The sequence below is a fragment of the Myxococcus sp. CA056 genome, from assembly GCF_013336715.1.
GTDB classification, from domain to species: domain Bacteria; phylum Myxococcota; class Myxococcia; order Myxococcales; family Myxococcaceae; genus Myxococcus; species Myxococcus llanfairpwllgwyngyllgogerychwyrndrobwllllantysiliogogogochensis.
The window spans coordinates 143459-200551 of record NZ_JABUMT010000007.1 but is presented as its reverse complement, the minus strand read 5'-3'; the positions used below and the strand labels follow the sequence as shown (position 1 = coordinate 200551).

Below are 57093 nucleotides of genomic sequence, written 5' to 3'. Positions count from 1 at the left end.
AAGGTCCGGGTCCTCATTGAAGGCGAGGACGCCACACGCAACGAGGCCTACGCGAAGGACATCGCCGAGGCCCTGTCCAAGGCGTGCAATCGCTAGTCGTCGTTCACGACGGTTGACTTCCGGACGCTGGCCGCGATTAGAGGGGCCAGCGCGTGCCGGGGCCCCCGACAATCCCGGGACCGCGCATCAAGCGAGGTGCGGTCGATGGGACAGCGACTGGGTGTCAACGTGGACCATGTGGCGACGCTGCGGCAGGCGCGGCGCACCACCTATCCGGACCCCGTGACGGCCGCGGCCATGGCGGAGCTGGCCGGCGCGCAGCAAATCACCATCCATCTGCGTGAGGACCGGCGCCACATCCAGGACCGCGACTTGCGCATCCTGCGTGAGACGACGCAGACCCTGCTGAACCTCGAGATGGCGGCCACCACGGAGATGGTGAAGATCGCCTACGAGCACAAGCCGGACGTGGTGACGCTGGTGCCGGAGCGCCGCGAGGAGCTGACGACGGAGGGCGGCCTGGAGGTCGCCGGTCAGCGCGAGCACGTCGCGAAGATCATCAAGAACCTCAAGGACGGCGAAATCACTGTCTCGCTGTTCATCGACCCGGACCTGGACCAGGTGCGCGCGTCGCACAAGGTGAACGCGGACCGCATCGAGCTGCACACGGGACGCTACTGCGAGGCGCGCAACGAGAAGGAGCGCGCGCGGGAGCTGGCGCGCATCGTCGATGCGGCCAAGGCGGGCACGAAGCTGGGGATGGGCGTGGCCGCGGGCCACGGGCTCAACTACGACAACGTGCAGCCCATCGCCCGCATCACCGAAATCGACGAGCTGAACATCGGCCATGCCATCGTCGCGCGCGCCGTGCTGGTGGGCTTCGACCGCGCGGTGCGGGAGATGCTCGACCTGATGCGCAACCCGGGATAGCGCGCCATGGGAATCCGGGGCCTGGGCCTGGACATCTGCTCCATCTCTCGCATCCAGCGCATCATGGACGGGCCTCGCGCGGAGCCGTTCCTGAACCGCGTCTACACCGAGGCGGAGCGCGCCCTGTGTGGCCAGCGCCATGATGCCGCCAGTGCCTATGCCGCGCGCTTCGCGGCGAAGGAGGCGCTGGTGAAGGCGCTGGGCGCGCCTCCGGGCATCCGCTGGAAGGACATGGAAGTGCGCCGCGACGGAGGGGCGCCGTATTTCGCCCTCTCTGGCGTGGCGCTCGAAGTGATGGAGGCGCGGGGGTTGGAGGCGTTCCTCGCGCTCACCCACGATGCCGACGTGGCCGCCGCCACGGTGGTCCTCCAGTCGAAAGGGGATTGAACCCATGTTGCGCGTCCTCACCGCCGCCCAGATGCGTCAGGCCGAAGAGGCCGCCGAGCAGCGCCACGGCATGCCCTCCGCGCTGCTGATGGAGAACGCGGGGCGGGGGCTCGCGGAGGTGGCTCGCGAGCTGGCCGGGCCTGGTGGCCGCTTCGTGGTGGTGTGCGGGCCGGGCAACAACGGTGGGGATGGCCTGGTGGCGGCGCGCTTCCTGATGGAAGGGGGCGCGAAGGTGTCGGTGTCGCTGGTGGGAGACGCCGCGAAGCTGACGCCCGAGGCGAAGCGCAACCTGGAGGCGCTGCGAGGTTTCGGCGGTGTGTCGCGCGCCCTGGAGTCGCTGGAGCCGCCGGGCGCGGGGGACGTGGTGGTGGACGCGCTCTTCGGCACGGGACTGAGTCGGGCACCCGCGGGGGCGTTCGCGGAGGCCATCTCCGCCATCCAGCGCTGGCGGCGCGCGGGTGCCAGGGTCGTCGCGGCGGATGTGCCGTCCGGCCTCCAGAGCGACACGGGCGAGTCCTTCTCGCCCTGCGTGGAGGCGGACGCCACGGTGGCCTTCGGCTTCCTCAAGCCAGGGCAGGTGCTGGAGCCCGGCGCGACGCTGTGCGGACGCGTGCGGCGGGTGGACATCGGCATGGGCGGCGCGTCCGCTCGCGAGGTATCCGGCGCCGAGCTTTTCGTGGTCGAGGAGTCCGACGCGCGCGACACCCTGCCGGTGCGCAAGGCGGACACGCACAAGGGCACGTACGGCCATGTCCTGGTCGTCGCGGGCAGTCGGGGCAAGACGGGCGCCGCGGCCCTGGTGTCGAAGGCGGCGCTGCGCAGCGGCGCGGGACTCGTCACCGTGGCCACGCGGAGCGATGCGCTGGAGGCCGTGCAGTCGCACTCGGCTGAAATCATGGGCATCCCGCTGGAGGCCGCGGGGCCTCTGGGCATGGGGGACCTGGACGCGCTGCTCGCCGCCGCCGAGGGCAAGGACGCGCTCGTGATGGGGCCGGGCATTCCACGCGGGCCGGGGACGGGCGCGCTGATTGGCGAGCTCCTGTCGCGCCTGGAGATTCCGGCGGTCCTGGATGCGGACGCCTTGAACGCCGTGGCGGATGACCTGTCCGTGCTGCGCCGCGCGAAGGGGCCGGTGGTCCTCACGCCGCATCCGGGGGAGATGGCCCGGCTGACGGGCAAGTCGACCCGGGAGGTCCAGTCGCAGCGACTGGAGGTCGTGAGTCGACTCGCTTCGGGGCTCGGCGTGACGGTGGTGCTCAAGGGTGACCGGACGTTGACGGCGCACTCGGACGGACGCGTCTTCATCAACACCACGGGCAACCCGGGCATGGCCACGGGCGGCTCCGGTGACGTGCTGTCCGGTGTGTGTGGAGCCCTGCTGGCTCAGGCGATTGCTCTGCCCAACGCCATCTGGACGGCGGTGTACGCGCATGGGCTGGCGGGAGACCTGGCCGCGGCTCGACGTGGACAGCTAGGCCTGGTGGCCGGGGACCTCATCGAGCAGGGCCTCTGCGAGCTGTGGGTGAGGTGGGGTCGATGAGTGACGGAGAGTTGGTGACGCGAACCCTGACGCTGGCTTCACCCGAGGAGACGCATCGGCTCGGCGTGCGGCTCGGCGGGCTTCTGGAGCCGGGCGACTTCGTGGGGCTGATTGGTGACCTGGGCGCGGGCAAGACGCATCTGGTGCGCGGAGTCGCCGAGGGTGCGCATGTGCCTCGCTCCGAGGTGGCCAGCCCCACGTTCGCGATTGTGTATCCGTACTCGGGAAGGATTCCGCTCTACCACGCGGACCTGTACCGCCTGACGGGCTACGACGACCTCTACGCCACGGGCTTCATGGACCTGGTCGGAGGGGAGGGCGCGGTGCTGGTGGAGTGGTTGGATCGCGTGCCGGAGGCGGCGCCCACCGAGCACCTGCGTGTCACCCTGGCCCACGCGGGCGGGGACGCGCGCTCGCTCAAGGCGGAGGCTTACGGTGTCCGCTCGGTGGCGCTGCTGACGGCGTGGTTGCCCTGAGCCCTCGCCGGGCGACGCATCGACTTCAGGCTGGTGAGGGCCTCATGTTGGAGGAGTGAGAGCATGGCGCGCAGCTACTCGGCGATACGTGAACTCAATCGCGGCCGGGCCATCGCGCCCGGAGACAGGGTGCGAGTGTGGGACGTGCCCGAGGAGTGCTGGTTCTACGACAGCGAGAACCGGCTCCAGGTGTGGACTCGGGAGACCCTGCTCGAGTTCAACGCGATGCCCGCGCCGTCCGTGGCGCGCCAGCGGCACTTCCTCGCGTTGAGGCTTGAGGGCCTCTTCGTGGACGTAGCGCTCTACGAGGACGGAGCCCTCTGTACGCGAGGAATGCTGGGCGGACGCGTGACTCAGTCGCGCGTGCGCTTGTCCGAGGTCGACGCCCTGGTGCTCCACTATGGCCGTCTCGGCTTCCACTCCGGCCTGGGATGGAACGTGTCCTCCAACAGGCTGGTGCGGCGCGAACTGCGCGTCACTCAGCCAGGACTGCTTCGCTCCGAGACGGTGAGCGTCGACGGGGCGGTGCTCCACACGGTCTCCGTGCGCGTCGCGGGGCTGGAGAAGACCTCTCAAGAGGAGCGCACTCCGTTCGCGACGCGTGAAGAGGCGCTCGTCGCGGTGGAGCAGCGGCTCTTCAACCTGGAGCAGGAAGGCCTGTCCGCCTTCACGTGCTCGACGCCCCCCGCGCGGGAAGAGAACCCCGCGCCCCCATCTCAATCGCCGTGGGTGGAGCTGTCGTCCGTGGCCCGGCCCACGACGGCGCACGAGGCCGTGGACGCCGCGGTGGCCCTCCTCACCGAACTGCACCACAAACTGCCGGTGGGCCACTTCGTCGTCGAGCTCATCGACCCAACCCAGGACCGGGCTCGGCTCGAGCGCATGGGGTACGGCAGCGAGTTCTTCCGCTCCATGCAGGAGAAGCGCTTCGGGCGATGGACGAAGCCCGAGGCCGTCGAAGCAGCGGGTTCCTCCTTCGACTACTTCACGCGCCGCTACGGCACCGCGACGTGGGTGGCGATGGCACCGAGCAACGTGACGACGCACCTGAGCGGCAACGTCAGCGGTGGTGGGTCGTGCGTGCTCGAAATCAACGCCAACGAGTACAACGTGAAGGAGCTGGCGGAGAACCTGGACGAGCCGGTGCCAGGCCTCGCGCAGTCCCTCGTCTTCCACGGAGGCTGGCACGACGGCGCGAGCTTCCTCTTCGACCGGCGCTCCCAGACGCCTGAAGGGGAGTACGGCATCCACCGCTTCAACGAGAACGAGCCCGAGCTACCCGAGGAGCCCACGGCGCCCGAGCAGATCCAGCCCTTCGGCTTCTGGCTGTTCGAGCGCGTCGTGGCCATCCGCGAGAAGCTGGTGCCCGCGCTGCGCGAGCTTCAGCCTCCCGTGGTGCCCTGACGTTCAGGCCGCGTGGCGCGTGGGGCCCGGCGTGGGGGGCTGAAAATCCCCCGCCAGCTCCGGCACGCTCCATCGATGGAAGACGAGGCCGGCGTCCACGCCGATGACGTCCTCCTCGCCCACGGGCGTCCAGTACGGCCCGCCGCACAGCGACTCGCTCGAGACGATGAGCTGCTCCAGCCGCGTGCCCACCTCGGGCAGGGCACCCGTGGTGCAGCGAGCCCCACCGGTGGACACGAAGAGCGTCCGGTTGCGCCGCGAAGCCACCATCACCTCGCCGTCGGTGACGAGGAAGTTCATCGCCGAGCGAGGCTGCACCTGCGGCTCGTCGGTGATGGCGGACACCAGGCTCATCGTCTCCGCGAGCGCCCGGGCGACGCCCTCCACGGGGACCGGATGGGCGATGGGATGCCGGGCGGCCAGTCGGGTCAGGAAGACGTAGAAGCAGCGCTCGCTGTCCGTGGTGCCCTGGATGCCCGCGCGCAACGTGGGACAGATGAGGGCTTCGATTTCGGCGCTGTGCTTCGCGAACTCCCGCACCGTGCCGTTGTGGACGAAGGTCCACCGGCCATGCTGGAAGGGGTGGGAGTTGCGCAGCTCCACCGCGCCCACCGACGCGAGCCGGATGTGTGCCACCACCGTGTGTGAGGACACACGGCTGCTCACCCGCTCGAAGTCAGGGTCACTGTGCGCGGGCCCCACACCGTGGGCCACAAGCGGTAGCGCCTCCGCACCGTACGCGGCGATTCCCCACCCATCCTTGTGCTCGCGCGACTGGATGAGCAGCGAGTTCTTCTCCGTCACCAACGAAGGGTGGACGGCGGAAGGCACTGAAGAACGAAATCCAAAAAGTCGGCACATGGCTGCAGTTGGTACTTATAACGGCCGGCCCCGACGGGAAGCTCTCTTGCCCTCCCGTGCGACGCACGTGTCACCAGACGACGTCGCTTCACCCGCAGGAATTCAGCTCCTGCCTCACCACGACGCGCCCGGCCTTCACGACCGTGCGCGCGTGCCCTACGCCTAAATGGTAGGGCAGATGGCGGAAAGACGCACAACTGAACAGCACCAGGTCGCCTGCATCACCCACGGCCAGCCGACCATGTCGTTGCAGTCCCAATGAGAGCGCCGCGCCGCGCGTGGCGGCCCAGTAGGCCTCCGCCGCGCTCAGCCCATTCTCCAGACACGCCAGTCCCAGCGCCAAGGCCGTGTTTTCACTCATGGCCGAGCCCGGATTCACGTTGGTGCCCAAAGCGATGTTGAGGCCCGCGTCGCGGAGTCGGCGTCCAGGCGCGTAGGGGCGCATGCGCAGGAAGAGGGTGGAGGTGGGCACGAGCACGGCGGTGACGTTGGCGTCGGCGAGGGCGCGCATGCCGGCGTCGGTGACCTGCTCCAGGTGGTCGGCGGTGGCGGCGCCCAGCTCCGCGGCGAGCTCGGAGGCGCCTCGGGCGGTGAGCTGGTCGGCGTGAAGACGCGGCACGAGTCCCAGCGCGCGGCCGGTGGTGAGGATGCGGCGGGCCTCGTCCACGGTGAAGGCGCTGTCCTCGACGAAGACGTCGCAGAAGCGCGCCAGGCCCTCGCGGGCGACGGCCGGGAGAATCTCCTCGATGCAGAGGCGGACGTAGTCCTCGCGGCGCTCGCGGTATTCCTGGGGAATGGCGTGCGCGCACAGCAGCGTGGGCACCAGCTCCACGGGCGTCAGCGCGCCGAGCCTGCGCACCGCGCGCAGCATCTTCAGCTCGTTCTCCACGTCGAGCCCGTAGCCGCTCTTCACCTCGGCCACCGTCACGCCCTGCTCCAGGAGTCGCTGGACGCGGGGCAGGGCCAGGCGAACCAGCTCGTCCTCGCTGGCGGCGCGTGTGGCGCGCACGGTGCTCACGATGCCGCCGCCGGCCTTGGCGATTTCGAGGTACGTGGCGCCCTGGTTGCGCAGGTCGAACTCGGCGGAGCGCTCTCCCGCGAAGACGAGGTGCGTGTGCGGGTCCACGAAGCCGGGGCCCACGAAGCCTCCCTCGGCATCCAGCACCACCGTGCTCGAACTCACGGCCCCCGAGGGCAGCTCCGACTCCGGGCCCACGAAGGCGATGCGGCCTTCGCGCACGCCCACGCAGGCGCCTGGCTTCGGCGTGAGCGCTGTCTCCGCGCGCTCGCGGTGCGTGCCTTCCAGGGTGAGGACCTCGGACGTGTTGCGGACCAGCAGCTCCAGCGCATCCATTGCGTCAACGACCTCCGCGTACGCCCACGATGGGGACGTTCCAGCTCGCGCTGTTGCCAACCTTCGCCCGGCCGAAACCGCCGGACAGCTCCAGCGTGTCCAACCACCTCCACGTGAAGCGGGCGGCGACCACTCCGCCGTAATACAAGGAGCCCTGGCTCGTGCCATGCGAAGCGAGCGTGTGCACCGCGACGAAGGGCACCAATCCCACGGACACGCCCGGCTCCGGCGAGAAGCTGAAGGCACACGTCGCCTCCGCGCCGGCCATGCTGCCCGGCCCGCCCTTGCTGGAGGTGATGCCGAAGTCGGACGCCCCTCGCAGCGCGAACGAGGGCGCCACGCCTAGCTGCTCCGAGCCGAGGTAATACGACGCGCCCGCGTAGACGCCGTAGCCCGGCACGGGCAGGGGCAGGAACATCTCGCCCTGGATGCCGGTGTGCAGGTGCAGCCGCTCCGTGAGCGGCCACGTCATCGCGGCGTCGAACGCGAGTCCCCACTGCTGCGTGGAGAAGCTCGCGTCGTCTCCCCGGAAGCGCTCGTCGACGCTGACGACCCCTTGCGTGCCGGCGATGGGCGCGCTGAGGCGGGGGCCGCTGCGGATGCCTGCCTGGATCATGCGCTGCTCCGCGGCCCCCGGACCCAGGCGCATGACCATGGGGCCGACGGCCGTCGGGGCACACCCCGCGAGCACACCGAGAGCAAGGGCCAGGGGAAGGACGACTCTCGGGCGCGCGGGGTGGGGCATGGCGACTCCGGAGGCTACACGGTGATGCCCGGAATCTTCACGCCGCGCTCCTTGGCCACCTCGATGGCCTCCGGGTAGCCGGCGTCCGCGTGGCGCAGCACGCCCATGCCGGGGTCGCTGGTGAGCACGCGCTCGATGCGGCGCGCGGCCTCCGCCGTCCCGTCCGCGACGATGACCTGTCCGGCGTGCATCGAGTACCCCATGCCCACGCCGCCGCCATGGTGGAAGGACACCCACGACGCGCCGTTCACCGCGTTCACCAGCGCGTTGAGGATGGGCCAGTCCGCCACCGCGTCCGTGCCGTCCTTCATCGCCTCCGTCTCGCGATTGGGCGACGCCACCGAGCCGCAGTCCAGATGGTCTCTCCCGATGACGATGGGCCCCTTCACCTCGCCCTTGCGCACCAGCTCGTTGAACGCGAGGCCCGCCTTCGCGCGCTCGCCGTAGCCCAGCCAGCAGATGCGCGCCGGCAGGCCCTGGAACGCCACGCGCTCTTCCGCCATGGTCAGCCAGCGCTGGAGCGACGCCTTCTGCGGGAACAGCTCGCGCACCGCGCGGTCCGTGCGGCGGATGTCCTCCGGGTCTCCGGACAGCGCCACCCAGCGGAACGGGCCCATGCCCTCGCAGAACAGCGGGCGGATGTACGCGGGCACGAAGCCGGGGAACTCGAAGGCGTTCTCCATGCCGCCGAGCTGCGCCTGTCCGCGCAGGTTGTTGCCGTAGTCGAACACGTGGCTGCCGGCGCGCTGGAAGTCGTTCATCGCCTCCACGTGCTGAATCATCGACTCGCGCGCGCGGCGCACGTAGCCCTCGGGGTCCCGGGTGCGCAGCTCGGCGGCGGCCTCCAGGGACAGGTCCGTGGGGATGTAGCCGTGGAGCGGGTCGTGCGCGCTCGTCTGGTCCGTGACGAGGTCCGGCTTGATGCCCCGGCGGTACAGCTCGCGGAACACCGAGGCCGCGTTGCCGATGATGCCGATGGAGCGGCCCACGCGCTTCTGCTGCGCGTCCTTCGCGAGGGCCAGCGCCTCGTCGAGGTCCCTGGCCACCACGTCCAGGTAGCGCGTCTCCACGCGACGCTGGGCGCGCCACGGGTCGATCTCCACGCCGAGGAACACGGCGTTGTTCATGGTGGCGGCCAGCGGCTGCGCGCCGCCCATGCCTCCCAGTCCTCCGGAGAGGATGAGCCGGCCGGCCAGGTCCTCGGTGCCGTAGTGGAAGCGGCCTGCTGCGGCGAACGTCTCGTAGGTGCCCTGGAGGATTCCCTGGGTGCCGATGTAGATCCACGAGCCGGCCGTCATCTGGCCGTACATCATCAGCCCCTTTTTCTCCAGCTCGTGGAAGTGCTCCCAGTTGGCCCAGCGGCCCACGAGGTTGGAGTTGGCGATGAGCACGCGCGGCGCATCCGGGTGCGTGCGGAAGATACCCACGGGCTTGCCGGACTGGACGAGCAGCGTCTCCTCATCGGAGAGGCTCTGCAGGCTGGAGACGATGCGGTCGAAGGACGGCCAGTCGCGGGCGGCCTTGCCGGTGCCGCCGTAGACGACGAGGTCCTCGGGGCGCTCGGCGACATCCGGGTCGAGGTTGTTCATCAACATCCGGAGCGCGGCCTCCTGGACCCAACCCTTGCACGAGAGGGTGGAACCACGGGGGGCGCGGATGACGCGGGACATGAACAGGCTCCTGAGGTGTGGCTGGCGGAAAGGCCCGGCACACTAGCCGAACCCGCGCGGCGCGGGGACAGCACCGTGAGGCCCGCCGCCACAGTGTCCGATGGAGGCCTGGAAAATCCCGTCCCAAGGTGGGACGGGGCCGGATTCATGACGCGCGGGGCCGAGACTCGTCTCAGGAGTGCAACGAGCCGTCCTCCTCCGGGTCCTGCGCTGGTGCATCGAGCGGCGCCCGTGACGCGGGTGGGTGCGATGCCCCCTCGCTTCGGTGGAGGCGCAGGTGGTTGAGGACCTCCTTCACGCCGAGTACCGCTTCGGCGACGTCCTCGATGGCGCGTTTCTCGTCGCGACCTCGCACGCGGCCAAGCAGGGTCACCACGCCGGCTTCCACCTGGACGTCCACGTCGGCGGAGTCCATCCATGCGCGCATCAGGTGGTCGCAGATGTCCGCGCGGATGCGGTCGTCGCCGCGTTGGTAGCCGCGCGGGCCGCGCCCCGTGGGGCGTGACGGGGCACGAGGTCGGTAGCCACCGCCGAGGAAGCCGCCGTGGCCCATGTCGTGGTCGTCTCCGCGCGACATGCTGGTGGAGAAGCCCTGCTGGGGCGGGGCCATGTTCTCGATGCCCGGCCCATGGCCCGAAGGCTGGGTGCCGCCCTGCCGCACGTCTGCTTCCGCCGGCCGGTCGCGAGGCCCCAGCTCCCGCAGTTCATCCATCCAGGCCTCGGGCTCGTCCCATGAATCGGAGCCGCGCAGGCCGTAGCGCGAATGTCCATGCCCAACGGCGCCCTGACGATGTGCTCCAGCGGGCGCGCCGCGCGGACCCTGTCGGCCCCCTTCCTCGGAGGGGCCCCTTCGTCGGAGGCGCTCGTCGCCCCGCCCGATGCGAGGGTCACCTTCACCAAGGTCGCGGAAGACGCCGCTGGGGCTGTACCCCGGCCGCCGGGCGATCCGCTCGGGGTCGAGAAGTCGGGCACGACGGTCCAGCTCGTGCTCGCGGTCATAATCCCGGCCGTACTCCCGGGCCTTGTCCAGCTCCCGCGCGGCGTCACCGAAGTCCCGGTCGATTTCGTAGTCGAGCGTGTCGCGGTCGCCCCGCATCGTGCGGTAGCTGCTGTCGCGAGCGAAGTCCCTCGACGGGTGCTCGTAGTCTCGGCGCGCATCCCAGTCCGAGCGGTGGGAGTCCCGGCCGGGTCTCGGGTGGTGCTCGTGGTGTTCGTGGCGGGGTGGGCCTCGTGGGTCGGCCCCTTCCGTGTGCCTCCCGTGCTCGTCCGGCCCCCTGCCCGAATGGCGCCTCCCCTCATGGTCCTCGTGGGAGGCCCCCCGACCGTGTCGCTCTCCGCCTCGCCTGCCGGAGTCCTCATGGCGCCTGCTCATGTCGTGCGTCTCCTTGCGTATCGGCTCGCCCGTGGGCCCTGTCTCCAGAGGGTTTTGACCGTGTGCATCGCTGGCAACGCAGCCTCGCCCTGTCGGCCGTCCAGGCACGGGCCGGGCGGGAATGAGGACAACGAGAGGGGACGCTTCGAGCAGACATACCCGCGAGGCCCGGGAGGGGTAGACTCGCGCGCGCCACGGTCGGGCAATCGTCCGCATGGCATCTGGAGGGCGGGGCATGGCCGAAGCACAGCGGGACGACGAGGAGACGCAGGGCGCACCCGCCTCGGCGCTGACGCCGCTGCTTCCTCCCGTTCAGCCGCCCGAGGAGCCGCGGGCTCCCCTGGTGGGCCCCTTGTCCGGGGTCGCGGGCGGTATTCCCGCCGTCATCTCCACGATGAAGCATGCGTGGGGCGAGATGGGGGTCGTGCGTGGCACGCGCCTGCTGCTCAAGGTCAATCAGAAGGACGGCTTCGACTGTCCGGGATGCGCGTGGCCGGACCCGGGACATCGCTCCGTGGCGGAGTTCTGTGAGAACGGCGCCAAGGCGGTGGCGGAAGAGGGCACGACGGAGCGCGTGACGCCCGACTTCTTCCGTCAGTGGAGCGTGGCGGAGCTGTGTGCCCAATCCGATTTCTGGCTGGGCAAGCAGGGACGACTCACGCACCCGATGGTGCTGCGCGAGGGGGCCACGCACTACACGCCCATCTCGTGGGAGGACGCCTTCGCGCTCGTCGCCGAGGAGCTCCACGCGCTGGAGACGCCGGACGCCGCGTGTTTCTACACGTCGGGACGCACCAGCAACGAGGCCGCGTTCCTGTACCAGTTGTTCGTGAGGCAGTTCGGCACGAACAACCTGCCGGACTGCTCGAACATGTGTCACGAGTCCAGTGGCACGGCGCTCAGCGAGACGCTCGGCATTGGCAAGGGCACCGTCACGCTGGAGGACTTCGACCAGGCGCAGGCCATCTTCGTCATCGGGCAGAACCCGGGCACCAACCACCCGCGCATGCTCACCACGCTCCAGGCCGCCGCGCGCCGGGGCTGTGAAATCGTCAGCATCAACCCGCTGCCGGAGACGGGGCTCAATCGCTTCAAGCACCCGCAGGAGGTGTTCCAGCTCCTCGGTCCGGGTACGGCGCTCAACACCCAGTTCCTCCAGGTCCGCATCAACGGGGATGTGGCGCTGCTTCAGGGACTGGGCAAGGCGCTGTTGGATTTGGAGGCGCTGAAGCCCGGCACCGTGGTGGCGCGCTCGTTCATCGAGGACAAGACGCTCGGGTTCGAGGCGTACGCGGCCCACCTCGCTGAAGTGAGCTGGGACGACGTGGTGGAGCGCAGCGGTGTGCCGCGCGCGCGGATTCTCGACGCGGCGGAGCTGCTCGCCCGTTCCGAGCGCATCATCTTCTGCTGGGCCATGGGGCTCACCCAGCACCGCAACGCGGTCGCCAACATCCAGGAGATCGTCAACCTCACGTTGTTGCGGGGCAGCATCGGCAAGCCTGGCGCGGGTGTCTGCCCGGTGCGCGGCCACAGCAACGTGCAGGGGGACCGCACCATGGGCATCTGGGAGCGGCCGAAGGCCGAGTTCCTGGACGCGCTGGCCCGGGAACTCGACTTCGAGCCTCCGCGCCACCATGGCCTGGACGTGGTGGACACCATCCACGGCATGCACGAGGGCCGGGTCCGGGTGTTCTTCGCGATGGGCGGCAACTTCCTGTCGGCCACGCCGGACACGGAGCTCACGGCGCGGGCCTTGCGGCGCACCCGGCTCACCGTGCATGTCTCCACCAAGCTCAACCGCGCGCATCTGGTGCATGGGCGCAGGGCGCTCATCCTCCCGTGCCTGGGGCGTACCGAGTGGGACGTGCAGGCGGGTGGGGCGCAGTTCGTCACGGTGGAGAACTCGATGGGCGTGGTGCATGCCACGCGCGGCGCGGTGGCTCCGGCGTCAGAGCACCTGCTCAGTGAGCCGGACATCGTCGCGCGGCTGGCCGAGGCGGTGCTGGGCTCGCGCTCGAAGGTGCCGTGGCGGTCGATGGTGGAGGACTATGACCGCGTCCGGGACATGATCGCTCGAGTCATCCCAGGCTTCGGTGACTTCAATCGTCGCGTGCGCGAGCCCGGAGGGTTCTTCCTGCCGAATGGGCCTCGCGAGGGGCGCTTCACCACCGCGAGCGGCAAGGCGCACTTCACGGTGCACTCCATGCCTCGCGAGGAGCTGGAGCCCGGGCAGTTGCTGATGATGACGCTGCGGACGCATGACCAGTTCAACACCACGGTGTATGGATTGGATGACCGGTACCGTGGCATTCGGGGAGGTCGGCGCGTGGTGCTGATGAACCCGAAGGATATCCAGGAGCGAAGCCTCTCCGAGGGACAGGTGGTGGACTTGACGAGCCACTTCCAGGGAGAGACTCGCGTGGCCCGGAGGTTCGTGGTGGTGCCGTACAACATCCCGCGTCGGTGCGCGGCGACGTACTTCCCCGAGACGAACGTGTTGGTGCCGGTGGACAGCTTCGCTGAGAAGAGTCGCACGCCTGCTTCGAAGTCCGTGGTCATCACCGTGGCGCCGTCCGTGGACGCGCCGGCCCTGGTCGAGGGTTCGACTTCATGAGGTCCGTGAGCGCGCATGCAGCCGTCCGGTGAGGCCGCGTGGCCGGAGTCGCTCCGGCCGCTTTATGAGGGAGTCTCGCGCACGCCTGATGCCGAGGCGGTGTCGGCGTCCGCGCAATGGACGGAGTCCTTCGCGCAGTGGGTGCGTGGAGCTTCGCTGGACGAGCGCAACCAGGCGCAGCTCGCCGCGTGGGAGCGCGTGGCCGCGGGCGCGCGGGGGCTCGCGGAGTTGTTGTTCCTGGTGGGCTCGTGCAGCGAACTGCTGTGGCCGTATGCGGCGCCGCCGCCGGGATTGCTGGAGCGCCTGCTGTCGCGACAGGCACAGATGCTGGAGGTGCTTGGAGCGGCGGGAGACGCGGAAATCACGGGGCGGGTGCGACGGGAGACCGAAGCCTCCGTGTCGACGGTGCTGACGCGCTACCTCAAGCGGCACCCGGACTCGTTGGCGACCCTCGTGGGGGACGTCTCGTGCTCGTTCGATGGGCGGGCGTTGCGGTTCCAGGACAGCGTGGAGGTGGACCTCAAGCGGGTGATGGCCACGGGAGCGAAGGCCATCGGGATGTTGGAGCAGCTTCGCGCGCTCCTGCCGGCGACCGCCGAGGCGGGACGGGACAGGCTCGCGGACTTCATCCGGACTCGGGCCTCTCGCATTCCCTGGCAGGAGGCGTCGGAGGTCCTGGCGGAGCGGCTGTTCGCCCTGGCGACTTCGCCTGACGGCCGCGGTGCGATGCGCGGCTTCCTGGCGTGTTATCCGAATGGCCGCAAGGAGCCGGAGTGGTGTGCTCGCGCGGGCTTGTTGCTGGCGCGGACCTTGGAAGTCGGCGGCCCGACGTCCGTGGTGGAGAACCTGTGCGAGCTGCTCGCGCGCTTCGATGCGCCGCCGGTGGATGGGCTGCGCGGGGCGATGGGCGCGCTGGTGGGGAGCGACTTCGAGGTGGCCGCGAGCCTGGAGCCCGTGCGGTTCGTGCTGGACCACTGTCAGGCCACGCTGCGCAAGGGTGAGCCCGGGCTCGTGCTGGCCCTGGTGTGGTTGGAGGAACGGCTGTTCCGTGCGTCGGTCCGCAAGGGCCTGACGGATGCGTTCGAGCGGCGCAAGCGGACGCGGGCGAAGCTGGAACCGCTGGCTCCTGGCTTCGTGCAGTTGTGTTGGTTGGCGGAGGAGTGCGCGGACCTGTGGCCTCGCCTGGTGGCGGTGGACGCGCGACCGGGGATGGACGAACTGGCGGCGTGGCGCGAGGACGTGGCGGAGCGGGTGGGGCGCAAGCCCATGCTGCGCAAGGCGGCCATCGAGTTCTTCCTGTGGTGCGCGCCGGATGCGGCGTCGTCCGAGGCGGAGCTGACGGTGTTGTCGCTCCTGCGCACGGAGACGGACCGACGGCAGGTGCGAAAGCTGAAGGACCACCCGTCGTCGCGAGTGCGGTTGCGGGTGCGCACGTTGCAGCGGTGGCTTCAGGGCACGGGCAAGGAAGGGCCCGGCGTGAAGCCCACGGGCGCGGTCGCTCCGGCTTCGCTGACGGAGGCACTGCGGCACTTGCATGTGACTCGCGCGGTGCCGCTGGCTGGGCGGACGTGGCTGAGAGATCGCGACCTGGAGGAGTTGCTGCTGGGCGCGGTGGCTCGGGTGGAGACGGACTTCGCCACGCGTTACCCGGAGCGGTTTCGTGAGGACACGGAGGAACTGGTTGCCTCGCTGCTGGAGGGCCTGAGTGGGGAGATGGGCCGTGTGAAGGCGGACCTGTTGACCTTGCTGGCGCAAGGGCAGCCGCCGCCTCTGGACTTCGAGCTGACGGTTCGCCGCGTGGCGGACATCATGCCCGAGGAACCGCTTCCTTCGACGGAAGGACAGGTTGGCGGTGAAGCCAGCGCGTTGGCGAGTGCGGACGCGCATGCCCCCACTGCCGAGGTTGAGGGAATCGTCACAGCGGTGGCGGTCAATGTCGCGAGCGACGAGGACGCTCATCGCGCGGACGTGGCAGGGACGGAGACCGTGCGACCGTTCGCGGATGGCGCTCTCGCCGGCGAAGGGCCGGAGGATTCGAGCGCGCTAGATGCGCCTCCGGATGTTGTTGTTCCCGACGAAGAGACGCTGGGCGCGAGCCCGGAGAGCAATGACCGCGCCGAACTTCTGACCGATGCGCCCGCGGATGTTTCTGAGGCTGATGGCAGACCGGGTGATGTGAGCGCCTTGGTTCTCCAGGCCGAAGTACCGCTGTCAGAGACGCTGGCTGACGTTGGTGGTTCTGACGAAGCCGGGCCAATCGAGCTCACGCCGACGGCTGAGGTCGAATCTCCTTTGGCGGACACGCAGGGCGACGGGGTTGCTTCCGACGAAGCCACTTCAACTGGGCGTGCGTTGAGTGTCTTGGCTGAAGCGCCTTCGGCGGATACGCGTGACGATGTGGCTGCTTCGGACGAAGGGGCTCTGGGGGCTCGTTCTGTCGCAGGCCAGGACGCAGCGCTCGTGTCCGACGAGAGGCCGCACGGTGAGCACGAAGTCGATGGAATGGACGCAGCGCAGTGGGGAGAACAGCCCGCCGAGGCCACTGCTTCCGAGGCGGTGACTCCTGGCGAGCACTCCGGCGAACTTACGGAGGTCTCAGGAACCGACGATGCTCAGGTATTCGTCTCGCCCGGACACGACGTTCCTCCGGAGTCCGCCGCACCTGCCGAGAATCCACCCGACGGCACGGAACCACTGCCCCCGTTGCTCGCTCCGGTGACGACCTCCGCCGCCGAATCGCGGTGGGTCGAGGAGGCAACGCCGACGGAGGCTTCACCTCGTCCACGAGCGCCGAAGAGAAAGCGAGCCGCGAAGGGCGCCACCTCTCGGCCCACCTCCGGACCCGAGGTCGCCTTCGTCCTCGATGCGGACGTCGACGGCTTCGTGCGCACCGAACGCGCGGTGCTCGTGCAGGTGGTGAAGCTGGAGCAACGTGGTGAAGGGCAGTGGCTGCCTCACTTCAAGCTCGGACGTGAGCAACTCGATGGAATGCTCTCGCGGACCGACGCCGCCTTTTGTCTCTTCCTCGTTCCGCCCATCCCTCGCGCCGAGTGCTGGCTGCTGCCCGCTCGTCTCGTGCGCGAGCTGATGGAAGACCAGCGCTCGCTGTCCGAAGTGTCACGGGAGACGGTGGCTCGCGCCGCGCGCTCCCTGGCCCACTGGTGGATGGGCGACTTCGTGAGCCTCTGGACCGGTGACGCTCGGCCCGCTTTGCTGGCGCACGTATCCGGTCACGCCAAGGACGGACCGGCCTTCATCGTCCGCTGGTCGGTGCGGACAGGCGCCCGCACCGAGAAGTCCTAGCCGACGGCTCAGACCGCCAACTCCAGCTCCACCTTCTCCATGTACCCAGGCACGTAGGCGTTCCAGCTCTTGGCCTGCACACGCCGCCGGAGTGCCTCCAGTGCCTCCGGCTCACCGTGGACCAGCAGCGTCTGGCGCGGCGGAGAATCGAAGCCCTCCATCCAGCGCATCGTCTCCGTCCAGTCGGCATGCGCCGAGAAGCCGCTCACCGTGTGGATCTCCGCGGCCACCGGCACACGCTGCCCGTGGATGAGGGTCTCCTTCTCGCCATCGAGCAGCCGCCGACCTCGCGAACCCACGGACTGATAGCCCACGAAGAGCACCGTGTTGCGCGGGTCCGGCAGCCGGTGCTTCAGGTGGTGCAGCACCCGTCCACCCGTGGCCATGCCGGACGCGGAGATGATGACCGCGGGCCCCTGGTGCTGGTTCAGTTGCTTGCTCTCCTTCGCGGACGTGACGAACCGAGTCCTCCGAGTCGCCAGCGGAGACGCCCCGCGCTCCACTATCGACTTCATCACCAGGTCATGTTCCTCGGGATGCATCAGGTACAGCGGCGTCGCGTCACACGCCATGGGCGAGTCGACGAACACATCCACTTCTGGAATGCGCTTCGCCTCTTCCAGATTGCGCAGGTGGAAGAGTATCTCCTGCGTGCGTCCCACCGCGAACGCGGGAATCACCACCACTCCACCCCGCTCAAAGGCGCCCGTCACCGCTTCGCACAGCGCATCCACGGGCTTCGTGTCGCGGTGTTGCCTGTCTCCATAGGTGCTCTCGACCACCAGCGTCGTGGCCGAGTCCACGCTCTGCGGGTCTCTGAGAATGGGCGCGTTGTAGCGCCCCAGGTCCCCACTGAAGACCACGCGCTGACGCGTGCTCTTCAAATCGAACACGCACACCGCCGAGCCCAGGATGTGGCCCGCCCGGTAGAAGGTGAGGGTGATGCCGGGGAGGATTTCCTTCGGCCGCTCGTAGCCGAAGGTCTCCATCATCTCCACCGCGCGTTCGGCGTCGGGCACCGTGTAGAGGGGCAGGGCGGGGCGGTGCTTGGAGTAGCCCTCCTTGTTCGCATAGCGGGCCTCCTCCTCGTGCAGGTGCGCGGAGTCCGGCAGCAACAGGGCCGTCAAATCGCGCGTGCCCGGCGTGGTGTAGATGGGGCCGTCGTAGCCCTCTCGAACCACCCGGGGGAGCCCACCGGTGTGGTCGATGTGGGCATGCGTGAGGACGATGGCGTCGATCTCCCGCGCGGGCAGGGGCAGTGGCTCCCAGTTGCGTTGACGCAGTTCCTTCTGGCCTTGGAAGAGCCCGCAGTCGACGAGGACCTGCTTGCCATCATGCTCGAGGAGGAACTTCGAGCCCGTCACGGTTCCGGCGGCGCCGAGAAAATGGAGGGAGGCCATGGGCGCATCCTACCGTGCTAGCGTGGGGCGCCCATGAGCATCTCCGAGCGGCCCCCCGGGGCGGACCGCACCCCCTCGAAGGGCGAGGACGCCCAGCAGACTCGGCCCACCGGCTCCGGTCGCCCTGGTTTCACCGGTGCCGTCCGTCGCTTCCGCTTCACCGTCCTGGAGGGCCCGCAGCCCGGGCAGTCCAAGGACTCCAACGCCGACACCTTCTCCATCGGCTCGCACGCCCTCAATGACTTCGTCATCGAGGAGCCCACCGTCTCGCGCTTCCACTGCGAGGTGCGGGTCGACCGCGATGGCGCGCGCGTGAGGGACCTGGACAGTCTCAACGGCACGGTGCTCGACGGCGTCCACGTGCGCGAGGCGTACCTGCGCGGTGGCAGCGTACTTCGCCTGGGCCGCGTCAGCGTGCGCTTCGACTTCAGCCCGGAGAGCAATCGCCTCCAGATTTCCGAGCGCAGCTTCTTCGGCGAACTGGTGGGCACCTCCGTCGTCTCCCGCGCGAGCTTCGCGCTCATGGAGCGCGCCTCCGCCAGTGATGCGACGGTGCTGCTCGAAGGAGAGACAGGGACGGGGAAGAGCCGCGCGGCCCTGGCCATCCATCGCGCGGGAGCCCGTGCGTCCGGCCCGTTCCTCACCGTCGACTGCGGCGCCATCCCTGGCAACCTGCTGGAGAGCGAGCTGTTTGGCCACGAGAAGGGCTCCTTCACGGGCGCGCTCCAGCGGCGCATCGGCGCCTTCGAGGAGGCCGATGGCGGCACCATCTTCCTCGACGAAGTGGGCGAGCTGCCGTCCGAGCTTCAGCCGAAGCTGCTGCGCGTGCTGGAGCAGCGCGAGATTCGTCGGCTGGGCTCGAACACGTATCAGCCCGTCAACGTGCGGGTCATCGCGGCGACCCATCGAGACTTGCGCGCGGAGGTGAACGCGGGTCGCTTTCGTCCGGACCTGTTCTTCCGGCTCGCGGTGGTGCGCATCCTCATCCCTTCGCTGCGGGAACGTCCCGAGGACATCCCCCTCATCGCCGAGCGCATCCTGGCCGCGTTCGGCGCGGAGCCCGAGCATGTCGCGGCCCTGAGCACGCCCGAGTTCATCGACCAGCTCCAGCACGCCGCATGGCCCGGCAACGTGCGCGAGCTGCGAAACCACCTGGAGCGCTGCCTCGTGTTCCAGGACGCCATGCCTCCGACGACGGAGCAGATTGGTGCGCAGGGTGTCCTCGGGAGCATGGTGGACCCCAAGCAGCCGTACGCGGAGGCGCGTCGCCGGGCGCTCGAAATCTTCGAGCGTGAGTACCTGGATGCGCTGATGCAGCTCCACGGCGGCAAGGTGTCGCAGGCCGCCACCGCCGCGGACATGGACCGCGTGTACCTGTACCGCCTGCTTCGTCGACGCGGCCTGCGGACCTGAGCCAAATCAGTCGGCGTCTCGCTCCGTCACCGCGCCGGGTGCGCCCCCGGTGGCCCACCCCTCCAATCGGGACAGGGGGCCGCTCACGAGTCGCCCGCCCTGCGAGTTCGTTGAAAGCTCGCCAGGCGCGGCATGGAGATAGAGCCGTGTCTCGAGCGCGTCGCCAGCGAGGGCCATCGCTCGCGTGAGGACCTGCTGTGCCAGCCTCCGACACGCGGTGCGCTCGACGGTCCGCGCCGGTGCCTCCGAGGGAAGGTCGCGCCAGGCGAGGAGGGCATTGCCGCCTTCCACGGCCAGCGTCCAACCCGCGGACTCCAGCAGCTCGCGGCTCGATTCCAAGGCCGTGTCCCTCGCGTCCAGCGCATCGTCCGTGGGGTCTTCGTGTGACGCCGGGAAACGAAGGTCCAGGTAGAGCCCGGCGGCCCAGGTCGCTTCGTCCACGGGGGCGAGCGCCGCGCGCAGCGCCGAGAGGAACGTCGTGACATCCGGCCAACGCTCGTCGGGGCGCTTCGCGAGACAGCGTCGGACCAGGGCCTCCAGGGCGGGAGGAACCCGCACGCTCTCACTCAGCCGGGGTGGGGGCGCGTGCAGGTGCTGCTCCTCGATTTCGACCGCGCTCTCTCCGGTGAAGGGGAGCTTCCCCGTGAGCAGTTGATAGAGCAGCACACCGAGCGCATACAGGTCCGCGCGCACGTCCACGGGCTGGCCGAGGATCTGCTCCGGAGCCATGGCCACCGGGGTTCCCAGCACCGCGCCCGCGCTCGTCAGGCCCGCGCTGCCTTCGGCGGGTGCCACCTTGGCGATGCCGAAGTCGACGAGCTTCACGGTGAAGCCCTCCGCGGGCGGCAGGAGCATGACGTTCTGGGCCTTCAGGTCGCGGTGCAGCACGTCCTGCCCGTGGGCATGTGCCAGCGCGCTCCCCAGTTCCTCCATCACCGTGTGGGCTTCCGCGAGCGAGAAGGGTCCACGGAGCGCGAGCCATCGGTCCAGGCTCTCGCCTTCCAGCCACTCCATGGCGAGCCAGGGGCGTCCGTCGCGCAGTTCCCCGTATTCGAGCACGCGCACGATGTGTGGATGCTGAAGTGTCTGGAGCGTGTCGGCTTCTTGCTTGAAGCGCTTGAGGACTTCGCTCACGTGGTTGAAATGGGCCCGCACGACCTTCACGGCGGCGGGAGCGCGAGTGTCCACATGGGTGGCGCGATAGAGCGACGCGGTGACACCCGAGTGGGCCCGGGACTCCACCACCCACGGACCGACGAGGGCTCCCGGCTCCAACTCGTCACCATACAGGGAGACCTGCGCGTGGCTCCCCGCGCCGTCTCGCTCGTTCATCTCGGCCATCCACGCTCCCCGATTCCTGCTAGCACGGGCCGGGCTGCTCCCGCCTCCTGTCCCTGCTTGTCACGAGCGACCGGCCGAGAGCCATCCGGCCAGTGGCCCGTGCCACCGCTGCGAGCGTGGGCCCATTCCGCGTGTCTCTGGACGTCATTTGTCACGCGCCAGGCTTCTCCCGGCCGCCGAGCCCATCCGTCACGAGTCCCCGGACGCGCTCCGTCCAGAGCGGCGCCTCGTGCGCGATGTCCTCGACCTCCGTGACTCGCGCGCGCAGTGCCTCATCATCGCCTGCCGCCCGCGCCGCGCGTGCCGCCCAGATGAGGACTTCCATCCGTTCGTCCGGTGTCATCCGCGTCCTGGCGGAGTCCACCCGCTCCTCCCAGAAGGCGCGGGTATAGGGCCGTTCACCCGACGACTCATCCACTACACGTCGCACCACGGAGCTCATGAGCTGGTCCGCCGGTGACATGCTCGCGAGCGAAGTCGACTCCTCCAGCCACGTCAGCTGTCGAGCAGCCTCCGCCAGGTCACTCAGCTCGCAGCACAGGCGCGCCACGAGCAGCGCATCCTGGGCCATGGAGCGCGGAAAGAACCGCTGACTGAGCACGCCCGCGCGTCGCGCCAGTGGCAGTGCTTCCGCCGCGCGCCCCTGGTACGCCAGGAGCAACGCGAGGTTGAACGCGGAGGTCCGCTCAATCTGCACGTTGCCCAGCTCGCGCCCCAGGCTCACCGCGCGCTCCAGGTCTCCTCGCGCGCCCGCCACGTCGCGCCGCTGGACGTGCAGCACCATCCGATTGTTGAGCGCGACGCCCAGGTGCAGCGTGTCGCCCGTGGACTCGCACAGGGCGATGGCCTCGTCGAAGCGTCGAGCGGAGTCCTCGAGCTGGCCGGTCCACCCCAGCATCGCGCCGAGCATCGCCAGCGCGATGGCCTCCGTCTCCTCGTCGCGCGTGGAACGGGCCAGGGCCACCGCTTCCTCCAACGGAGGGATGGCTCCCGCGATGTCCTCACGCCTCACGAAGACCCGCGCGCGAGCCAGGGCGTGACGTGCCGCCAGGTCTGAGGGCACGGGCTCGCCCAGCAACCGCAGGGCCTGCTCCTGCAATGCGATGGCGTCCTCCGTCTCGTCCCGCCAGTCCAGCGCGGTGGCTTCCTCCAGGAGCAGGTCCGCCTCTCGCACCACGGACCCACGGGCGACGGCCACACGTCGAGCCTCGCGCAGGTCTTCCAGCGCGTCGTCGATGCGCTGGAGTCGATAGCGCACGCGGCCTCGGCCCGAGAGCAGCTCCAGCCTGAGCACGTCGTACTCGCGAGGCAGCAGCGCCAGCGCGGCCGAGTAGTGACGCTCGGCTTCCAGCAGCCGGTAGCCTCGGCGACTGGACTCCGCCATCGCATGGTGGAGCTCCAACGCCAGGAGTGTCTCCCCGGCGGCCTCCGCCCAGCGGGCCCTGCGTGGCATGGGAGCTTCGGGAATGGCGCTCAACGCGGAACCGCAGATGCGGCGCCGCAACGCTCCCGGGAGTTGCGCGGCGAAGGCCTCGCGCAGCGTGGTGTGCTCGAAGCGCCAACGCCGGGGCCCTCGTGACTCCAGCATCCCCATGCGCGCCAGCCGCTCCAGGCCCACGCCCGGGTCCAGCGAGAGGTCCAGCGCCGCGTCGTGCTCCAGCCGCGCGAGCGTGGCGGACAGCTCATCCCAGCGCACGTCGTCGCCCAGCACCGCCGCCACTTGAAGCAGCGAGCGCAGTCCCGACGGAAGCGCCGCGAGACCGCGCACCGCCATCCGTTCATCCGGACTCGGACTGTCCAGGGCTCGCGCGTCCAGGGCCTCCGCCGCCAGATAGCCGCCACCCCCGATGCGTGCCCGGATGGCACCCGCGGCCCTCAGCGTTCGAACCAGCTCCACCAGCCGCAGCGGCGAGCCGCCACACCGCTCCGCCAGCTCCCGCAACGTCGCCTCCGCGGGCACATCCACCAGATGAAGCAGCTCGCGCAGCACCTCCAGCGCCGCACCATCCTCCAGCGGCTCCAGCTCCCTGCTCGCGGTGTCGGCGGACCGCTCGCCCAGGTAGGGCCGCATCTCCAGCAGGCGATGGCGCCCCGCGAGGACGATGCACAGTGGCGCCTGGACTCCCGCGAGTGTGGCCAGCTCCAGCGCATCGAGAGCGGTGGGGTCCAACGTCTCCGCGTCGTCCACGAGCAGCACGAGGGGCCGTGCCTCGGAGAGCCGCCGCAGTCGCGACGCGAGGGCTCGGGCGATGTGCTGCCGCCGCGCCGCCGGGTGCAGGGTGGCGAATTCCAACGTGAGGCCCGCGCCTTGGAGCAGGAGCTTCACGGCCTCTTCGGAGGGCGTGTTGGGGGGAAGTCCCAGGATGGTGGTGAGCAGGTTGCCCAGGCCGCTCTCGGTGGCGCTGGCCTCGTCACGGTGCGCTTCCACCAGCACGCTGGAAACCGCGCCCGTGCCCAGCAGCTCCCGGTGGAACTCCGCCAGCAGTCGCGTCTTGCCGAGCCCCTCTTCGCCCAGCAGCGTCAAGAGCAGGGGCGCGTGGTGCTCGCGGACTCGCGCCACGCCTTCTCGCAGCCAGCCCAGGTCACCTTCTCGACCCCGCAGGGTGACGGCACGCGGAGGGGGCAGCTCGGGTGGTGGCGTGCGTCCGGACTCGGGCTCCCGGAGCCACTCCCTCGCCTCCGGAGTCAGCAGCAGGGCGTCGGACGGCGCGGCCGACGGCGGCCACCATCGCTCCACGTGTTCGAGCGCCGCGCCTCCCAGCACCCACCGCCCACCACGCTCCCGCACGCGCAGGGACGCCCGATGCACCGCGCGCGTCGAGCCGGCGGGCAGCACACTCGCGAGCGCCTCCGCGGCCTTGTGCGCGGTGCGCAAGCCTACGTCCACGCCACTGGCATGGGGAAACGCGAAGAGCGCGAGCCCGACCTCCACGCGGGCAAGCTCCGCGCCGACACCGGAGAGCTGCGCGCGCAGCGAGGGAACGTCCAATGACGTCCTGACGCCCAGCAGAGCGATGTCCCGTGAGCCCACGCTGGCCACGGACCGTGGAGCGGACGTCGTGCTGACCTCGGGACTTCCAGCATGGAGACGAGGAGCCCCGTCGGAAGGGGAGGGTCGTGCTCCCCTCGGCAGACGTTCGAGTGTCTCGACGACCTCCGAGGCCGTGGACCACCGCTCCTCGGGAGCCTTCGCCAACAGGCGCGACACGAGCGCTTCCACCGCGTCCGGCACGGGCGACGGCGAAAGCCGTGCGAGCGATGGGGGACGGCGAGAGACGTGGGCTTGAAGCACGGAGGCCGTCTCTCCAACGAAGGGCGGCCGGCCGCACAGCATTTCGAAGTACACGACACCCAGGCTGTAGAGGTCGGCGCGCGCGTCGATGATGCGAGCGTCGTGACACTGCTCGGGCGACATGTATTCGTGGGTGCCCAGCCGCTGGCCCGTCCTCGTCACGCTGGGCGCGGGCGCCTCATCCCGGGTGGCGCCGACGCGGGCGAGTCCGAAGTCGACGAGCACCAGCCGTTCGCCGGCGAGCATCACGTTCTCGGGCTTCAGGTCCCGGTGCACCACCGACGCGGCATGCACGCCCGAGAGGGCCCGGGCCAGCGCCACCATCACCCCTCGCGCTTCGTCCCACGGCAGGGCGCCTTGGCCGGGAAGCGCCGCGAGGCGGCGGGCCAGGGTGACGCCTTCGATGAGCTCCATCGCGACGACGTGCTCACCAGCGGAGGTGCGCGTTTCCCCCAGCAGCTCCGGTGTGACGGGCGGGCCGATGCGGCGCAGGGCCTCCAACTCGCGAGTCAGTCGCTCGGATGCGAGCGGCTCCAGCACCTTGAGGGCCACCTGCCTGCCGTCCGCGTCGCGGCGCGCGGCGTGGACCCGGCCAAAGCCTCCCCGGCCCAGGGCGGCGCCCAACTGGTAGCCGGGCACGTCGGGCGCAGGGGCGGGAGGCGCTCGGGGCGCAAGCGCGGAGGAGGGGTGGAGGGGACAACAATCCACCACACGGCGATGGCAGGTGGGACAGCGCATCGATGGCGGCGGCGAGGGGAGTTCAGTCCGAGGTGCGTGCGGGCCCCTCGAAGCATCGCCTCTCGGCGGCGCGGACGGAAGCCTCCCCCAGAGGGACGGCCACCGCTTCCGGGGACGTCGGTGGGGCCATCAGGCCTCCTCCCGGCGCGCTCCCGGAGCGAGGCTCAGTCGCTCATCTCGGGGAGGTCCGGCAGGGTGTCCGGGTCCAGCTTCAAGATGACGCACAACCGGGTCAGGGTGGAGATGGTCGGTACCATGACTCCACGCTCCACCCTGGCGAGGACCTCCACGGGCATTTCCAGGCGCTCGGCGACTTCTTCCATGCCGAGCCCCGCCTGCTGGCGGGCGGCCTTCAGTGCCGCCCCGAGCACCTCGGCCCTTTCCGCGCGACTCGTCTTCATGGACGCGAGCATGACGCCATCCGGCCCGCTCGTCACCCAATTCACCACATGCTCCAGGTCCGAAGCATGGCCTCCAACATTGGATGGGGCCCCGAGGGATGGGACCTGGCGCCGACCGCCAACGCAGGGGCTCCCCGGGGTGGGGGTGGGCGCCTGCCTGGGCCATGCGCACGCTGGCGGAGGGGGGCCAGTGGCATTGGCGACGGGCGGGGGCCTGTGTTAGGCCGCCCCTCCCCGTTGGCCTGCCCAGGAGACAGGAGAAGCGAATGGCCCGTCGCCACGTCCGAGTCGTCGGCGCGATGCTCGAGAACGAGGAGGGACGCTACCTCATCACCCAGCGTCCCCCCACCGCATCGCTGCCCCTGCTGTGGGAGTTCCCCGGCGGCCGCGTGGAGGAGGGCGAAAGCGACTCCTCGGCCCTCGCGCGGGAAATCCAGGAGGAGATGGGCGTGGCCGTGGAGGTGCTCGACCAGGTCATGCACACCCGCCACGAGTATCCCACCTATGACATCGACTTCCGGGTGTTCCGCTGCCAGTTGGCGGAGTCGGAGCACCACATCCGCCACCTGCGCGTGCATGACCACCGCTGGGTGACGTTGGAGGAGATGTCGCACTACCGCTTCCCCGACGCGGACGCGAAGACACTGGCGAAGCTGCTGGACCTGGACACCTGACGTGGCGCCCCGCTGGACCTGGGCCCTGCTGTTGAGCGTGGGGTGGGTCGCCTGCTCGCGTCCCAAGCCCGTTCCTTCCGAGGTGGCGGTCCAGGAGGACGCCGGCACCCAGGCACCCGCGGTCGGTGTTCCCGGTTGCGTGGCCTACGGTGTCCCCCAGCAGGCGGGCGTGGTTCCGGACGAGTTGCCAGAGCTGTCCGGACTGGCCGCCAGCGTCCGCCACCCTGGCGTGTTCTGGGCCCACAACGACTCCGGCAATGACTTCGAGGTGTTCGCCATCGACGAGGCGGGCCGGGTGCGGGCCCGGTTGAAGCTCACCGGCGCCGAGCCTCGGGATGTGGAGGACGTGGCGGTGGGGCCGTGCGCGCCAGGCGAGCCCCGCACGTGCGTGTTCCTGGCGGACATCGGCGACAACTTCGAGCTGCGGGAGCAGGTGCGACTGTTCCGGGTGCCAGAGCCGGAGACGCTCGGCGACGCCACCGTGCCGGTGGAGGTGCTGCCCTTCACCTATCCGGACGGCTCGCATGACGCGGAGGCGCTGGTGATGGACGCGCGCTCGGGGCGCCTGGTCGTCCTGACCAAGACGCGCCGCTCGCTGGGCGACGTCTTCGCGTTGGACGGCCTGTCACCCGGCACCGTCATCCAGGCGACGAAGCTGGGCACGCTGGAGGTCCCCGGGGGCGTGGATCGGCTCTCGACGGCCGCGTCGTTGCATCCCTCCGGCCAGCGCCTGTTGGTGCGCACCTACTCGCGGGTGTGGGAGCTGCGACAGTCGGGGGCGACGGATGTCGAGTCGCTGTTGAAGGGCGCTCTCGTCGAGGTGCCGGCCGGGAGCCAGGCCCAGGCGGAGGCGGTGGCCTATCTGCCGGACGGTCAGGGGTATTTCCTGGGCACGGAGTTCACAGGTCAACCCTTGTGGCGGGTGGGGTGTCGCTGATCTCGCGACTCCTGAGTCGGTACGTGGCGTGAAGCCGAGCCAGCGGGTTGACGGTCAGCCGGCGGTGAACATCTTTGCCCGGCTGAGTGTGACGCCATCCGGGCACGGGGCCCGAATGCGCGGGGAGGGGGAGGGCGAGCGTGCCGACGATGAAGCCACAGGAGCTCCCGCCGGGTATGGGCCCGCGGGGAAAGAAGTCCGAGAAGCCAGGGTCGCCGGGCAAGGGGTTCAAGTTCGGCTCACCGCTGGGCTACATCCTGCTGCTCGTCCTGGGCTTCCTACTCTTCCGGAACGTCTTCCAGGACGCGGGCGTACGGCGGGTGAGCTACAGCCAGTTCCGCGACGCGGTGGAGTCCGGCAATTTCAGCCGGGTCCAGATTTCCAACGAATGGGTGAAGGGCTTCCTCAAGGACACCGCGCAGCCACCGCCGCCCGCGCAGGGTGAGCGCCCGCTGCGAGGCGAGCCCAGCGCGCTGCCGTGGATGGCGTATCGGGTCCAGGGTGACGAGACGCTCGTCCCCCTGTTGGAGCAGAAGGGTGTCCAGTTCGAGGCCGTGCCTCAGTCGGGGCTGGGCGAAGCGCTGTGGATCTGGCTCCTGCCCCTGGGCCTGTTCTTCCTCTTCTGGAGCTTCATGATGCGGCGGGTGGCCGGAGGCATCGGTCAGGGCCCGCAGAGCGTCATGAGCTTCGGGAAGACCCGCGCTAAGGTGCAGGCCGAGGCGGACACCGGCGTGGGCTTCAAGGACGTGGCCGGCGTGGACGAAGCGGTGGAGGAGCTGAAGGAGATTGTCGAGTTCCTCAAGACGCCGGAGAAGTTCCGCCGCCTGGGTGGGCGCATCCCCAAGGGCGTGTTGCTGGTGGGACCTCCAGGCACGGGCAAGACGCTGCTGGCGCGAGCGGTCGCGGGTGAAGCGGGCGTGCCCTTCTTCAGCCTCTCCGGCTCGGAGTTCGTGGAGATGTTCGTGGGCGTGGGCGCGGCCCGCGTGCGGGACTTGTTCGCCCAGGCCACCGCCAAGGCGCCCTGCATCATCTTCATCGACGAGCTGGATGCCATCGGCAAGAGCCGCAACTCGGGCGTCGCGGGTGGTCATGACGAACGCGAGCAGACGCTCAACCAGTTGCTCGCGGAGATGGACGGGTTCGACAGCCGCGCCGGCCTCATCATCCTGGCGGCGACCAACCGTCCGGAGATCCTGGACAGCGCGCTGATGCGGCCGGGCCGGTTCGACCGGCAGGTGCTGGTGGACCGTCCGGACAAGCGCGGCCGGGAGATGGTGCTGGAGATCCACGCCCGCGGCGTGAAGCTGGGCCCGGACGTGGACCTGAGGACCATCGCCTCGCGCACGCCAGGCTTCGCCGGCGCGGATTTGGCCAACGTGGTGAATGAGGCGGCGCTGCTCGCGGCCCGACGCAACCGCGACGCGGTGATGCGAGCGGACTTCGAGGAAGCGATTGAGCGCGTCGTCGCGGGCCTGGAGAAGAAGAACCGCCGGATGAACGAGCGCGAGAAGGAGATTGTCGCGCACCACGAGGCGGGCCACGCGGTGGTGGGTTGGATGCTGCCGCATGCCGAGCGGGTGACGAAGGTCTCCATCATTCCACGCGGGCTCGCGGCGCTCGGCTACACGATGTCGCTGCCTTTGGAGGACCGCTACCTCATGTCGCTGGACGAGCTGCGCGACAAGATGGCGGGGATGATGGGCGGGCGCGCCTCGGAGGAGATCTTCATCGGAGAGATTTCCACGGGCGCCTCCAATGACATCCGTCAGGCCACGGAGGTCGCCCGGCTGATGGTGCGGGACTACGGCATGAGCACCCTGGGCCCCGTGGCCCTGAGCGCCGACCATGGCCCCAACTTCCTGCGCTCCGCGGGCATCCCCGAATCGCGCACGTACTCCGAGCAGACGGCGCGGATGATCGACGAGGAGGTCCGCAAGCTGGTGAGCGAGGCCCTGGACCGGGCCCGGGAGGTGCTCACCCATCACCGGGACAAGGTGGAGGCCCTGGCCGCGCGGCTGCTCGCCGTGGAGGTGGTGGAGGAGGACACGATGACGGGCATCCTCGGCCCCAAGGTGCTGGCCCAGCGAGGGCTCTTGCACCCCGAGGCCCGCCAGGTCATCTCCGCGCATCCGGTGAACACCAACGAGGAGGCTCCGCCCACGCAGCACGCGGAGAAGCCCCTGGACTCGTAACGGACGTCCGGGCGCCTGCCCTCCGGCCTGGCCCACGCCCCCCGCCACCGCACATTCCTGCGGTGTCCGGGGGGCGAAATTATCTTGAGACCTAAAGGAGGCGACGCCGTGGAGAACAGGATCGGCAAGAGCTATCTGGCCCGGAAGGCTCTCTTCGCGAAGGGGCTCAAGGAAGGGCGGCTCACGGTTCAGGAAATCGAGGAGGCACTGCCAGCCGGGACGTTGACGGCGGCGGAGCGCTGGCTCCTCTACTACTCGCTGCGGGCCGCTCAGGTGGAGATCATCGACGAGGTGACGGGGCAGATCGACCATGGGTTCATGGCCGAGACGCCCGCGCCCCAGGAGCACTAGCTCCCCCTCGCGTTGACACGCCCTCGCGCGCGGTTAGGTTGCGGCCAGGAAAGCCTACCCGCGCACGAGCGCCTTCACACCTCGACTTCAGGTTCGACATGTCCGGCAATTCCCACACCGACGCATCCCAGGAAGCCCAGCACGCCAACGGCGGAGGTCCGCCGGGCCCAGACGCCGGGGAGGCCGCTGCCCGCTCCGAGGAAGCCGAGGCTCGGGCCCCCGCCGATGACGTCGTGTCCGAGGCCGCCGACGCGGAGAAGGAGCGTCTGCGAGCGGACCTGGAAGCCTCCCGCCGTCGAGTGGACGAACTGGCGCGCGCCTACCAGGCGGTGAACAAGGACCGCGAGGAGTTCAAGCAGCGTCTCACCCGCGAGCGTGAGCGGATGATGGACGTGGAGCGCGGCAACGTGGCCGTGTCGCTGCTGGAGGCCATCGACGAGCTGGACCGCGCCCTCTCGATGAGCGCGCAGGACTCCTCCGCGTTGGCCCAGGGGGTGCGGATGATCCGCGACTCGCTCCTGGCCAAGGCCCAGGGGATGGGCATCGAGCGCGTCACTGTCGTGGGGCAGCCGTATGACCCCAACGTGGCGGAAGCCACGGACATGGAAATCACCACCTCCCCGGACGAGGACCAGAAGGTGGTGGCGGAGTTCCGAGCGGCCTACCGGCTGAAGGACAGGGTCATCCGCCCCGCCCGGGTGAAGGTGGCCAAGTACGTGGCCCCCGCCCAGGCGTGACGGGCGGTTGCTCGAAAAACGCGGAAGACGGCGGCGGCGTGGGTTGTTCCCGCCGCTCGCCATGCGTCGCCGTATAAGCTGCCACTCCGTGTCTTCTCGACTGCTGTCCGTTCTGCTCGTCCTGGCGGTGACTCCTCTGACGGCGGGTGCCGAAGAGGAGGGTCCGGTGGGGCCCTGGCTCCAGGCGCGTGTGCGTGAGCACGCCGCCTGGTTCACCTATCAAGGCAATGGCGAGGGCCGTGCGGGCGCCATGGGGCTGTGGCGCGAGCGCCCGGCCGGTGAGCCGGGCCTTCCCAACTTCGTGCCACCCACGTCGCTGGCGCCGCTGATTCGCGCGGTGGAGGCGGGCGTCGTCAACATCACCACGGTGAGCCCCCGGGAGAGCGGGCTCGCGGGGATGAAGCGCTCCACGGGCTCGGGCTTCGTGCTGACGGCGGATGGGCTGGTCGTCACCAACAGCCACGTGGTGTCCGGGGCGAACAAGATCGCCGTGCGCCTGTCGGACGGCCGCGAGTTCTCCGCGGAGGTCGTCGGCCGGGATGCGTCCACGGACGTGGCCCTTCTGCGGCTGAGCGGCTCCGACATGGGGGATTTGCCGGCGCTGTTCCTCGGAGACTCGGACCGGCTGGAGGTGGGGGACTGGGTGGTGGCCATCGGCAACCCCTTCGGCCTGGACCACTCGGTGGCGCACGGCATGATTTCCGCCAAGGAGCGCGTGCTGGGCGTGGGCCAGTTCGACGACTTCATCCAGACCGACGCGCTCATCAACCCGGGCAACTCCGGCGGGCCGCTCTTCAACATGAAGGGCGAGGTGGTGGGGGTGAACACGGCCATCATCAGTCAGGGGCAGGGCATTGGCTTCGCGGTGCCCATCAACCTGGTGAAGGATTTGCTGCCCAACCTGCGGGAGAACGGGAAGCTGGAGCGCGGCTGGCTGGGCGTGGTCGTCAACGATGACCGGGAGAGCGGCGAGCGGCGCGCGCCCCTGGTGAAGGACGTCTTCCGAGGCAGTCCCGCTCACGCCGCGGGCATCCGCTCCGGCGACAGGTTGGTCGCGGTGAACGGGCGGACCATCGGCTCCTATCTCCAACTGCTTCGCAAGGTGGCGCTGCTGGCGCCAGGTTCGGAGGCGCGGCTGACGCTGTTGCGCCCGGGGGCGAAGCAGGAGGAGGTGACTGTGCGGCTGGTGGAGCGTCCCGCCCAGGAGGCCACGGAGGGACTGGTCCAACGCACGTCCAGCGACGAGGACCTGGGGCTGGCGCTGCGGGATTTGACGCCGGACGTGGCCGCGCCGCTGGGGCAGGAGGCCTGGGCGGGGGCGCTCGTGTCGGCGGTGACGCCGCGCAGCCCCGCGGACGAGGCGGGCCTTCGCGTGGGCGACGTGGTGACGGAGGTCAACCGCAAGCGGGTGAAGGACGCGGCCGGGGTGCGCGCGGCGCTGTCCAGGGGCAGCTCCGGGGCGAGCATCCTGCTCCGGGTGAAGCGGGGCGACTCCCTCCAGTACGTGGCCATCGCCCGCTAGAGGGAGTCAGTCCGTGACGCGGGCCTAGCGGCTCGCGTTGGCGTCCTTGCCGTTGAGCCACAGGCCGAGCTGCGTGCCGGTGCGGCCCTCGGTGACGATGAGTCCCTCGATGCGGGCCGTCACGCCGTAGTTCTTCCCGCCGCCCTTCTTCGGCAGCGACCACACACCCTGCGGCGTGAAGACGACCTGGGCGCGCACCCCGCGCATGGAGAACATGCGGGAGAAAATCTGTCCGTTCCACCCGTCCGGCAGCGTGCCGGTGACGGTGAGGTAGGGCAGCACGGGGTTGCCGTTGCCGTCCGACTTCTTCGGGGCGCCGTGAGTCATCGCGTAGCGGCCACCCGGGAAGAACGGGGTGATGTTGATGGTGTACTCGCCCGTCACCGGAGAGTACGGGCCCGGCGACAGCATGCTGGCGTCGTCCTCCACCACAATCATGTACAGCTGCTTGCCCTGGTACTTCTTGCGGAACGCCTCCGCCTGGGACTTGCACTGCGGGTCCACCAGCGCCCCTTCACACGCGCCAATGTACTTCTCCAGGAAGGCCCCCAGGCCGCCCAGGGGCTCGGACTCGTCGCGCAGCTTGGCGAAGCGCGCGTCCACGTCGGCCAGGGCCAGGGTGGGCAGGAGGAGGGCGGCGACGGCGACCAGAAGGCGGCTCAAGACGGAGAACTCCAGGGCTTTGGGGGGAGGGGAATGGTGCCATGTCCCGCGAAATCCCGGGGATGCCTTCTCGTAGGTGGGCGGGGGTGGATGTAGGTAAATAAATTGCCTACATATGGCTACCATGTAGGGTGTGCCTGTCACCACCTGTTGCCGGGAGGCACCCCCAGTGTTCGAGCGTCCGCAAGAGCGTCGTACTCACCTGCGCTTCGACAAGGTCTTCACCGTCTACCTCACCACCCAGGACGGGATGATGAGGGGCGTCGGTCGCAACATCAGCGCTCGCGGCATGTTCGTGGAAGTCCGGGACCAGGTGGGGCTTGGAGAGAAGCTCAAGGTCACCTTCGCCGGCGAGGACGGCACGGAGATGACGTGCCTGTGCGAGGTCCGCTACCAGGTGGCGCTGGCGTTTGGCCGCAAGGACGGGCGCGAGGGCAGCAGCCGCGGCGTGGGCCTGCGAATCGTGGCGTACGAGACGCACGACGACGCGCCCCTGCTCCTGGTGGACCGCGAGCGGGTGATGCACTGAGGTGACGTGTGGGGGCCCGGAAGGGCCCGGGTGGCCCGACGCTCCCGTGACAGGGGGCCACGACGGGGCGACTTCCGAGGCACCCACCACGCATGACAAGGGCACGGTCCTCGAGGAGAGGAGCCGTGCCCTTGGTGTTTCAGGGGGGCGGAAAGCGCGCCCGGATTACTGCGAGAAGCCCTCGAGGAGGTAGTGGGCCTCGATGCGCTTGAGCGCGAGGATCATCGCGGCGCAGCGGGTGTCCACGGCCTCGCCGGCGCAGTAGCCGCGGCTGTCGTGCATGTCCGTCTTGCGCGGCTGGTTGCGGGAGATGTCGCGGATGATGCGGTAGTTGCGCTTCATCGCGCGCTCCAGGCGCTGGTCGACCTCGGCCTCGCTCCAGCGCTCCATGCGCTTGTTCTGGATCCACTCGTAGTAGCTCACCGTCACGCCGCCGGCGTTGGCGATGATGTCCGGGATCATCTCGATGCCGCGCTTCTGGAGGACGCGGTCGGCTTCCGGGGTGGTGGGGCCGTTGGCGCCCTCGGCGATGAGCTTGACCTTGAGGCGCTCGGCGATTTCGGCGGTGATTTCACCACCCAGCGCGGCGGGCAGGAGGATGTCCGCCTGCACTTCCCAGAGGTCCTTCTTTTCAATCTTCTGGGCGCCGGGGAAGCCCAGCACGCTGCGCTTGAGGTTCTTCGGGTCCTGGACGTAGGCGGTGAGCGCCTGCACGTCGATGCCGTCCCCGTTGTAGATGGTGCCGTCGGAGTCATTGACGGCCAGGAGGCGCGCGCCCATGCCGCCCAGGATGATGGCGGCGTGGCTGCCCACGTTGCCGAAGCCCTGGAGGACGAAGGTCTTGCCCTTCACGCTCTCGCCACGGTCGGCGTAGTAGTCCTCGATGCAGAACGCGACGCCCTGGCCGGTGGCCTTGCCGCGGCCCTCGGAGCCGCCGATGCGGACGTCCTTGCCGGTGACGATGCCGCGCAGGTTGTGGCGCTCGCGCTCACCGTCGGAGAACTGGCGGTACAGCAGGGCCATGATCTCCGGGTTGGTGCCCACGTCCGGGGCGGGGATGTCGATGTTCGGCCCGATGAGGCTCTTGAGCCGGTACATGAAGCGCAGGGTGATGGCCTCCAGCTCCTCGCGGCCGTACTCGCGCGGGTCAATCTGGATGCCGCCCTTGCCGCCGCCGAAGGGCACTTCCGCGATGGCGGTCTTCCAGGTCATCTCCGCGGCCAGGGCCTTGAAGAGGTCCAGGGACACCTCGCGGTGGTAGCGCAGGCCGCCCTTGTAGGGGCCACGGGCCTGGTTGTGCTGGACGCGGTAGGCCTTGAAGCGCTGGGACTCACCGGGGACCAGCTGGTAGACCTTGCCGTCCGGCAGGCGCAGGTGGCCCTGGCGGATGGCGACGTCGGAGCCCAGGAGGGCGCGGCCGTTGAGGATGATGCTGCCGTTGGCGAGCAGCTCCAGGCCTTCCTTGTTGCGCACCTGCGTCTCGGGCAGGTCGGCGAACGTCTTGGCCCGCTCGGGGATGAGGGGGACGAGGCGGTCCTTCAGCTTCGCCGTGACGTAGAAGATGTGCTCGTAGTCGGGCTCTTCCAGCTCCAGGCGGACGCGCTTGTCCAGCTTGATGAGGTCCGCCGCCCGATGGAAGATCTCCATCGCCTCGGTGTAGACGGTGCGCTTCGGCGTGGGCGCGGGAGCGCGCATGAAGTTCTCTTCGCTGGCCATGATGAAAGTGGCTCCTTGTGGTCCCAGCCACATGGGGCCGGGGACGCGGGGATAGCGGGGCCCTTATGCGCATATGCGACACAGGGGGTCAACCGCCGTGGCGCCCACCTCCCGTCCCGAAAAACGGAGCGATGACGGGTACTTATGGCAACGCGCTGTGTCACCCACGGCGGATGCACTGTGTCATCGTTGTCGCGGTGCCAGCGCCGTTCGTTGGTGTTCGAAGCAGGGTGTTCAGAATCAAAAAGAAGGGGCACATCATTTCTCCTTGCCCCACTTCGAACGCGATGGTACTCAGCGCGCCGCCTTCCGCCGACATAGCTCAGTGGTAGAGCAACTGATTCGTAATCAGTAGGTCCCCAGTTCAAGCCTGGGTGTCGGCTCCATGCAGTGAAAAGGGTCGGTTGCCGCGAGGCAACCGGCCCTTTTTGCTTTGGGGGGCATCCTCCCTTCCAGGGGGCCATCACCTCGCTGCTTTCAGAGAAGATGAGGCCGTCCTTCTGGATTGCGCCGATGCACAGGAAGTCGCCGGAGTCGAAGCCGACGTTGAGGACTCGCTGGGTGGCGTTCCCAAGGAGCGTCGGACCCATGCGCCGTGCGAGATGCCGGACAGCGAGCGCGGCGTACGCGAGTGCCAGGGGATATTCGGCGTCGTTGCCGAGCCCGGCTTCGTGCCCGTAGGCGACTTGGTAGATGGAATCGAGGACGGTGGAGCCCGAGTCGGGCGTGCCCTTGCCCCACCGCTCCCGGAACAGCCAGTCGGGGTCGGTCGCGTCATAGGGGGCCCCGATGAGATGGATGTCCGCTGTCACGCGACCCCGCACCGTCGGATTGAAGAGACCGAACCATAGGCCGGTGATGGGCGCTGGCGATGGAGTTCGCGTCTGTGCCCCAGGTCCCAGCGCCTTGTAGGAAGGCAAGCCCAGACAGACGCCAGTGTGATAGGAATTGAAGGCGTGCTGGATGAGTTCAGAGCGACAGGACTCCAGGGCTCTCATTGGATTTGTCAGACCCCAAAGTCAGGATATGGCGCCCTGATGCTCAAGGGTTCCTTTGGGGATTCCATGAGGTTGATTGCAGTGGTTGGTCTGCTGCTGCTCGCGTCGGGGTGTGCGACCCCTCGTGTCGTCCAGATTGATGCTGGGAATGGTCAGCGAGTCATTCACAAATCGGTGGACGTTGACCCAGTCGAGGTGAACGAGGAGGAGTTCAAGTCTGCCCTCACGCAGCTCATCCTCGACTTGAGGATGGACGTTGCGTTCCGAGAGGCTGAAGCGGCAGATGAGCGAGGATGGGTGCGGTCCAGAACGCTGCTTGCCTCCTCAAGCGGTCTCGCGGATTCCGGCTCGGCGAGTTCACCCGAGTCGTTGTACGCGCGCATCTGTCCCGACTCGGATGGTTGCTTGTCCCTGGTCGGAGGGACGGGGCTTACGTTCTCGAGGAAGGACCGAACGCTCATGGCCCTGTCCTTCGCGCTCGATGCTGTATGGGAGGCTGTGGAGGGAGAACTCGGCAAGATGCTCAACCCCGCGGCGCTCAAGGCCATGGTGACCTCGGCGGCGCTGAGCGTTCTTCTCACGATGACCTTGCCCGAGCCCGTCACCAAGGTCATCGCGGTGACCCTGACGGCGGCGATGGTGGCCTATCTCGGAGTGGTGCCGGTCTGGGAGATCGGGCGAGGTTTCGTCCAGCTGTGGGATGATGCGGGCAGGGCAATGAGCGTCATCGAGCTACTGGACATCGGCCACCGCTTCGGACGGGTGTTGGGGACGAATGGCACGCGCGTCCTCGTGCTGCTCGTCACGGCGGCCCTCGGTGGAAAGAGCGCAATGGCGTCCCAGGGGCCAAGGCTTCCCGGCTTCGCCCGGGCTGCGCTTCGAGGACAGGCCGAGGCGGGATTCCAGCTCGGGGCGGCGCTGAACGGCGGCGTGTCGTCAATCGCGATGCCCGCCGCTGGTGTTCTGAACGTCGCTCTGGCGCCCGGAGCTGCTGCCGCCCTGGCGATGTACTCGGATGGGCGGATTCCCGGTGACGAGGTCGGGCCCGTTCATCACATCTGCACGAACAAGAACCCCATCGCAGACACTACCGGGGGGCCTTGGACGCCGAGGTGCGAGGAGGTCTTCAAGAAGGCCGGGATGACTCTTGAGGACGCTGCAAACAAGGTCCGGCTCAATGGGCACGAGGGGCCTCACCCCGAATTTTATCACAATGAGGTGCTTCAGCGCCTCACTCGTTCTGTTGCGCGCTGCCGAACGGCGGAGAGCTGCCGGGCCAGTTTGATGAAGGAACTCGCGAAGATTGCAGATGAGTTGCTTACACAGGGCTCAGAATTGCGCAGTTTCATCGTGAAGTAGGAGGGTAGGGTGGAACGGAACTTCTATTGGGTGAGACTTGGCGATGTGCCCCAGTGGCTTCTAAAGACGCCGATACGGGATTCTGGTGAGGCATTTGACGAGCCTTGGATGTTCGCGGATGGTCGTGTCCTTCCACACCCTGGACCCATCAAGGCGCAAGTTTCACATCCCGGGACGAAGCGCACGTTCGTGTTCGCAGGGGTAGAGGGAACTCCCATCGTCAGCGAAGCACTCGCGAATGTCTTCAGAACACTGGCTCCTGATGACGTCCAACTGTTTCCGGTGACGGTGGACGGAGCGCCCGAATTGTATTTCGTCGTCAATGCAACCAAGGTCCTTGATGCCATAGACGAGGCACGGTGCCGGGAGGTTCATCACTATGACAAGGACGACTCAGTCCCTGAATATGAAGGAGAGTACAACTGGATCTACGGACTGCGAATAGACCCCTCGAAGACTGAAGGCGCCCATGTCTTTCGGTTGAAGAAGTTCAAGATTGCGTTCGTTGTTTCAGAGGACATCAAGAACGCACTCGAAGGGGTAGGAAACCTCGGGGTGTCGTTCGAGCGCGTAGCCGGAACGCCCGAGTCGTTCTGATGGTTGATGACAAGCTCCGAGGAGAGGGGCCCCTCGGAGCGCGGCGGAACTGACCGACCCGTACTGCTATTTCACAGGGGCGCGATTCCCTCATCGGTTGCCGCGAGGCAGTCGGCCCTCTTGGATTTCGAGGTTTCGCTCGTGGCTTGGCTGCGCGCGGGTGTGTCCTCGCCGAGCGTCGGCTGATAGGAACGCCCCATGAACCACGGTCCTCCCCGCCGGGTCGCCATCGTCGCGGCCCTCCGTACTCCCTTCGCCCGCAGCAACACCGCGTACGCACGCCTCTCCAACAAGGACATGCTGACGGACGTCCTGCGCGGTCTCGTCGAGCGCACGGGCCTGGGCGGCGTCCGGCTGGGGGAGGTGGTCGGCGGCGCGGTGATGAAGCACTCGCGCGACTGGAACCTGGTGCGGGAGTGCACGCTGTCCAGCGGGCTGGACGCCGCCACGCCCGCCTATGACGTACAGCAGGCGTGCGGCACCGGCCTGGAGGCCTGCATCCTCGTGGCGAACAAGATCGCCCTCGGGCAGATCGACGCGGGCATCGCCTGCGGCACCGACACCACGTCGGACGCTCCGGTGGCCGTGAGTCGGCGGATGCAGCGCGCGCTGATGGCGATCAACGGCGCGAAGACGCAGGGGGCGAAGATCGCGGCGGCCCTGAAGTTGCTCGACCCGCGCGCGTTCGTGCCGGAGATTCCCGTCAACGCCGAGCCTCGCACGGGCATGTCCATGGGCCAGCATGCCCAGCGCACGGCCGACCGGTATGGCATTACCCGCGAGGCCCAGGACGCCCTCTCGCTGGCGAGCCACCAGCACCTCTCGCGTGCCTACGACGCGGGCTTTTTCTCCGACCTGGTGATGCAGTACCAGGGCCTCGCGCGCGACAACAACCTGCGGCCGGACACCACCCTGGAGAAGATGGCGAAGCTGCCGGGCGCCTTCGACCGCGAGAAGGGCACCATCACCGCGGCCAACTCCTCCCCGTTGACCGATGGCGCCTCGGCCGTGTTGCTCGCCAGTGAGGAGTGGGCGCGTGCGCGCGGACTGCCCGTGCTCGCGTATCTGTCGGCGGGCGAGGTGGCCGCGGTCGACTTCGTCGACGAGCGCGAGGGGCTTTTGATGGGCGGCGCTTACGCCGTCCCCCGCATGCTCCAGAAGCGCGGGCTCGCGCTGGGGGACTTCGACTTCTACGAGATTCACGAGGCCTTCGCCTCCGTGGTGCTGTGCACGCTGGCTGCCTGGGAGTCGGACGCCTTCTGTCGCGAGCGGCTCGGGCTTCCGGGGGCCTTGGGGGCCATCGAGCGTGACCGGCTCAACGTGAAGGGCAGCTCCATCGCGGCCGGACATCCCTTCGCCGCCACGGGCGGTCGCATCGTGGGTACGCTGGCCAAGGCATTGTCCGAGGCGGGCTCCGGCAAGAAGGGCCTCATCTCCATCTGCGCGGCGGGCGGTCAGGCCGTCACCGCCATCCTCGAAACCTAGGGAGCGACGACTTCATGGCCGACAAGCTGATGACGCTGGCGAACAACCCCGTGACGGGAGGGCTCGTGAGGGCGCTGGGTCTGCCGACCCCGCCGCCGCTGGCACGGGCCAAGGAAGGCTGGGTGGCACAGCCCTTCGTGGACCGTGTGGTGTTGCTGGGCACGGCACCCGGTGGCTTCGCGACGGAGGCTGCCCGGAGCGCGCTCTCGGGCGGAGGCGCGCGCGTGCTGGACGTGTTGCCGGAGCAGGAGGGCCGAGGTGTGGATGTGGCGCTCTTCGACGCCACGGGGCTCTCCACCCCGGCTGACTTGCGCGCCCTCTACGATTTCTTCCACGTGACGGTGCCGCGACTGGCGCGCAACTCGCGTGTGCTGGTGCTCGTGGGGCTTCCCGAGGAGGCACCGGGGCCCGCGGCGGCCGCCGTGGCGCGTGGTGCCGAGGGCTTTGTGCGGAGCCTGGGCAAGGAAGTGGGACGGCGCGGTGCCACGGCCAACCTCGCTTACGTCGCGCGGGGTGCCGAAGACCGGCTCGCTGGGCCCGTGCGCTTCTTCTGCGGCGTGCAGGCCACCTATGTCTCCGGACAGGCGGCCCGAGTGACGTCCTCCGTGCGCCCCGTGGTTTCGGCGCTCATGGTGGCCGCGCTGAAAGGGAAGGTGGCGTTGGTCACCGGGGCCGCGCGAGGCATCGGCGCGGCCACGGCCGAGCGCCTCGCGCAGGAGGGGGCTCGTGTGGTTCTCCTGGACGTGCCCGCGCTCCAGGATGCCCTGGAGGCCACAGCCGCCCGTGTGGGCGGAGAGGCCCTGGCGCTCGACATCACGGCCCCCGATGCGCCCGCACGCCTCGTGGCGGAGCTGCAAGGGCGCCACGGCGGCGTGGACGTGGTGGTGCACAACGCGGGAATCACCCGTGACCGCACGATCGCCAAGATGACGCCCGAGGCGTGGGACCAGGTGCTGTCCGTCAACCTCGCCGCCATCATCGCCGCCGACGAAGCGCTGCTTGCCTCCGGTGCGCTGCGGGACGAAGGGCGCCTCGTGTACCTCTCCTCCATCAGTGGCGTGTCGGGCAACTTCGGGCAGACGAACTACGCGGCGACGAAGGCGGCTCTCATCGGCTACGTGGCGGCGCTCGCGCCGACGCTCGCGCCGCGTGGCATCTGCGCCAACGCGGTGGCTCCGGGCTTCATCGAGACGGCCATGGTGGCGAAGATGCCTCTCATGACGCGCGAGGTGGGCCGCCGGCTCAACTCCCTGTCACAGGGCGGCCAGCCGCGCGACGTGGCGGAACTCATCACCTTCTTCGCCAGTCCCGGGGCATACGGGGTGACGGGCAATACCTTGCGTGTTTGTGGACAGGGCCTCGTCGGCGCCTGAGTGACCCGGGCGCGCTTCTCGCCGGGCGCGCTTCTCGCCGGGCGCGCTTCTCGCCGGGCGCGGTTGCATGGAGGGCGAACACCTGGGGCGACACGTCGCTCCAGATGCCGCCCTGCTCTGATGAGCGCCCGCCGACGCAAGTCACTTCGCCATCAGCCTGTCTCGCTCTAGTTGCCTTGCTCTGATGCAAGACGACACGGAAGGGCGCCACCCGTCGCGCGGTCGTGACTCCGGGTTGGCTCCGTTCATTCCCGATGTGACGAGCCCAGTCCGTGGGCCACCTTCCGGAACGCATCGCGCGCTTCCGGCGTGAAGGTCGCGCCCACGAACACATGGAATGCGCCGGGGTACTCGTACAGCCGGATGCTTCCGCCCACGGCCTCCACTTTCTCGCGGAGCTCGCGGGCGTCCAGGATGAACAAGTCATCGGTGCCCTGGAACACGTCGATGGGCGGCAATCCGCGCAGGTCGCCGTGAATCGGGCTGAGGGTGGGAAGCGAGAGGTCATCGCCCCCCGCCCACCACTGCCCCGCCTCCAGCAGGCGCGCGGTGCTCAGCATGACGTCGCGTGGCTCGATGGCGGGGATGCCCGGGTTCGTCATGGCGAGATCCAACCAGGGCGAGAACAGGATGAGTCGTCCCGGGAGTGGCAGGCCGAGGTCTCGGAAATGAAACGTCTGCCCGAGTGCCAGTCCACCGCCCGCGGAGTCCCCGCACAGTGCCACCTGTGTCGCGGGGGTCGTGGCGAGGACCTGCCGGTACACCTCGGTGAGAAAGGGATAGGCGTCGCGATGCGTGAATTCGGGCGCCAGCGGATAGATGGGGACGGTGACACTCGCACCGGTGTGCCGGATGAGTGACTCGATGATGCGCCAGTGAGGGAGGATGAACTCGTTCACGTACGCGCCGCCGTGCGCGTAGATGAGGTGCCATCCGCTGGCACGCTGGCGTGGCGTCAATTTGAACACCGCGCGTCCGGCGACCTTTCGTTCCTCCACGTTCGTGAGCGCGTGCAGTGCGCGCGGTAGCGCAGGAACGGTGGGATACGTGCGCGTCTTCGCGGTCCGCCGGAAGGCCTCGGGGTCCGAGCGGTACTTCTTTCGGAGGCCCAACCAGAACTTCGCGGCGCTCATCCTGAGACTGCTCATGCGACTCCTGAAGCCCAGGATGGAATCGCCAGGCTTCGCGTCGTCACGTTCCATCCTCGGATGCGGAGAGTCTACGCCAAGATCGACGGACTCCGCGCAACTGACACGAGGCCCAACTCATCCCCTGCCATCAGTGTGCAGGTGTCGAAGAGGGCGAGGACGCCGTGAGTCCGCACGCCCGGTTGGCGGGAACGGCCACGTCGAGCTTCTTCGGCTTGGGCAGGTCGAGGTGCTCCATGATGCGGATGAACTCCTCCCGACTCTTCCCCGCCACGCGGGGGTTGTGCCGCTTCTCCTCGGCGATGCTCGTGACGGTGCGGCCCTTGTAGTCGTGCGCGGGGTAGACGAGCGTCGTGTCCGGGAGCCCGAAGAGGACCCGCGTGACGCTGTCGTAGAGTTGGCTCGCGTCCCCGTTCTGGAAGTCGGTGCGCCCGTTGCCGCGCACCAGCAGGGCATCCCCGGTGAAGACACGGTCCCCCAGGAGGTAGCTGACGCTGTCGTCCGTGTGGCCCGGTGTCGCGAGCACCTGGAAGTCGAGCTGGCCAATCCGCAGGTGATCCCCGTGGTGGACCTGGACGTCGGCGCATGCGGCACCTCTCACGCCCCCCACCACCGTGCACCGAGTCCTCGCCCTCAAGGCACCAGATGCTGTGACGTGGTCGGCATGTACGTGGGTGTCGAAGACATGCGTCAGCGTGAGGTCCAGCTCGCGCACCAGCTGAAGATCTCGGTCGACCTGCTCCAGCACGGCGTCGATGAGGACCGCCTGACCCGTCGACTCATCTCCGAGGAGATAGGTGTAGGTCGAGGACTCGGAATCGAAGAGCTGGCGGAAGATCATGTCGAAGCCTCTTGTCCCTGTGACTCGAGGGGGAAAGGTCTCGGGCCCCTCATCCTCAGAGTGCGACCCGCGGGGGCAGGAGTGGACAGTCGAGTGACGAGGGGCCCGCTCCCCGCGCATGAGGGCTTGCCGCCAGTGTCCCCGCGTGCAAGCTCACCCTGTCTTCCATCGAAGGTGCGCTGGCGCACCTGCCTGCCTCCGGAGCCTCACCATGAAGTCCTCTCTCGTCGTCGCGACCGTGCTCGCGAGTCTCCTCCTCGGTGCTTGTGCCAGCCGGCAACGGCCGGTCCGGGACGAGGCCCACCGCTGGGTCGACGCGGGCGCCACCCTGGTGGATGTCCGCACCCCGGAGGAGTTCGCCGCCGGTCACCTGCCCGGTGCGGTGAACATCCCCGTGGACGACCTGTCCCAGCGACTCCAGGAGCTCGGCTCGCCGGAGAAGCCCCTGGTCATCTACTGCCGCAGCGGTGGACGCAGCGCTCGCGCCGAGAAGCTGCTGAAGGAGCAGGGCTTCCAGCAGATCCTCAACCTCGGCCCCATGTCGACGTGGGAGTGACCTCGGGCCGCGCGCCAGGCGCCCTCGTCCGTGTCACGGCAAATCAGGCCGAGATGCACGCCCCGAAAGCCAGTGGGTCATACAGCCAGGTCGGGCTGGAGCATTGATCACGCGGGTTGCTCTCCACGTCCTTGAGCAGCAGCGCTCAGGCCGCAGGCGTCAGACGGGAAGGCTGGCCGGGGTGCCCACGAGCCTCCAAGGCCTGGACACCCTCCTCGCGCTGCCCTTCAGCAGACAGCAGGAGCCCTGCGGCACGCCCTGCCGCCCGCCGCGGTGCAGCAGCCCTGTCAGCAGGCGCCGCTGTCCCTGAGGCAGACCGTCACTTCGAGCGCTGCTCAAGCTTCCGCAATTCTCTCTCCACATACTTGCGTTGAGCCGCAGTGCTCTTTCGCAACAGGAAGGACCGATAGGCATTGATGGCCTCAGGTCCCTTCCCCATGTCCCGAAACAGGTCTCCCCGATTCAAATAGAGCACGTCGCGCTCGTGGCCCGTCGCGGTGAGCAGCGCCAGGCAGTCGTCGAGGACGGCCTGGGCCTGGAACCACTCCTTGTGGGACCACAGCGCGAAGCCGAGGTTGTTGAGGATCTCGGCCCAGAGGTCGATGATCGCCTCCCTCTGTTGGTCCACCTGTGGCCTCAGGATGTCGCTCACCACCCGGAATCCATTGCGCAGGTCCAGGGGCGCCCCGGCGATGAGCCGGCCTTCCGCGAGCCATGTCCGGTAGATTGTGGTCCACTCACTGAGCGCCGCCTCTTGCTGCCCCGTGCTCCACTGAGTGAGCGCACTTTCGCTCACGGCAAGCAGGTCTTGGCGGATGCGATGGAGGCCCTCCAACTCCTTCAGGTCTCTGTCGGCGCTACTCTCTGTCGTCCATCCGCTCTCTTGCATCTCCTCGATCTGCGGAAGGGAGTATGTGCGCCCCATGTATGCCTCGCACGTGACGTCTGCCTCGCCCTTCTGCGCGAACGTGCAATCACAGGTAGGAAGCGCGGTGCCCCCGCCCGACCAGCTCAAGCTGTCCGCGACGCGGGACAAGGAGATGGACTCGTCGGCGTCGGGGAGGATCTCCTCGACACACGCGCAGATCTTCCGTGTCATGGCCTCGCTGGCCATGGCATCCACCTTCGAGCTGACGCTGTCGATGACCCACAGGGAGCACCCATCCCGAGGCGCGGCGAGCAGCCAGCGGGAGTTGGGCAGGTAGGCCCACGTGAGGTCGCGGGCCCCTCCGTCCCTGGGACCCAGTGCCTTCTCCAGGGCGACCGCTGCCTCCGGAAAGGCCTCCTCGGGGGAGCGTCCTTCATCCGGGAAGTGGGAGACGCCCCATACCTTCTGCTTGCGCTGGAGCCGGACCAGACATCGCTGAGGACCATTGCCGAAGCGGATGGCGGCGGAGGTCGCACTCTCGGGCTCGGGGACGAGCCGCGCCACCTCGCCCATTGTCGGACAGCCATTGAGCGGCAGGCTCGTTCGCACCAGAGCCGGGGCAACGGGCTGCCCCGTGCGTGGGTCCACCACGAAGAAAGCGTCATGGAAGAGGGGCGGTTCCACGCGGTCGCGGGTCCATGGACTGGGGACGACGAAGTAGCCCACGCGAAGTCCGACCTCTGGGAGTTCGACCCATTGCTCCTCGACGAGGAATCGTCCGCGACGCCAGTCCTGGAAGGCGGAAGTCTTCTTGAGATTCGCCGACGAAATCTCTGGGGAGGGCATGGCCCCAGCGGCGACAAGGAGTGACAAGAGGAGGGGAAGCATGGACGATCCGTGAATCTACTCCAGACGCGGCCTCGACGTGAGCTCAGGGCCCCAGGTGAGGTGCCCCCGTGTGTGCATGGTAGGGGACGGCGGCCTCACTCGCGGTTGTCGAAGCATGGCTCACGCGGGTTGCTCTCCGCGTCCTTGAGGACAGCTCAGTCGTCATCGTCGTCGCCGTCACCCGCGCCGCCGAAGATGCCTTCCGCCTCCGCCGGGGTCGGCGCGTCGAACGTGCAGGTCAGCTCGTCGCCATTCTCATAGCGGTAGATGAAGTGACCCGCGGCGCGCTTGTCGTCCACCACATCGAACGTCACGGAGCCTCCCCTCGGCAGTCCGGACGCCTCGTGGTAGCCCCTCCCGGAGCCCGACGATTTTCTCAGGGTGCCATACCAGCCGTGCACCAGCAGATTCACCTCCGGGGCGAACTCGGTCTCCTTGTTGATGAGCAGCACCGTCCGCGAGCCACTGCCCTCATCGATGCGCCTGTCCTTATCCAGGAGGATGTCCACGCCAAAGCCCGTCAGTCCCGCCTGACCGCGCGGGAGATAGGTCAAGTTCACCCAGTTGGAATCGTAGGCCTCGTCCATCAACCGGGAGGCCACGCCATCGATGGGCCAGACCACGGCCTCTCCCAGATAGGTGCCTCGACATTCTCCCGTTGCGTCCCGGCCACCACCACAAGCGGTGAGGAACAGGGCGGTGGCCATCCATGGAAGCGCCGCGCGAAGACTCAGACAGTTCATGGCTGCCATTCTAGGGGCATCCCATGTCTGATTTCCTCAACGGACCAAAAGAACAGTCTCCCTGGAATTGCCTGACGCGGTGCATTGCCTGGCGGAATCCCTGACATGCGTCACTTCAGGCCAAGGTCGACGCCGTCGAGAGCAGCACGGGAAGAACCTGCTCCGCGGGCCCCAGGACCTCGACGTCGAAGTCCGGATGGCGGGGCTCCATGGGGGTGAGATTGACGAGGAGCGTCCACGCCCCCGCGTACTTCGCGCCCCGGACGAAGTTGGCTGCGGGGGCCACCGTCCCGGACGTTCCGATGGCGATGAAGAGGTCACAGTCGCGCAGGGCCTTCTTGGCCGCCCACTCCGCGTCCACGGGGAGGGGTTCACCGAACAAGGTGATGGCGGGGCGGAGGAAGTGACCGCACGCGGGGCACGCGGGGGCCGCATCGGGCTGTGAAGTGTCCGCGAAGGGGCTCTGCGTACACGCTGGATTGGAGCAGCAGGTGCGCAGCAGGGAGCCGTGCAACTCGACGACCTCCGGGCTGCCCGCGCGGGTGTGGAGCCCATCCACGTTCTGCGTCAGGAGGGTGAAGGTCGAGCCCTTCCCGAGCCGCCCCGCCCATTCCGCGAGTGCGAGGTGCGCCGCGTTCGGCTGGGCGTCCCCCACCAGTCCTCGCAGCGAGCCGAAGAGCTTCCAGACGCGAGAGGGGTCGCGTGCGAGGAGCTCCACGTCTGGGACCTCTTCCATGCCAGGACGCGTCCACAGTCCACCGGGACCACGGTAGGTGGGCAGGCCCGAGGCCACGGAGATGCCCGCGCCGGTGAGCACCACGATGTGGCGCCAGGTGCTCGACTGGAGTCGATGGCGGAGCTGCCGCAGCACGTTCTCTTCGGTGAGCAGGGCGGTCATGGTGTCGCGCCAGTCTAGCGACTCTGGCTGAAGAGGTGCTTCGCCATGAAGTCCACGAAGACGCGCAGCTTGGGAGACAGGTAGCGGCTGGACGGCCACAGCATCCGGAACGTGCCTTCGTGCTGCGTGTGGTGTTCGAGCACCGTCGCCAGGGTGCCGTCCGCGAGCTGGCGGCGGATGGCGAAGTCCGGCAGGCAGGTGATGCCGAGGCCCTGCTCGGCCATGAAGATGAGCGGTTCGATGGTGCTCACGACCGCCGTCGTCGGCAGCTCCAGCTCCTTGCGCCCGCGTCGCAGGGGCCAGCGCTCCAGCTTGCCGTTGGTCGCGAAGCGGTGATGCAGGCACGCATGGGACTTGAGGTCCTCGGGCTTCCGGGGCGTCCCTCTTCGCGAGAGATAGTCGGGCGAGGCGACGAGCGTGAGGCGGAAGGTGCCCAGCACCCGCGTCATCAACCGGGAGTCGCTCACCTCGCCCGCGCGCACCACCCCGTCGAAGCCTTCATCAATCACGTCGACGAGCCGGTCTGAGAAGTCGAGGTCGAGCTCGATTTCGGGATACGCGCGCATGAATGCGCTCAGCGTCGGCATCATCAACATGCCGGCCAGGGGCATGCTGACGCGCAGCTTGCCGCGCGGCGCACCCTGCGTCTGCGCGAGCTCCAGCTCCGCGGCTTCAACCTCGCAGAAGATGCGGCGGCAGCGCTCGAGGAAGAGCGCACCCTCTGGCGTCAGGGTGATGGTGCGGGTGGAGCGGTGGAAGAGCCGCACGCCGAGCCGTTCCTCCAGTCGAGCCACGGCCTTGCCGATGGCCGATGACGACACCCCCAGCTGCCGTCCGGCGAGCGTGAAGCTGCGCGCATCCGCGGCCTGCACGAAGGCGTTGAGTGAGCCGAGACTGTCCATGCGCCAAACCTCGATTGCGGACATTTCTGTCCGATGTGCTCGGAACTGTAGCGCGGTGGTCGTGACCGCACCTCGAATCTATTGTTTCAGCCATCGACGTCGACGGAGGTCGCCTCGCCCCGTGGGTGGGGGCTTCGCCGTCGGCCGACGTCCTCCCTCTCCTCTGACTGGCGACACCATGACTTCGACGACCACGCCCCGCGCCCAGGCCGCGCCTGCTCCCGGACTCCGACACGCTGACGGCACGGCCGAGCGGGAGGAGCGGCTTCCCATCGCCGGGCTGCTTGCCCTGGCCATGGCCGCGTTCATCACCGTGCTGACCGAGGCGCTGCCCGCGGGGCTGCTGCCTCGGATGAGCGCGGACCTTGGTGTCTCCGAGGCACTGGTCGGCCAACTGGTCACGCTCTACGCCATCGGCACGCTGGTGACGGCGATTCCCCTGACGGCCGCGACGCAGGGCTGGCGACGTCGCCCGTTGTTGATCCTCGCCCTCCTGGGCTTCGTCGTCGTCAACACGGTGACGGCGGTGTCGACGAACTTCGTGCTGACGCTCGGCGCGCGGTTCTTCGCCGGGGTGTTCGCGGGATTGTTGTGGGCGCTTGTCGCCGGCTACGCGGCGCGCATGGTGCCGGAGCACCAGCAGGGCAGGGCGATGGCCATCGCCATGGTGGGCATCCCGCTCGCGCTCTCGCTCGGAATCCCTGCCGGGACCTTCCTGGGTGCCGCCGTCGGCTGGCGCGTCACCTTCGGCATCATGAGCATCCTCACCGTCATCCTGGTCGGCTGGGTGTTCGTCAGGCTCCCAGACTTCCCGGGCCAGACGGGGGACCGTCGCATGTCCATCCGGAAGGTGTTCATGCTGCCGGGGATCCGGTCCGTGTTGTTCGTCACGCTCGCCTTCGTGCTCTCGCACAACGTTCTCTATACGTACATCGCGCCCTTCCTCGCTCCGGCGGGCATGGCGAAGAACATCGACATCGTCCTGCTTGTCTTTGGTGTCTTCGCGCTCGTCTCCATCTGGGTCATCGGCGTCTTGATTGATCGCTGGCTGCGAGAGCTGGTGCTCGTCAGCACGGCGCTCCTCGTGTTGGTGTCGTTCGCGCTCGGTCTGTGGGGGAGTGTTCCCGCTGTCGTCTACGCGGGCGTCGCGGTCTGGGGGCTGGCCTATGGCGGAGCCGCCACGCTCTTCCAGACGGCATCCGCGAAGGCGGCGGGAGAGGCGGCGGACGTCGCCCAGTCGATGATCGTCACGGCCTGGAACATCGCCATCGCGGGGGGCGGCATCGCGGGCGGCGTGCTCCTCGAGACGCTGGGAGTCGTTTCCTTCCCGTGGATGCTCGTCATCCTGCTGGTGCCGACGCTGCTCGTCGCCTGGGGGGCGAAGCGCCACGGTTTTCCGCCCGCTGCAGGGCGGCGCTGACGGCGGGCGGACGGACGGCTTCGAGCCGTCGACCGGTACGAACGGCTAGGCACCGCCTCCCGAACCGCGCGCCCGCTCCGTCCCCTTCAGCGCGGCATCGCACAGGCGCGCGATGACCATGCCCCCATTCGCGGCGGCGACGTCGCTGTCGGGCGCGAACTCGGTGATCGTCAGGCCGACGACATCGTTGGTGGCGGCCAGCCGTTCGACCAGCGACACCGCATCGGCCACTGAAGGCCCGCCGGGCTCGCGGTAGGCGAGGTGGGGGAATTCGTCTGGATCCAGGACGTCCAGGTCGAAATGGATGTGGAGTTTCCGGCCGGACACGCGTGCTTCGTCGAGCAGCGCGAGTCCATGCTGCCTCTGGAATTCCAGGTCGCCCTCGTCCCCCACTCGCACGCCGTAATAGAAGAATCGGTCCGCGGAGATCGGGGCCGTCAGCAGCTCCCGCATCGGGCCGGGCGCGTAGCCCATGATGGCGCTGACCGGCATGCCGTGCAGGTTCCTGCTCGGCGACGTCTCGGGCGTGTTGGCGTCGTAATGCGCGTCGATCCAGACGACGGTGAGCCCGGGGTGCCGCTGTGCCAGATAGCCGATCACCGCGATGTCCACCGCGCAATCGCCGCCTGCTGTGAGCACGCGCTCGGGAGCGTGCCGCCGCAGGAGTTCGTGCGCCGCGCGGAACTGCTCGAACAAGGCGGGCCAGGCGATCACATCGAAGTCATCGCCCGTCGCGTCGCTGAGCGGAACGTCCACGCGCGGCGCGTAGCGCGCGCAGATCTCCGCCGCCGCCGCCGCGCCGCGCGGCAGATTCCGGTGGCGACCCGAACCCTGCCATTGTCCGTACGCAAGCATCAGGTCGAAACGAGTTGCCCTGCCCGCGCGACCTTCGGTCGAATGCATGAGCCCTCCGGTGGCACGTGGCCTGGGGTGCGCCACGGAGGTTACGACCGAACCCGCCCGGGAGCGAGGACTCAGCGCGGCCACTTCACCCGCATCAGCGTGTCCAGCTCCGCGCGGTCCTCCTCACCGGAGACCGCGAAGACGCACGGGGTGAGCGAGCCGACGGTCTATGTGTGGCGCCAAGCGCTTCGGGGGCATGGACGCCAACGACACGAAGCGGCTGAAGCAACTGGAGGCGGAGACTGCCCGGCGCTCGACATCGCAGTGCAACTGACGATGGCTCTGTGGACACAGCGCGAGCGGCTATGCTCCCCTCATCGCGCGGGCCCGCTCCTGGGCATGCGCTGAAAGGCCGAGGGGCGGACCATGTCGCAGCGGAGTGCCACGTCGTGGCGGTGGCTTGCGGGCGTCGCGGTGCTCGCGCTGCCAGGGCTCGCGCCAGCGCAACATCCCCTCTACACGATTCCCTGGGAGGACAAGTCGCAGGTCCTGGAGTACCGCTCGTGTGGCTGCGCGGACTCCTGCTGGGTCGCGGAGCTGCGCGCGAAGAAGGGGCGCAAGCTGCTCGCCAGGCTGCGGTGTGACTGCGAGAAGCTCTGGGTCATCCCGAGTTGGAACTCGAAGGAGGCCGAGTACCGCGCGACCTGCGACGGCTTCGACACGGAGCGGAAGCTCGACCTCATCGCGGAGGAACTCAAGAGGGTGCTGAAGGCCCACAAGCCGGCGCCCTAGGCTCACGTCAGGGGCAGGGTCTCCAGGCTCATGGGCGCATGTCCCGCCACGCGCTCGACATCGGTCGTGACGTCCGCCAGCTCACCTGCGGCGATGGCCGTGTATGTGCTCACCCACGCATCCACCTGCCACTGCTCGGCCCCGTAGCGGGCCCGCGAGCGATACGCCTCTTCGATGCTCTCCGCCTGGTAGCGGATGGGACGCCCCAGCTTCCGACTGAGCACGGCGGCGACCTCGTCGAGCGTCAGCGACTCCGGTCCGGTCAGCGAGTACGTGCGGCCCCGATGCTCGCGGGGATTCAGCAGCACGGAGGTGGCGACATCGGCGATGTCGTCCTGTGCAACGGCCGCGACCCGTCCATGCCCCGCGGGGCCTCGGAGCACGCCGTCCTCTCCCGCCATCATGGGGAGGAAGTCCAGGTAGAGGTTGTCTCGCAACATCACCGAGGAGAAGCGCTGCTCCCGCAAGCGCTGCTCGGTGGCCCAGTGGTCCCTCGCGAAGGTGAAGGTGGCATTCGGGGCCGCGCCGTAGAACGACGTGTAGACGAGCGTCTCCACGCCCACGGCCGCCGCTGTTTCGATGAACGCGAAGTGCTCCTCCAGTCGGGTCGGCGCCTCCTTCGCGGACACGAAGAGCGCGGTCCGCACGCCCTCGAGCGCGCGGGCGAGCGCGTCGCGATTTCGATAGGTCGCGACGTGGACCTCGGCGCCCGGCAGCGAAGGGGCCCGCTTCGCGTCGCGAACGATGAGTCGCTGAGCGACTCCCTGGGCCGCGAGCCGACGCGCGATGCGTCCCCCGAGTCGACCCGTGCAGCCGGTGACGGCAATCGGTGTATCCGCCATGTCGTCTCCTCCGTGGCTGGGGCGCGAGGCCCTCAGGTGGGCCGCGTCATCCGGATGATGGGCTTGAGCGTGTCACCCTTCTCCGAGTCCTTGGCCGCCTGGTTGATCTGCTCCATGGGGTAGAACCTCACCAGCTTGTCGAACGGGAATCTACCCTGGGCGTACAGGTCGATGAGCTGGGGGATGAAGACGTCCGGGACGCTGTCGCCCTCGACGATGCCGCGCACGCTCCTGCCGGGAATCATGAGGTCATTCACGTCGAAGCTCGCCTCGGTGCCGACGGGAGGCGCGCCGACGACACCGCACGTCCCCAGGATGTCGAGCGAGTCGATGGCCTGCCGCAGCACCTTCGGGTTCCCCGTGGACTCAAGGGTGTAGTCCACGCCCCGGCCTCCGGTGACGCGCTTGATGAACTCCACCGCGTCCTCGGTCTGCCCATTCACCGCATGCGTCGCGCCCAACTCCTGCGCCAGTTGCAGGCGGTTGGGTTTGGTGTCCACGGCGATGATGGTGGTGGCCCCCGCGAGCCGCGCGGCCATGATGGCGCTGAGTCCCACCGCGCCGGAGCCGAAGGCCGCGAAGCTACGCCCGGCCTTGACTCCCAGGGAGTTGAGGACCGCTCCCGCTCCCGTGGAGATGCCGCAGCCCAGCGGCCCGAGCAGCTCCAGCGGCACGTCCTTGCGCACCTTGACGATGTTGCGCTCCGTCGCGATGGCGAAGGTGCTGAACGAGGACTGGCCGAAGAAGTGGTCATGGAGGGGCTTGCCCTCCTTTTGAATCGCGGTGGACCCGTCCATCCGCCCACCGCCCATGTTCCGCGCGTAGAACTCCCGGCAGTACGCAGGATGCCCTGACTGGCACAGGTCGCACTTTCCGCAGAAGGTGAAGGCCATCACGACGTGGTCGCCCGGGGCCACCTTCGTCACCCGGTCGCCCACGCGCTCGACGACACCCGCGCCCTCGTGCCCCAGGACGATGGGCAGCGGCAACGGGTAGAACTGGTCGCGGACAATCATGTCGGTGTGACACATGCCCGTGGCGACCATCCGGACGAGCACCTCGTCCGCCCGAGGGGCTTCGACGGTGACGTCCTCGAGCTGGAAGGGGCCGCCCTTCTTCCACACGACGGCCGCCCTGGCCTGGGCTTGCTCACTCATTGGCTCTCTCTCCTTCGTGCCGGTCCTGGCTAGGGTACGGACGCCCTGCCGGGGAGAGGAGTCTTGCCCGCTGCATTCAGCGGGGACGCAGGGAGGCTCGGCTCCACGCCAGTCGCCTGGCGCCGGCCGAGCCTCCTGCCCACGTGCGCGTGGCTACCCGCCGCGCACGCTGATGCGGTACGCGGTGCCGCTGGTGCACTTGCCGACCTGCTGGACCACCGTGAGGATGTCCGTCGCCACCAGGTCGCGGCTCAAGAGGATGACGTTGCCGCTGCCGTCGCCAATCTCCTTGTTGGTGCTGTCATAGACGCGGATGCGTGCGCCGGGGACAGCCTGCGACACGATGACGAAGTTGGTGCCCGCGAGCGGCTGGAGGATGCGCGGCGCCGGCAGTTCCTTGCAGCTCCCCGCCGGCGGCGTCTGGTTCGTTGGGCCCGCATCACACAGCTTCTGCTGGGCGACCAGGACCTCTCCGGAGTTCAGGGCGCGGCCCAGGGGCGTGGCGAAGTCGTAGTCCGGGAACCAAGAGATGGGCGTGGAGAAGCCACCCGCGGAGCCCACACCCAACACGTCGATGCTCGTCCGGGCGCCGTTCGTCAGCGAGCCCAGGCTGACCAGCTGCTGACCCGCGAAGGTCTGCGGCGGGTCGAACGAGGGAGCGGGGATGTTCGCGGGCGCCTTCACGGCCTTCTGGGGCGCGGACTCCGGGCTCTTGTCGCCGCACAGGCTGATGACCGCCTTGTACTCGTCGCCCACGACGAAGGGCGTCTTGCCCGGGCGGATGGCCGTCCAGTCCGTGCTGGTCGATGACGAGACGGCCGAGCCTCCGTTCACCGTGACGGTGAGCTTCGCGCCCGGGACGTGGCGCACGGAGATGACCTCCGCGCACTCGTAGATGAGCGTCGGGTCGATGGCGGGCGCGGGCAGTCCCGTGGGGAAGTCGACCTTGTGGTCGCGGACCTTGATCTCCGGTGAAGGGCCGGACACCGCCGCACCACTCTCCTGCCGGGCGGAGACCTTGTCACCGGCGACCAGCGCCGGCACGTTGAACACCTCGTGGTTGGGACTGCGGGCGATGAGCGAGCCCACGTCGGTGCCGTTGATGGTCAGCGTCACCTTCGCGTCGAGCACCGCGCCGCGCACCGCGACCTGCGTCGCGCAGCCATACAGCGGGTCGATGACCACGGGCGGCGAGAGATAGCCCGTGTCATCCGGGATGTTGCCGGGCACCGTGGTCCCCGTCGGCTTCGGCGCCTTGCAGGCCTTGCGCAGGGCGTCGACGTGCGCGGTGAACTGTGAGCGGTCCGCGCCGTAGGGCGGCATCGTTCCAGGCAGCGGAGGGCTGACGGCGGTCTCCAGGACGATGGTGCAGTAGCCGGGCAGCTCCTTGGAGAGCGCGGGGAATCGGCGACCGGAGCCGCCCGCGCGGTGGCAGCTGTCGCAGCGACCCTCGGAGGACACGGCCTCCAGCAGATACGAGGGGCCCGGGTTCTGCGGCCAGTCCTGATGGACGATGGGCTCGTACCAGCCCGTCCCGAACAGGTCCAAGCCGATGAAGGGGGGCTTCTCCGGGTGGACGACGAAGGGGTTCTCGCCCGCGTGGCAGTCCGAGCAGGTGCCCTGGTCGTTGGCTTCAAGGGCATAGCCACCCACGAAGTCCTTGATGTCCACCTGCACGCCTCGGATGAAGGTCTTGCTCGCGGGGTTGTCCCAGAAGCACGCCTTGTTGCTGAGCGTGCCGAGGCAGATGATGCCGAGCAGGTCGATGGACTTGTCGTCGCGCAGGTAGCGGGGCAGGGCGAGGCAGACACCCGGCGGCTTGTCGCTAGTGTAGTGCATCAACTCCGCCTTCTCGGTGGTGCTGATGAACTCGTCTTCGATGACGCCTCGGTTGACCCAGCCCGCGGAGAACATGGGCGGAGGAATGGGCACCCCGGCGGCGGCGCACTCGCGGATGTAGGCTTCGCCACTGTTCTCCGTGATGGAGAAGGTCTTGATGCCCTGGGCCTCCAGCTTCCTCGCGACGTCGGCGCCCACGCCCTTCGTCTCGTGCTGCTCGTCTCGTCCCACCTTCGACGTGCTCAGGCGCTTGAGGTAGTGCATGCGCAGAGCGCCGTTGAGGGAGCGGATGCGAGTGAAGTCCTCGGGGCGCAGCGTGTCGTTCAACCAGTCGATGTACAGCGCGTTGGCGAGCACCTCGTCCTCCACCTGACTGGTGATGACCTTGCGCGGGCCGTCGATGTCGAGGCCGCCTTTCTCCAGGGCCTGACGCCGCAGGGTCTCCAGGAAGTCCTTCTGCGTGCGCTGCACCATTCCAAGGTCAGCGGTGATGACCTTGCCGCCCTCCCCGAGGAAGGCGCCGTGGCCATAGGTGATGACGCGCTCGTCCACCGGGGGCTCGGCGCTCTGGCAGCCAATGAGACTCATCGCTGTCACGACGGCGAGAAGAAGGGTCAACCGTGGAGTTTCAAGCATGGGTCGTCCAGGGGTAGGAGTTGCGACGCGGCGGTGACTGCGATTCCAAGGCCCGCGCTGGCTGAACGGCACTCCCCCCATTTCTTCCCTCAAATGCCGCGAGCGGCCTGTCGTGCGGGCGCCCGGGTTGGAGGTGTTCGGACCGGACGAGGCGTGAGGCGCTGCGCGAGCAGTACGGTATTGAACACCGCCCGGGCTACGAGGACTTCGAGCAGGGTGAGCTTGAGCTTCAGCGCAGTGCCGTGGCTCACCCCGCGGCGAGACGGCGGGGCGCGAGGCCCTCCAGGGCGGTCGCCAGGCGGTGCGCGGCCTCACTGGCCTCGCGTCTCCAGGCGATGCGCCAGGAGCGCTGCAGCGGCCCCGAGGCGAGCCGCTTCGCGACCAGGTCTCCCTTTCCGAGATGCGGTCCGGCGATCCACTCCGAGATGACGGCGACGCCCAGGCCGGCGCGCGCGAGGTCGAACATCGCCTCCGTCAGGGGGAGTCGCTCGAAGCGGAGGCGGGGGCGCTCCCGGCCGAAGACCTGGGTGAGGAACCAGTGGGACTCCGCCGGAGGTGTCTGGGACGTGAGCAGGGTGTGCTCACGCAGGTCATCCCGCGTGAGTGTCTTTCGTCCCGCGAGCGGGTGCGATGAGGACACGACGAAGACAATCTCATCGGAGAAGAGCTTGCGGGCCCCGAGCGTGGCGCGAGGGATGGTTGCCTGGGTGAGGAGCGCGACGTCGATGTCTCCCGCTTCGAGGGCCGGGATGGGGTCGCGCGTGTGTTCCACGGCGAGGGTGACCTCCAGCCCCGGCATGCTCCTGCGCAGGTCCACGAGCAGGGAGGGGAGCCAGTGGTAGGCGGTGTAGCACTCGCACACGAGGCGCAGGCGGAGGGGTGGGGCGGCGGGTGTGAGGACACAGCGCTCCAGGTCACCCAGCTCGACGAGCAGTCGCGAGGCGCCGGCGACGAGCTGTCTCCCTGCTTCGGTGGGGACGAGGCCGCGGTGGGTGCGGTCGAAGAGGCGGGTGCCGAGCTTGTCCTCCGCGAGCAGCAGGGCGCGGCTGACCGCGGGCTGCGTGAGGTGGAGCACGGAGGCGGCCTGCGCCGTCGTACCCGCCGAGGCGAGGGCCACGACGACGCGCAGGTCCTTGATGTCGAGGCGGGTGTTGGGGGGGCTGGCGATGTCACTCATGCATCGAGCCTATGCGAAGGATGCGTTGGACGCATAGGTCGGCGGGGGCCAGAGTCGTCGGCGTTCCCAGAGGGGAACGTGTTCGACGTCCTGGAGGAATGACCATGCAGCTCTACTTCTCTCCGCTGGCCTGCTCGCTGGCGACCCGTATCGCACTCTACGAGACTGGCGCGAAGGCCACGTTCGTGGAGGTGGACCCGAAGACGAAGCGCACGCAGGACGGCCAGGATTATCGGGAGATCAACCCGCTGGGCTTCGTGCCGACCATCCGGACGGATGACGGAGACATCCTCTCGGAGAACGCGGCCATCCTCCAGCACGTGGCGGAGCGTTGGCCGGAGGCGAGGCTCGCGCCGACGGAGCGCAAGGAGCGTGAGCGGCTCCAGCAATGGCTGTGTTTCATCGGCACGGAGTTGCACAAGGCGGTCTTCACGCCGCTGCTGGACCCCGCGGCGCCCGAGGGGGCGAAGGCCTATGCCCTGGGGAAGGCGACCTCACGGCTGGACCTGCTGGAGAAGCACCTGAGCGGTCGCGAGTTCTTGTTGCAGGAATTCAGCGTCGCCGACGCCTACCTGTTCGCGGTGCTGGGGTGGTGCGTGGCGACCCCCGTGGACCTGAAGAAGTGGCCCGCGTTGGTCTCCTACGTCTCGCGTCTCCGGGAGCGGCCGAGCATCGCGCAAGCGTTTCGCGAGGAGCGGACGCTCTACTCGGAGTACCAGGCCCGAAACCCGACGAAGGCGTGAGCGACTCGGAACGGCGTGACACGCTTGGTGGAGTTCGTACCTGGCGCGCATCGGTAGGGAGTCCGGTGCGTGCAGCTCGCTCCGGACTCCCTGGCCGTCCTCACCCGCGCATGCAGTCGAGCAAGACCTGCGTGCGGTAGGGCTGGTTCCGCCGAGGTGGCTCCGGCATCAAGACGGTGCGAGCGCACGGCACGACGTAGCGATGGTGCAGCAAGGCGTCCGCCGTCTCCGTGGCCCGCTCGTAGTCAGGCCACTCCAGGGTCATGACACAGGTGCGCGTCCTGCAATCGACGCCCAGCACGGAGAACGGCCGACGCGTGCGCAACGTGTCCAGGTCGGCGCGGAGTCCCGTCTCGGTGGGCACGGCCCAGCCGGGTTGAATGGGCTCCTGGTCGTGGCGGTGAAGCTCGCCCGCGTAGTCGGCGA

47 protein-coding genes and 1 tRNA gene (1 of these 48 running past the window's edge) are annotated in these 57093 nt (G+C 68.7%); 25 read left to right on the top strand and 23 right to left on the bottom strand.

All coding sequences use genetic code 11. The features are described 5' to 3' along the window. The 6 genes from glmM to HUA76_RS27240 all read left to right on the top strand — a co-directional run. Positions 1-96 carry the final stretch of a phosphoglucosamine mutase gene (gene glmM / locus HUA76_RS27265; protein ID WP_141646197.1) on the top strand. Its footprint begins 1299 nt before the window's first position, so the window shows 96 of its 1395 coding nt (coding positions 1300-1395); the start codon falls outside the window, past its left edge; the stop codon is at positions 94-96. Positions 97-204: 108 nt separating this feature from the next. Further along, positions 205-930: a pyridoxine 5'-phosphate synthase gene (locus HUA76_RS27260; RefSeq protein ID WP_141646196.1), complete on the top strand. Its 726-nt coding sequence runs from the start codon at positions 205-207 to the stop codon at positions 928-930. 6 nt (positions 931-936) lie between these two features. Then, complete coding sequence (gene acpS, locus HUA76_RS27255; RefSeq protein ID WP_174456801.1) at positions 937-1317, top strand: holo-ACP synthase; 381 nt, start codon at positions 937-939, stop codon at positions 1315-1317. 4 nt (positions 1318-1321) lie between these two features. Beyond that, on the top strand, positions 1322-2857 hold the full coding sequence (locus HUA76_RS27250) for an NAD(P)H-hydrate dehydratase (RefSeq protein WP_174456800.1): 1536 nt from the start codon (positions 1322-1324) through the stop codon (positions 2855-2857). Further along, complete coding sequence (gene tsaE, locus HUA76_RS27245) at positions 2854-3333, top strand: tRNA (adenosine(37)-N6)-threonylcarbamoyltransferase complex ATPase subunit type 1 TsaE (protein ID WP_174456799.1); 480 nt, start codon at positions 2854-2856, stop codon at positions 3331-3333. The genes HUA76_RS27250 and tsaE overlap by 4 nt, the downstream gene beginning before the upstream one ends. A 63-nt stretch (positions 3334-3396) precedes the next feature. Next, positions 3397-4737 carry a hypothetical protein gene (locus HUA76_RS27240; protein WP_174462482.1) on the top strand — a complete coding sequence of 447 codons (1341 nt, stop codon included), beginning with the start codon at positions 3397-3399 and terminating at the stop codon, positions 4735-4737. Positions 4738-4740: 3 nt separating this feature from the next. Here HUA76_RS27240 and HUA76_RS27235 read toward each other — a convergent pair whose 3' ends face one another. The 5 genes from HUA76_RS27235 to HUA76_RS27215 all read right to left on the bottom strand — a co-directional run bounded on the left by HUA76_RS27235 (position 4741) and on the right by HUA76_RS27215 (position 10463). Beyond that, positions 4741-5598, bottom strand: a complete 858-nt coding sequence (locus HUA76_RS27235) for a class II glutamine amidotransferase (RefSeq protein ID WP_174456797.1) — start codon at positions 5596-5598, stop codon at positions 4741-4743. An 88-nt stretch (positions 5599-5686) separates the two neighbouring features. Continuing rightward, positions 5687-6952, bottom strand: coding sequence for an imidazolonepropionase (gene hutI / locus HUA76_RS27230; RefSeq protein ID WP_174462481.1), 1266 nt, complete (start codon positions 6950-6952; stop codon positions 5687-5689). Positions 6953-6956: 4 nt separating this feature from the next. Next, positions 6957-7697 carry a hypothetical protein gene (locus tag HUA76_RS27225; RefSeq protein ID WP_174462480.1) on the bottom strand — a complete coding sequence of 247 codons (741 nt, stop codon included), beginning with the start codon at positions 7695-7697 and terminating at the stop codon, positions 6957-6959. 14 nt (positions 7698-7711) lie between these two features. Next, complete coding sequence (hutU, locus tag HUA76_RS27220) at positions 7712-9367, bottom strand: urocanate hydratase (RefSeq protein ID WP_174462479.1); 1656 nt, start codon at positions 9365-9367, stop codon at positions 7712-7714. Between the two features lie 172 nt (positions 9368-9539). Further along, positions 9540-10463, bottom strand: a complete 924-nt coding sequence (locus tag HUA76_RS27215; protein ID WP_174456794.1) for a BON domain-containing protein — start codon at positions 10461-10463, stop codon at positions 9540-9542. Positions 10464-10974: 511 nt separating this feature from the next. On the opposite strand from HUA76_RS27215, the gene HUA76_RS27210 reads away from it, so the two are divergent. Together HUA76_RS27210 and HUA76_RS45610 are read left to right on the top strand one after the other, a co-directional pair. Then, the gene (locus HUA76_RS27210) at positions 10975-13353 is read left to right on the top strand and encodes an FdhF/YdeP family oxidoreductase (RefSeq protein WP_174462478.1); all 2379 of its coding nucleotides are present in this window, start codon (positions 10975-10977) and stop codon (positions 13351-13353) included. Positions 13354-13368: 15 nt separating this feature from the next. Continuing rightward, positions 13369-16656: a hypothetical protein gene (locus HUA76_RS45610; RefSeq protein WP_254614507.1), complete on the top strand. Its 3288-nt coding sequence runs from the start codon at positions 13369-13371 to the stop codon at positions 16654-16656. Positions 16657-16664: 8 nt separating this feature from the next. Here HUA76_RS45610 and HUA76_RS27200 read toward each other — a convergent pair whose 3' ends face one another. After that, a complete protein-coding gene (locus HUA76_RS27200) occupies positions 16665-18056 on the bottom strand; it encodes an MBL fold metallo-hydrolase RNA specificity domain-containing protein (protein WP_174462477.1) in 1392 nt (463 codons plus the stop codon). 33 nt (positions 18057-18089) lie between these two features. Here HUA76_RS27200 and HUA76_RS27195 point away from each other — a divergent pair, with 33 nt between their 5' ends. Beyond that, entirely contained in the window at positions 18090-19469 is a 1380-nt protein-coding gene (locus tag HUA76_RS27195; RefSeq protein WP_141646185.1) for a sigma 54-interacting transcriptional regulator, read from the top strand. Between the two features lie 6 nt (positions 19470-19475). On the opposite strand, the gene HUA76_RS27190 is transcribed toward HUA76_RS27195, so the two are convergent. From HUA76_RS27190 to HUA76_RS27180, 3 genes are all read right to left on the bottom strand, one after another. Further along, entirely contained in the window at positions 19476-20810 is a 1335-nt protein-coding gene (locus tag HUA76_RS27190; protein ID WP_254614506.1) for a serine/threonine-protein kinase, read from the bottom strand. A 151-nt stretch (positions 20811-20961) separates the two neighbouring features. Further along, a complete protein-coding gene (locus HUA76_RS46330) occupies positions 20962-24741 on the bottom strand; it encodes a protein kinase (protein WP_371823528.1) in 3780 nt (1259 codons plus the stop codon). Between the two features lie 263 nt (positions 24742-25004). After that, positions 25005-25241, bottom strand: a complete 237-nt coding sequence (locus HUA76_RS27180; protein WP_044900586.1) for a helix-turn-helix transcriptional regulator — start codon at positions 25239-25241, stop codon at positions 25005-25007. Positions 25242-25507: 266 nt separating this feature from the next. Between HUA76_RS27180 and HUA76_RS27175 the strand changes: the two genes are divergently transcribed. The 6 genes from HUA76_RS27175 to HUA76_RS27150 all read left to right on the top strand — a co-directional run bounded on the left by HUA76_RS27175 (position 25508) and on the right by HUA76_RS27150 (position 31654). After that, positions 25508-25915: a (deoxy)nucleoside triphosphate pyrophosphohydrolase gene (locus HUA76_RS27175; protein WP_141643200.1), complete on the top strand. Its 408-nt coding sequence runs from the start codon at positions 25508-25510 to the stop codon at positions 25913-25915. A 1-nt stretch (position 25916) separates the two neighbouring features. Beyond that, complete coding sequence (locus tag HUA76_RS27170) at positions 25917-26852, top strand: hypothetical protein (protein WP_174456789.1); 936 nt, start codon at positions 25917-25919, stop codon at positions 26850-26852. A gap of 176 nt (positions 26853-27028) precedes the next feature. Then, the gene (gene ftsH / locus HUA76_RS27165) at positions 27029-29044 is read left to right on the top strand and encodes an ATP-dependent zinc metalloprotease FtsH (protein WP_174456788.1); all 2016 of its coding nucleotides are present in this window, start codon (positions 27029-27031) and stop codon (positions 29042-29044) included. A gap of 108 nt (positions 29045-29152) precedes the next feature. Then, entirely contained in the window at positions 29153-29395 is a 243-nt protein-coding gene (locus HUA76_RS27160; RefSeq protein ID WP_174456787.1) for an RNA polymerase sigma factor region1.1 domain-containing protein, read from the top strand. Between the two features lie 98 nt (positions 29396-29493). Beyond that, positions 29494-30132: a nucleotide exchange factor GrpE gene (locus HUA76_RS27155; RefSeq protein ID WP_141643203.1), complete on the top strand. Its 639-nt coding sequence runs from the start codon at positions 29494-29496 to the stop codon at positions 30130-30132. 61 nt (positions 30133-30193) lie between these two features. Further along, a complete protein-coding gene (locus HUA76_RS27150) occupies positions 30194-31654 on the top strand; it encodes a trypsin-like peptidase domain-containing protein (protein WP_174462475.1) in 1461 nt (486 codons plus the stop codon). A 24-nt stretch (positions 31655-31678) separates the two neighbouring features. On the opposite strand, the gene HUA76_RS27145 is transcribed toward HUA76_RS27150, so the two are convergent. Continuing rightward, complete coding sequence (locus HUA76_RS27145) at positions 31679-32317, bottom strand: DUF6066 family protein (RefSeq protein ID WP_141643205.1); 639 nt, start codon at positions 32315-32317, stop codon at positions 31679-31681. Between the two features lie 169 nt (positions 32318-32486). Between HUA76_RS27145 and HUA76_RS27140 the strand changes: the two genes are divergently transcribed. Continuing rightward, entirely contained in the window at positions 32487-32846 is a 360-nt protein-coding gene (locus HUA76_RS27140) for a PilZ domain-containing protein (protein ID WP_141643206.1), read from the top strand. 165 nt (positions 32847-33011) lie between these two features. On the opposite strand, the gene HUA76_RS27135 is transcribed toward HUA76_RS27140, so the two are convergent. Beyond that, positions 33012-34562 (bottom strand): Glu/Leu/Phe/Val dehydrogenase, encoded by a 1551-nt coding sequence (locus HUA76_RS27135; RefSeq protein WP_174456785.1) that lies wholly within the window; start codon positions 34560-34562, stop codon positions 33012-33014. A gap of 311 nt (positions 34563-34873) precedes the next feature. Between HUA76_RS27135 and HUA76_RS27130 the strand changes: the two genes are divergently transcribed. The 5 genes from HUA76_RS27130 to HUA76_RS27110 all read left to right on the top strand — a co-directional run bounded on the left by HUA76_RS27130 (position 34874) and on the right by HUA76_RS27110 (position 40374). After that, positions 34874-34948: transfer RNA gene (locus HUA76_RS27130), tRNA-Thr, on the top strand. A 678-nt stretch (positions 34949-35626) separates the two neighbouring features. Beyond that, complete coding sequence (locus HUA76_RS27125) at positions 35627-36919, top strand: AHH domain-containing protein (RefSeq protein ID WP_174462561.1); 1293 nt, start codon at positions 35627-35629, stop codon at positions 36917-36919. Positions 36920-36928: 9 nt separating this feature from the next. Further along, the gene (locus HUA76_RS44935; protein ID WP_174456783.1) at positions 36929-37516 is read left to right on the top strand and encodes an imm11 family protein; all 588 of its coding nucleotides are present in this window, start codon (positions 36929-36931) and stop codon (positions 37514-37516) included. A gap of 198 nt (positions 37517-37714) precedes the next feature. Beyond that, on the top strand, positions 37715-39001 hold the full coding sequence (locus HUA76_RS27115) for an acetyl-CoA C-acetyltransferase (RefSeq protein WP_174456782.1): 1287 nt from the start codon (positions 37715-37717) through the stop codon (positions 38999-39001). A 14-nt stretch (positions 39002-39015) separates the two neighbouring features. Continuing rightward, positions 39016-40374, top strand: a complete 1359-nt coding sequence (locus HUA76_RS27110) for a 3-oxoacyl-ACP reductase (RefSeq protein WP_174462474.1) — start codon at positions 39016-39018, stop codon at positions 40372-40374. Positions 40375-40619: 245 nt separating this feature from the next. On the opposite strand, the gene HUA76_RS27105 is transcribed toward HUA76_RS27110, so the two are convergent. Beyond that, positions 40620-41522, bottom strand: a complete 903-nt coding sequence (locus tag HUA76_RS27105) for an alpha/beta hydrolase (RefSeq protein ID WP_174462473.1) — start codon at positions 41520-41522, stop codon at positions 40620-40622. A gap of 130 nt (positions 41523-41652) precedes the next feature. Beyond that, on the bottom strand, positions 41653-42363 hold the full coding sequence (locus HUA76_RS27100; RefSeq protein ID WP_174456779.1) for an MBL fold metallo-hydrolase: 711 nt from the start codon (positions 42361-42363) through the stop codon (positions 41653-41655). 211 nt (positions 42364-42574) lie between these two features. Between HUA76_RS27100 and HUA76_RS27095 the strand changes: the two genes are divergently transcribed. Then, positions 42575-42919: a rhodanese-like domain-containing protein gene (locus tag HUA76_RS27095; protein ID WP_174456778.1), complete on the top strand. Its 345-nt coding sequence runs from the start codon at positions 42575-42577 to the stop codon at positions 42917-42919. 319 nt (positions 42920-43238) lie between these two features. On the opposite strand, the gene HUA76_RS27090 is transcribed toward HUA76_RS27095, so the two are convergent. From HUA76_RS27090 to HUA76_RS27075, 4 genes are all read right to left on the bottom strand, one after another. Beyond that, positions 43239-44675 (bottom strand): tetratricopeptide repeat protein, encoded by a 1437-nt coding sequence (locus HUA76_RS27090; protein WP_174462472.1) that lies wholly within the window; start codon positions 44673-44675, stop codon positions 43239-43241. Between the two features lie 155 nt (positions 44676-44830). After that, complete coding sequence (locus tag HUA76_RS27085) at positions 44831-45418, bottom strand: hypothetical protein (protein WP_174456776.1); 588 nt, start codon at positions 45416-45418, stop codon at positions 44831-44833. A gap of 115 nt (positions 45419-45533) precedes the next feature. Continuing rightward, positions 45534-46316: a Sir2 family NAD-dependent protein deacetylase gene (locus tag HUA76_RS27080; protein WP_174462471.1), complete on the bottom strand. Its 783-nt coding sequence runs from the start codon at positions 46314-46316 to the stop codon at positions 45534-45536. A 14-nt stretch (positions 46317-46330) separates the two neighbouring features. Continuing rightward, on the bottom strand, positions 46331-47218 hold the full coding sequence (locus HUA76_RS27075) for a LysR family transcriptional regulator (protein ID WP_174462470.1): 888 nt from the start codon (positions 47216-47218) through the stop codon (positions 46331-46333). Between the two features lie 178 nt (positions 47219-47396). Here HUA76_RS27075 and HUA76_RS27070 point away from each other — a divergent pair, with 178 nt between their 5' ends. Further along, the gene (locus HUA76_RS27070) at positions 47397-48638 is read left to right on the top strand and encodes an MFS transporter (protein ID WP_174456774.1); all 1242 of its coding nucleotides are present in this window, start codon (positions 47397-47399) and stop codon (positions 48636-48638) included. 45 nt (positions 48639-48683) lie between these two features. Here HUA76_RS27070 and HUA76_RS27065 read toward each other — a convergent pair whose 3' ends face one another. After that, positions 48684-49541 (bottom strand): arginase family protein, encoded by an 858-nt coding sequence (locus tag HUA76_RS27065; protein ID WP_174456773.1) that lies wholly within the window; start codon positions 49539-49541, stop codon positions 48684-48686. Between the two features lie 366 nt (positions 49542-49907). Here HUA76_RS27065 and HUA76_RS27060 point away from each other — a divergent pair, with 366 nt between their 5' ends. Continuing rightward, positions 49908-50273 (top strand): hypothetical protein, encoded by a 366-nt coding sequence (locus HUA76_RS27060; protein WP_174456772.1) that lies wholly within the window; start codon positions 49908-49910, stop codon positions 50271-50273. 2 nt (positions 50274-50275) lie between these two features. Here HUA76_RS27060 and HUA76_RS27055 read toward each other — a convergent pair whose 3' ends face one another. The 4 genes from HUA76_RS27055 to HUA76_RS27040 all read right to left on the bottom strand — a co-directional run bounded on the left by HUA76_RS27055 (position 50276) and on the right by HUA76_RS27040 (position 55924). Further along, positions 50276-51115: an SDR family oxidoreductase gene (locus HUA76_RS27055; protein WP_174456771.1), complete on the bottom strand. Its 840-nt coding sequence runs from the start codon at positions 51113-51115 to the stop codon at positions 50276-50278. A 32-nt stretch (positions 51116-51147) separates the two neighbouring features. Next, positions 51148-52272 carry an NAD(P)-dependent alcohol dehydrogenase gene (locus tag HUA76_RS27050; protein WP_174456770.1) on the bottom strand — a complete coding sequence of 375 codons (1125 nt, stop codon included), beginning with the start codon at positions 52270-52272 and terminating at the stop codon, positions 51148-51150. A gap of 153 nt (positions 52273-52425) precedes the next feature. Further along, positions 52426-54729: a hypothetical protein gene (locus HUA76_RS27045; RefSeq protein ID WP_174462469.1), complete on the bottom strand. Its 2304-nt coding sequence runs from the start codon at positions 54727-54729 to the stop codon at positions 52426-52428. A 265-nt stretch (positions 54730-54994) separates the two neighbouring features. Beyond that, entirely contained in the window at positions 54995-55924 is a 930-nt protein-coding gene (locus HUA76_RS27040) for a LysR family transcriptional regulator (RefSeq protein ID WP_174456768.1), read from the bottom strand. Between the two features lie 104 nt (positions 55925-56028). Between HUA76_RS27040 and HUA76_RS27035 the strand changes: the two genes are divergently transcribed. Then, complete coding sequence (locus HUA76_RS27035; RefSeq protein ID WP_174462468.1) at positions 56029-56667, top strand: glutathione binding-like protein; 639 nt, start codon at positions 56029-56031, stop codon at positions 56665-56667. A 100-nt stretch (positions 56668-56767) separates the two neighbouring features. Here HUA76_RS27035 and HUA76_RS27030 read toward each other — a convergent pair. Beyond that, positions 56768-57093, bottom strand: a 326-nt coding sequence (locus HUA76_RS27030; protein ID WP_217440268.1) for a hypothetical protein, incomplete at its 5' end; no start/stop codon positions are given.

Coding starts and splice junctions, on each gene's coding strand:
- HUA76_RS27260 (WP_141646196.1), top strand. CDS start 205: ATGGGACAGCGACTGGGTGTCAACGTGGACCATGTGGCGACGCTGCGG.
- acpS (WP_174456801.1), top strand. CDS start 937: ATGGGAATCCGGGGCCTGGGCCTGGACATCTGCTCCATCTCTCGCATC.
- HUA76_RS27250 (WP_174456800.1), top strand. CDS start 1,322: ATGTTGCGCGTCCTCACCGCCGCCCAGATGCGTCAGGCCGAAGAGGCC.
- tsaE (WP_174456799.1), top strand. CDS start 2,854: ATGAGTGACGGAGAGTTGGTGACGCGAACCCTGACGCTGGCTTCACCC.
- HUA76_RS27240 (WP_174462482.1), top strand. CDS start 3,397: ATGGCGCGCAGCTACTCGGCGATACGTGAACTCAATCGCGGCCGGGCC.
- HUA76_RS27235 (WP_174456797.1), bottom strand. CDS start 5,598: ATGTGCCGACTTTTTGGATTTCGTTCTTCAGTGCCTTCCGCCGTCCAC.
- hutI (WP_174462481.1), bottom strand. CDS start 6,952: ATGGATGCGCTGGAGCTGCTGGTCCGCAACACGTCCGAGGTCCTCACC.
- HUA76_RS27225 (WP_174462480.1), bottom strand. CDS start 7,697: ATGCCCCACCCCGCGCGCCCGAGAGTCGTCCTTCCCCTGGCCCTTGCT.
- hutU (WP_174462479.1), bottom strand. CDS start 9,367: ATGTCCCGCGTCATCCGCGCCCCCCGTGGTTCCACCCTCTCGTGCAAG.
- HUA76_RS27215 (WP_174456794.1), bottom strand. CDS start 10,463: ATGCGGGGCGACCGCGACACGCTCGACTACGAAATCGACCGGGACTTC.
- HUA76_RS27210 (WP_174462478.1), top strand. CDS start 10,975: ATGGCCGAAGCACAGCGGGACGACGAGGAGACGCAGGGCGCACCCGCC.
- HUA76_RS45610 (WP_254614507.1), top strand. CDS start 13,369: ATGCAGCCGTCCGGTGAGGCCGCGTGGCCGGAGTCGCTCCGGCCGCTT.
- HUA76_RS27200 (WP_174462477.1), bottom strand. CDS start 18,056: ATGGCCTCCCTCCATTTTCTCGGCGCCGCCGGAACCGTGACGGGCTCG.
- HUA76_RS27195 (WP_141646185.1), top strand. CDS start 18,090: ATGAGCATCTCCGAGCGGCCCCCCGGGGCGGACCGCACCCCCTCGAAG.
- HUA76_RS27190 (WP_254614506.1), bottom strand. CDS start 20,810: ATGGCCGAGATGAACGAGCGAGACGGCGCGGGGAGCCACGCGCAGGTC.
- HUA76_RS27180 (WP_044900586.1), bottom strand. CDS start 25,241: ATGAAGACGAGTCGCGCGGAAAGGGCCGAGGTGCTCGGGGCGGCACTG.
- HUA76_RS27175 (WP_141643200.1), top strand. CDS start 25,508: ATGGCCCGTCGCCACGTCCGAGTCGTCGGCGCGATGCTCGAGAACGAG.
- ftsH (WP_174456788.1), top strand. CDS start 27,029: ATGGGCCCGCGGGGAAAGAAGTCCGAGAAGCCAGGGTCGCCGGGCAAG.
- HUA76_RS27155 (WP_141643203.1), top strand. CDS start 29,494: ATGTCCGGCAATTCCCACACCGACGCATCCCAGGAAGCCCAGCACGCC.
- HUA76_RS27150 (WP_174462475.1), top strand. CDS start 30,194: ATGCGTCGCCGTATAAGCTGCCACTCCGTGTCTTCTCGACTGCTGTCC.
- HUA76_RS27135 (WP_174456785.1), bottom strand. CDS start 34,562: ATGGCCAGCGAAGAGAACTTCATGCGCGCTCCCGCGCCCACGCCGAAG.
- HUA76_RS27125 (WP_174462561.1), top strand. CDS start 35,627: ATGAGGTTGATTGCAGTGGTTGGTCTGCTGCTGCTCGCGTCGGGGTGT.
- HUA76_RS27115 (WP_174456782.1), top strand. CDS start 37,715: ATGAACCACGGTCCTCCCCGCCGGGTCGCCATCGTCGCGGCCCTCCGT.
- HUA76_RS27110 (WP_174462474.1), top strand. CDS start 39,016: ATGGCCGACAAGCTGATGACGCTGGCGAACAACCCCGTGACGGGAGGG.
- HUA76_RS27105 (WP_174462473.1), bottom strand. CDS start 41,522: ATGAGCAGTCTCAGGATGAGCGCCGCGAAGTTCTGGTTGGGCCTCCGA.
- HUA76_RS27100 (WP_174456779.1), bottom strand. CDS start 42,363: ATGATCTTCCGCCAGCTCTTCGATTCCGAGTCCTCGACCTACACCTAT.
- HUA76_RS27095 (WP_174456778.1), top strand. CDS start 42,575: ATGAAGTCCTCTCTCGTCGTCGCGACCGTGCTCGCGAGTCTCCTCCTC.
- HUA76_RS27090 (WP_174462472.1), bottom strand. CDS start 44,675: ATGCTTCCCCTCCTCTTGTCACTCCTTGTCGCCGCTGGGGCCATGCCC.
- HUA76_RS27085 (WP_174456776.1), bottom strand. CDS start 45,418: ATGAACTGTCTGAGTCTTCGCGCGGCGCTTCCATGGATGGCCACCGCC.
- HUA76_RS27080 (WP_174462471.1), bottom strand. CDS start 46,316: ATGACCGCCCTGCTCACCGAAGAGAACGTGCTGCGGCAGCTCCGCCAT.
- HUA76_RS27075 (WP_174462470.1), bottom strand. CDS start 47,218: ATGGACAGTCTCGGCTCACTCAACGCCTTCGTGCAGGCCGCGGATGCG.
- HUA76_RS27070 (WP_174456774.1), top strand. CDS start 47,397: ATGACTTCGACGACCACGCCCCGCGCCCAGGCCGCGCCTGCTCCCGGA.
- HUA76_RS27065 (WP_174456773.1), bottom strand. CDS start 49,541: ATGCATTCGACCGAAGGTCGCGCGGGCAGGGCAACTCGTTTCGACCTG.
- HUA76_RS27060 (WP_174456772.1), top strand. CDS start 49,908: ATGTCGCAGCGGAGTGCCACGTCGTGGCGGTGGCTTGCGGGCGTCGCG.
- HUA76_RS27055 (WP_174456771.1), bottom strand. CDS start 51,115: ATGGCGGATACACCGATTGCCGTCACCGGCTGCACGGGTCGACTCGGG.
- HUA76_RS27050 (WP_174456770.1), bottom strand. CDS start 52,272: ATGAGTGAGCAAGCCCAGGCCAGGGCGGCCGTCGTGTGGAAGAAGGGC.
- HUA76_RS27040 (WP_174456768.1), bottom strand. CDS start 55,924: ATGAGTGACATCGCCAGCCCCCCCAACACCCGCCTCGACATCAAGGAC.
- HUA76_RS27035 (WP_174462468.1), top strand. CDS start 56,029: ATGCAGCTCTACTTCTCTCCGCTGGCCTGCTCGCTGGCGACCCGTATC.